The sequence below is a fragment of the Eubacterium ruminantium genome (genome assembly GCF_900167085.1).
GTDB classification, from domain to species: domain Bacteria; phylum Bacillota; class Clostridia; order Lachnospirales; family Lachnospiraceae; genus Eubacterium_Q; species Eubacterium_Q ruminantium.
Genome location: NZ_FUXA01000008.1, coordinates 201206 through 243701, shown reverse-complemented (window position 1 = coordinate 243701; position 42496 = coordinate 201206). Strand labels below are relative to the sequence as shown.

The window sequence follows — 42496 nt, the reverse complement described above, 5'->3', positions numbered from 1 at the left end:
ATCTGCCTTTTCGCCAATCGCTTTCTGATATATGTTTATTAACACTTGAAAGCACTTCACCAAGAAATCCGGCAGCAAATGCCTCAGTAGATGCCTTAGCTGATACTTCCAGGGATCTGAAATCCATAGGGTCTTTCAAAAATCTTTCTTCAGCCTCAACTAAACTATTAACTAATCCTTCCAATAGTGCTACAATGTTCATGAGAGTATCTTCCTCCTTGTTTTGGGTTTTTTGGTCAAAATCATTATATCAAAGAGGCTTGATACTCTCTCTTTATTTTTTTATTAAACTGACAAAAACTTTACTCTATTTCCATTTATTTTCATTATTCAGACCCTCTTAAAGCCATATGTAGTGCACCGCCGTATCCCCTCTATCCAAGTCGAAAACACAGTCTTTTAAAGCATTTAAAATGATTGTATTTTATATATCAAAAGACGCATACCCTCTTCATTCATAAGAAGATATGCGTCTTAGCCAGAAGTTTATGTATGGCAGGAATTATTTCTTAAAAGTGATAGACTTAATAACAAATGTCTGCTCTCCTGATGGTGTATCATTCTTTGTTGCATCGCAGTAAATGTATATACCATTTTTGTTCTTACTATCAAGATTAATTGTTATAGTCTGCTCTTTCGTTGATGTAAACTGATTATTCTTATCCCAATGGTCTTTATAGAATACCGGCTTATTTTCATCCTGATTTGTTATACCAAGGTTCATACCCTTACGTGAAGGAACAACCTTTATAACAACCTTTTTATATTTTGATGTATCAACATCACTGAAGTTTACAGCGATATTCTTCCAGTTCTCTGTCTTGGATTTTGTATAACTTATGTGGCATCCGTCTTTCTTATCGCTGAAAGTATAGAATGAACTGCTCTTATCAATCTTATAAGAAGGACTCTTTGAAGATGTTTTGTTTTCTACCTTAGCACCTTCCTTCTCTATAGTACTTTCAGAAACAACCTTGAATTTACCAAGATAATTTGCGCCAAGTGTTTCATTCCAGATACTGCTGTCGTCATTTGCGAATTTAACAGGATATCCTTCAATACCCTTTTTATTTTCATCATATGCGACTCTGAGATAAACCTTATATGAACCTTCTTTCATCTTCTCAGGAAGATCAAGATTTACTTTAAGTACCGATGTCTTACCTGCAAGCCAGTTTCTAGGATCTGCATTTTCTGCACTTTCCTTTTTATCTTTGCTGAGCTTCGAAACAGGATATTCATACTTACCGCCTTCACCTTCGATGATAACAGTAGTCTTCATATCTTTTACGACGTTGGCAAAACCAACATTTTTAATAGATACTTCTGCAGCAAAGTTTTCATAGTTAGTTGTCTCTTTTGTGAGCTTAACTCCATCAACAACATATCTGTATCCTAAATGATTCTGAACATATGTAAATGAGCTCGTTTTTCCACTATACTTTGGATCTTTTCCCTGGAATGTACTTTCTCTAAGATCATCTATAACATGATCGTTCCATCCGATATTAAGATAACTTGTATGTGTTCTGAATGCTTCTTTCTCCATATATTCAGCATTATTGAGCGGTGTTCCTTTTCCTTCAAAAAGAACAATCTCACCACCATATAATGTATGTGTTGACTGATCTTCTATCCAGGAAATTTCTGTCTCTCTGTTCTTATAAGTGCCTCTGTCACTCTTTGAACCAAGATAACCGTCGTTGAAAATACCGACTCTATAAGTCTTATCACCCGGCTTTGTCTTATAGTCTTCGGAATCAAGTTCCTGTATATCAGCTCCTGTATATCTGCAGTAAAGTTCAGGTGTTCTTACTGTTACGGAAATATTTTCAGGAATAACTTCAAGCCATTTATCCATAACCTTTTTAAGGTTTTTATCTGTAAGAATCTGGCTTCCGTGCATCTCGCCCCATTTACCGAAAACACCGCATTCAACTGATGCGATTATATCTTCATAGTCTCTGAGAACTGCTCCGACTGCGTCCTGATGCTGAAGTACTGTGTCTATAGACTGTGGTTCCCATACAGATCTTTTATGGAATTTTCCTTTAGAATCCGTCGTATCCTCTGTATATCCGCCGTATTTGTAATCATAAGCAAATCTAACAACAACTGTTGCATGATTTTTTCTGCAATTATCAAGTGTACCTCTGAGAGCCTTGAGCATATCTGTAGTTTCATCAGTGATATAACAGTCCGAATCATATCCCTTTACCGGATTAGCAGAGAAATCAGAAAGGTCCAATCTTAAGTGAACAAAATTGTTCTTAGGATTTCTTACTTCATTTCCTGTTCCTCTCTTATAATTTATCTGTTCGGATTTGTAAAAGCCCCTGTAAGGATTTGCTACTTCTTCAAGTGATTCCTCATAATTAATATCATAAATATCCGTAAGATTTCTTACGTCATGCTCGCAGGTTATTGCCGCTTTAACAGGTGTAGAATAGGCAGAAACAGCCATACCTGCTGCAAGTAATCCGGTCAGGATCCGCTTGCTCAACTTTTTTAATTTTGTTTTTCTCATTTTTCATTGTCCTTCATAGTTTGTTTTGGAAATACGTATTTCGAAACACATAATAGCAAATGTTCAAACTTGATTCAATAATAATTTCCTTTTCATGACCTTTTGACATTATTATGATGTTATGTCTGACAATTGTAGACAATAACTGTAAAATCCCCTAAATTATTACGGTTTATATATTTTTTTGAAATAAATTCGTTACAATCAACAAATTATGTATTTACTCAAATTTTATTCAACTATCGTTATGTTAATCACAATGCATTGTTGATAATGTTGATAACTTTGTTTATATATCCTCATATTACGTTTTTACGCAAAAGTTACCAACAACGCCCTTTTGTAAGTTAGTGTTATTAAATGTTTACTAATCAATGTTTTTATTGTGCACATTGTACAAACCATGTATTTATTAAATTGTCAGACCATTGTAGTTATCAACGTTACCCACATTTTTATCTGTGTTTTTTGTTCATAATTTCATAAGAAAATATTAAGAATTATCCGAATCGTATACAAGAGCTTCTTCCACGTACTTTCTTCCCATGTCGTGACTAAGTTTTCTATGTTCTACTGAATCGAAAATGATCGAAAAATCATAATCTTCCGGATATAACTCTTCTGCCTTAACCAGGAGTTTAACTCTTTTTTGATTAATCCATATTTTTCGTCCGGCAATCTGTACTCGCAGAACCCCTTTTTCATTCGCCGACGCACACACAATCCCTATTTTCTTATCCGGACTTACCATCACGCTGTCACCTATATTATAACTAATAATATTGTTAGGCTTTTTCTTAGTCTTCTTGATCTTAACAATCTTGGAGGATGCTTTATTCGCCACCTTTTCTTTGTTACGGAATTCATAGTTTTCCACAGCACCTTTTCCGTAAGCTGCTTCAATCGCAACTTTTAACATTTCTTCCGGCATTCCCAAGGTATCAGCGATATAAAATGCACAGCTTTCTCCCGCTTCACCGATCACCATTTTATATGTTGGTTTTAACGTCTCTCTGTCAAATGTCATCCTGGCATTTACGATGCCCACTGTTTTATCTGCATATTCTTTCACTTCAGGATAATGGGTTGTAACAAGGAAATTCGCCTCACTTTTTCTAAGCTCTTCAAGTACGGCAACGGCAATACCCATTCCTTCTGCCGGGTCCGTTCCTGAACCCAGCTCATCCATGATGACGAAACTGTCTTTATTCACCTGCTTCAAAATCTCCAGAACATTCTTTATGTGTGCTGAAAAAGTAGATAGATTTTCTGACAGATTCTGTCCATCACCAATGTCGCAAAGGTAGTTACTATTCATGCATATGTCAGCTTCTTTGCAAGTAACATGCAGACCGCACTGAGCCATTAAACTGTTGAGCATCACCGTCTTGATTGCAACTGTTTTTCCACCGGTATTCGGGCCTGTTATTACAATTCCTCTTATAACTTCTGTGTTCTCATTTATTTCTTCATAAGAAGCCTCTTCCCCGCTTCCATCTCCTGAGCATTTTACTCCAAGTGAAACATCAAGAGGAACATTTATTTCTTTATCCATAAGCGGATGTCTTGCCTTCTTAAGAACCATTCTTCTTTCGGTGTTTATCTTCGGCTCCACACAGTCAAGATCGATGCTCAGCTTTCCTTTTGAAAATATATAGTCCAGCTTTTCGATCATTCTGACATTCTCTTCCAATATCGGTACCACGTCAGCAACCATCGCTGAAAGGGTATAAAGTATTCTATATACTTCATTCTCCTCTTCAATTCTGAGAAGCTCTATCTCCTCAAAATATTTAGATACTCCAACCGGTTCAACAAAGAGGGTATTTCCCGTGGACGACTTATCAATTACGCTGCCCGGAATCTTGAATTTATATTCTTTCTTTACCGGCACGCAAACCCTTCCGCTTCTAAGTACATAAAATGAATCCGCCATTACATCTTTGTTATTTCTTATAATCTGTTCAGCTTTCGTCTTCATATTATTTTCAGCACTACGGATTTTATTTCTTATATCAAATAGTATCTTCGAAGCTCGGTCAACAACGTCTTCATTTCTGATCTGGCTTACTATTTCTTCTCTAAGTTCTTTAATATCATCCAGATTCTCATCATAAAATGCGAGCGGATTGTTGAACTGTTTTCCTCTTGCCAGGAAATCCTTGAGACGCTCGGTTCCTACCAGCACATTCTCAACTCTTTCCAGCTGATATGGGGTGAGGCAGTCATCTTTCTCAGCAACAAGGATTATTTCTTTCATTTCAGTTACATTCTGAAGCGGAGGATTCCCAAGCTTCTCAATCATTTCTCTACTATCTGTTGTATCGCGAAGCTCTTTTCTGAGATCCATTTCATCCAAGATAGCATTTGCCTCGCTTATTTTTTCCTTTGCATGATCAGTACTGGCGAGTTCTGCCCATATTTCCTGTATCTTATTAAATTCTATCTGTGTATTTATATTCATTTTTATCTCCTATTCCAAAAAATTCTTGAGACGTATTCCTTCCGGAGCGATTTTTACTTTTACAGAAAACACAACTTTCTATAAAGCAAAAAAAGACCACGATATCATCTTGCAAAGATATCATGGTCAGTATTTCAAATATTATTGAAACGAAGTACCAATACGAAAAAAACTCATAATTCAGTCGGGTATAAATCCACGCTAAAACTACGATTACGTATCTTTGATATTAAGCATAATGAACCAAGCCGGCAGCTTCCGCCACCAACCGAAGGGTAAATTTCGATCTTTAAATCAAAATCAACCTTGCAATATAAAATTTGCAATGGTTACATTACCACGCTTAACATAAAATACCTCGTTTTATTTATTTGATTTATTTCAAACTTAAGTTCATTTTAATCACATACTCCTTCAAGTGTCAACCCGGTATTTTTACAGCATCTCTGTTTTGGAATATAAAAGCGTCTTTTATGTATCAACTCCCATATACCTCATTCATTAGATGCTAGGGTTCTTGTATAAGAAAAAGGAATCGACTGTTCCCAGTTACAATCGATTCCTTTATATATATTCATTTTCTTGTGAAAATATATTAACTATTTCATGATCCTTACTGCCTTACAAGGATACTCATAATCGTAAGGTGAAATCTTAACACCTGTTGCAGGTGTGCTGGCATGTACTATCTGGCCTCCGCCGATATAAATTCCAACATGTCCGATTCCTTCATCATCCGGATAGAATAATAAGTCACCCGGCTCTGCATCAGATACACTGATCTCTGTTCCACAGTATGACTGTGAAGTTGCTCCATGAGGAAGTGAATAACCAAACTGTTCATATATTGCCATTGTAAATCCTGAACAATCAGCTCCATCTGTAAGACTTGCTCCACCATAAACATATGGAAGGTTTCCTGCAAACTGAAGTGCGTAATTTACAAGATCACTCTTTGTTGATGAACCTGAATTTCCGGAAGGTTCTTCATATGACTGACTTTCAGTCTCCTCTTCAGCTTCTTCCTCTTCCTCTTCTTCAGATTCTTCATCCTCTTCCTCTTCTTCAGATTCATCAGATGCTTCGTCTTCTATATCATCTTTTTCTTCTTCAGTAACTTCCTCTTCCGGTCCCTCAGTTTCTTCAACTGTTTCCTCGGTTGTCTCTTCTGTAGTTTCTGTAGTTTCCTCTGTAGATTCTTCTTCAGTTGTTACCTCTTCTGTAGTAACTTCTTCCTGTTTTTCTACAGTTGAACCTAATTTGAAAGAAACTTCTATATCGCTATTTATAACAAATCCCTTGCCGTCATCAAGAGAAATCTCTGTCCAATCATTACCTGATGAGATAACTGTAAAGCTTTCTCCTTCATTGGCAACTTTGATACATTTACTATTAGCATCAGCCTTCTCTTTAATATATGCTGTCTTAACCTTTATGACTGCACATTTTGTAAGATTTGCTTCTGCCCATTTTCCTGCTTCATCACCGAAGACAAGATATTCATTATATACATATCCTTCAATATCATTATATTTGATTGAAGTCCATTCAGCTCCCTGACTCTTAACTTCACAAACCTCTCCATAAGGTATATGTCCGATAAGCTCTGAATCTGTAGTAGCTTTTTCTCTGATATTTACTTCGCCCTCTGCAGTAGCAAGCGCTTTGCCTTCAAACTGAGGGTATTTAAATATTACTCTGTTTGTAACCTTCTTAGTTCCTAAATCACTGTTTGAGTCAAATACTTCTTTTTCAACATCCGCTGATGCTGCAACGTATCTGTCAACAGCATAAGATATTCCAACATTTGACTCATCATACACTTCGCCTTCCTTGTTTTTCGCAAGAACTGTGAACGATGATGCTGATATTGCAAGTCCGGCAGTTACTACAAACACAGCCACTCTTTTAGATGGCTTAAACATCACAACTGTTCCTCCAGAATTAAAAAATTAATTATTACGTTTCTTTTTTATTGTTACGAAATTGTTACAATTTATTACATTGTCATTATAGCAACAGGTAAAAAACATGTCAATCATATATTAATACTTTACTAAAATTTTATGTACTTTCCAAAAAAAGTCGCTTTAATTTTTATGCAAAATAGAGTAATATATTTTTTGTAACATTTTATTCAAAAAGGTTGAAATTTAAAAATGGAAACTATTATCAAAAACACAAATGAAGATGATGCTTTTACTAAAGCCAAAGAGATACTTACAGCCGGCGGTCTCGTCGCCTTTCCTACCGAAACAGTATACGGATTAGGTGGAAACGCACTTGATCCTTCCGCATCAGCTAAGATTTATGCTGCAAAGGGAAGGCCGTCCGACAATCCTCTTATCGTTCATATTTCCGATAAGAATGATGTTTATAAACTGGCTGAAGATGTGTCGGAAGCCGCAGAAAAACTTATGGATGCATTCTGGCCGGGTCCTATGACGATAATATTTAAAAAGAAAGACATTGTTCCAAAGGAAACAACCGGCGGTCTCGAAACTGTGGCGATCAGAATGCCATCTCATCCTGACGCAGCAAGGCTTATTTCAGAAAGCGGATTATATATCGCAGCACCAAGCGCAAATTCATCAGGCCGTCCGTCACCTTCGACAGCAGCACACGTTATCGAAGATCTGTCCGGTAAGATAGATATGATACTCGACGGTGGTCCTGTTGATATAGGAATAGAATCTTCTATTATAGATATGTCCGGCGACACACCTGTGATACTTCGTCCCGGATTTATTACAAAAAGCAAATTTGAAGAGATAATCGGAACTGTCGCCATCGACAAAGCCATCATTTCTCCTGATTCCGGCATCAAGCCAAAAGCTCCCGGAATGAAGTATACTCATTATGCTCCAAAGGGAACTTTAACAATTGTTGAATCGGAGAATGACCCTTCTTCAATTAGTACAAATGTTATAAATGAGATCAATCGACTCACAAAAGACGCTGAAACTGCAAATGAAAATGTAGTAGTTCTCACAACCGAAGAGAATAAAGATAAATATATCTGCAAAAATATCATTCTTCTCGGTAAAACTTCCAGCAGCAGCGAAGTGGCCAAAAACCTTTACAGTGCCCTCAGAAAATGTGACGATCTCGGCGCCAAGATAATATACAGCGAGTCATTTTACCACGACGAACTCGGCGGAGCTGTCATGAACAGACTTCTTAAGGCAGCAGGACAAAGAGTTATTAAGGTTTGATTATTGAATTAAAAAGTTTTTCACTTATATCAGATATGATATTTTATAAGTGGAAAGTATTTACTTAGGAGGACGAAATGAAGATAGCAATTGGTTCAGATCACGGCGGTTACTTACTTAAGCAGGAAGTTATGCAGCATCTCAAAGATCGCAATATCGAATTTGTTGATTGCGGAAGCTATGATGACAAATCCTGTGATTATCCTGAATACGCAAAGGCTGTAGCTTCAGAGATCACATCAAAGAAAGCAGACCTCGGAATACTTATATGCGGCACAGGCATCGGAATGTCAATGGCAGCAAATAAAGTTCCGGGAATAAGAGCGGCATTATGCCACGATGTATTCTCAGCTGAAGCAACAAGGCAGCATAATGATGCAAATATCATTTGTATGGGTGCTCGCGTTGTGGGTCCGGGTCTCGCACTCATGATTATTGATAAATTCATCGATACACCTTTTTCAAATGATGAGCGCCATATCAGAAGAATTTCAAAAATCGAAGGATAACTAAAAAAATTATATTGCAAAATAAAACTCCAGAGAATATCTCAGGAGTTTTATTTTTTAGATTTAATAAAGTTAAGAACTATGAATTATATGATGCTATGAATTCTTCTATTTCTTTAATATCGTCAGAATAAAGCATGAAATTCAGCTCTTTTCTTTCAAGGAATTCATCCTCGATCATACTATCATAAAGTTTTCTAAGATGATCATAGCAATTTAATGTGTTATATAAAATACATGGCGCTTTATAAATATCAAGCCTCACCCAGGAGATCATATCCGCTATCTCTTCAAGAGTACCAACACCTCCCGGAAGAGCTACAAATACATCAGACATTTCAGCCATCTTAATCTTTCTTGATGACATGTCTTCAGTTACGATCATCTCAGTAACCTCAGTATTTTCCCATCCCTTATCTATCATAAACTGTGGAATGATTCCGATAACTTTTCCGCCTGCTTCAAGGGTACTTTTAGCTATCTCTCCCATCATTCCAACTTTTCCATCACCATAAATAAGTGTGTGACCATTCTCTCCGATCCATTTACCAAGAGTTCTGGCCGCCTCCATATATTCAGGCTTTCTTCCTGTTGCAGCGCCTGCAAATACTGTAATATTCATCTTTATTTACCTTTCAAACCAGTGATAATTCTTCTGCGTATTTACATATAGATATTATAAAACCGGAGTATCAAAAGGGAATCCTACATGAATTCCTTCTTCCTTCATACGAAGTCTCTCGGCTCTCATAGCATTTACCACTGTATCTCTGGCATTCTTACCATCTTCTCCTGTAAGTGGAGCTACATCTTTAAGAACATAATCTATGCCCATTTCAGCATATTTTGGTTTTGCCATATCATGATAAGGGAGGATATCCACTGCCTTAACATTTTTAAAATGAGCAAGGAACTTCCCTGACTTCTCAAGATATTCAGGAACAAATGTATATCCCGGAACGATAACATGTCTTACCCAGATAGGAATATTCTTCTCATCAAGATATTTGTAAAAATCGATTATTGTATCCTGCTTAACACCTGTGAGTTCAACATGCTTTTCAGGATCGATATGCTTAAGATCGAGAAGTACAAGATCTGTAACTTCTGCAAGCTTTTCATACTTAGCAAATATCTCCGGATTATCCTTATTAAATAAATAACCCGTTGTATCAAGCGCCGTATGTACTCCAAGATTTCTGGCTGCAGTAAAAAGTTCAATGACAAAATCGATCTGAACCAGAGGTTCTCCTCCGGAAACAGTAATTCCGCCTCGCTTCATAAAAGGAAGATAACTTCTCATATCTGCTATTATCTCGGCAACCGACATTTCTTTTCCGCCTCTGCCGTCCCAAGTATCCGGATTATGGCAATATTTACATCTGAGAGGACACCCCTTTAAAAATACAACATATCTGGTTCCCGGTCCATCTACTGTACTTCCCGTTATAATCGAGTGAATATTTCCGTTCATAAATTTATCTCCCTTAAATTTCTTTTCTCTTTATCTACTACATCTTTAATTACCGGCAACGCTGTCATCACTACTACTATCGGAACCGTTGTCATCAGTGCCATATACTTTCTTCAACAGATCAAGCACTTCTTGGTCACTTAATTTACCACTTTTAATAATATCTTCGATATTTATACTCGACATATTAATGCTATCACTTGAAGTTCTGTTATTTGAAGCAAACCTATCTGAAGAAGCATTATCCGAAGCAATATCATTTGAAATAATACCATCCGAAGTAGCATCGTCCGAAATTATGTCTTTTGAATTTGAATTCCTTGAAGCCTTTTTCCTTGGCGACTTATTTCTCGAAACATTTGAATCAGATGCATTAATCATACCATCTGACTCATAGTCAGCTTCCGGATAATCAAACTCTTTATATTTCTCTGTAAGATCATCAATCTCACTTTCATTTTTCAAGATATTATTCTCTATCTCAGGAAGCTTGAAATTATGCTTTCTGCTCTTAAGGAAGCGATATGCCACCATAAAGCTCTTCTCATCAAATCTGGTCAGATATTTATCATTTATCTTCTTGATACAATCATCGACGGAATAACAGCTTTTTGGATCAATATCCTTAAAAATAGAGCAAAGTGTATCTTCGACAATCTGATCCTGTCTTCTGAAATCGGAAGATATATCCATAACAGGAAATACATATAAGTAAATTCTAAGCCATGGGCTTCCGCCTGAATACCACTGGCTGGCAAATTTATAATTCTTTGTCATATCAAAAATCTCACGCTGCCAATAATATGATGTATATGAAGCCTCGACGATATTATCAATCTGTTCTACAGTAAGATTAAGTGAATAATCCGAACTGAACTTCTGAACAATCTTCCTACGCTTAGGAACCGAATCTGTAAGATTGATATCTTCTCTCGCTTCCTCTCTTACAGATTTATACTCTTCACTGTTTTCACGCTTACCACGACTTACTATCTTCTTAATGAGCCATCCGAATACAATGAATGGTGAAGCCACTATTCCTAATGCCAAAATCTCACCAAATATTGATCCCAATAAAGCGCCTGAGAATTTCAAACATTCAAACATAAAAAACAGAAAGATTAAAAGCGGCATTCTTTTCTTCACTTTATCATGCATTTTCGGATTGTTCTTCGCTATTAAATTATAAAAAATGATCAAAAATATTATTAGGCCCACTAATTTATCTCCTGTCTATACATTTTCTATAATACTACCCATTTTTAAGCATTATCTATATTTTATATTTTCTCAAACATATCCGCAAGATATATTTACTTTACATATTTGCCATTTTACGTTGCATCTTTCTAGTACAAAGCATGGTACCCACAGCACACTCCGTAAAAAACGCGTATTCTCTCAGACGACATACACATATTCAGTACATGATGCGTATTGCCACCGACGACATACAATATTTCCCACAAATATGCATTCTACCGGATTTTATAAAATGAACGTAGTTTCATCCCACAAAAAAGAGTGTCGTATAACCGACACTCTTAGCACTAAGTCCATATACCGAAGCAATCATTTATCCATCACACCGGAGTAATCTATTTACCCATGGCACCAAAATATATCCTCAGCGGTGCATTTATCATTATCTCTTTATTACTCTCATTTTGTTTCCTTTACCTGTCCACAATTTATATACTATATAATCGTCCGATACACATACCGCAGAGATAATTATATCTTCATCTGTAGCCACTTCTTCAAGAACCTGATAATCCGAGCCATCCAGATTCATGCAGCATATAACAGGTTTATCCCCATTTATCGAGAAATATATTTTATCTTTATAGATATTTATATTCTGTGCATTTCCAACATCAGGAGTAATTTCCTCAATTATATCATTACCCTTCTTGTTTTTTTTACTATTATAATCCTTGCGGTATAATCTATTAATATATTCACCCTTTTTTACCTGCTCTTTGATCCCATAATATACAGCACCCTTATACGGCTGATAAGCATTCCTTCCATATTTGCGAATATCATAATTATAAATACATACTAAGTCCACATCCGATTCAATACGAATATTTGACACATATAATTCTTTATTTACTAACTGTTCTTCAGTATGCTCAGATATTTTGAAACGATATATGGTTCCACCATTTGCGCGATTATCGCAGAACATATAATATAAATAATCATCCTTTATGGCGAACATCCTTATCCATTCATTATTCTTTTCACACTCTTCTGAATATACCAGATTTGTTTTTTCGCTACGCAGATTAAAAGAGTATATATTAAACTTATATTCCTTTAGTTCGTCATTTTTTTCTTCTTCACCAATATACAGAACATCCTCTGTTCCATTTGAATAAAGCGCGAAATATTTTATCGATACTCCCGGGTTATACCTCTCCACCGGTTTCTCGTTTTCATCAATTACATAAATTTTATCATCAGAAATAATATGAAGTTTATCATCCCATATGAAACTATTATTATTTCTATTTCCTATAGTATCCTCATCAATCCCCACAATTTTTCCGGGTCTGGCCTTATAACAGCCATAGTTACTGCTATAATCCTTTGACATCTTTACTGCGGAAATAATATTTTTCCCAGGCAATAAAATAAGTACAAGTATCTGAATAAAAGCAATTACGGTGAAGACACCTTTCATTTGCGAATTAGCCTTCTCATCACGATAGTAATACTTATTCTTTCTATACTGTCTTATATGAAAAATCAGCATCACGAAAAAATAAATCATAGGAATTACTAAGATTTTAATTCCCGCATCCTTACGAAATCCTCCTGCCTTACTTCCGATCATGGAAACCAGAACATATATAGGATTTAATAAAGTAAGATATCCATATAAAACAATATCGGAAAATACACCTTCACACCTTTCTTTTTTCGCAAGAATTGCATTTAATACTAAAATGATAATTGCCACAACATATGACATGATCATAAAGGTATTCAGCTGTTTCCAAAAATCACCCCCGGACCGGAAGATATCTCGATTCATTATATGGTCATAATAAGAATAAAAGAACTTATTATCTTTCTTTGGAAAATTATACAGACTAAATAAACATACAATCACAGAAAAAATACGCAGTCCTATATAGTTTGAATAAGTATTCAGGGCCTTATCATGCTCTGTTAAATTTTTCATTACTTCAGATCCCCTTAATGTTTAGATATTAATGTCAATTAACCTTTTTTCTTCACTAGTCAAATATTATATCAAATATAATATACATTTCAAAATACAATTTTCAAAAAAAACGGGTACAGAGATAATCCCTGTACCCGCATAACATCTTAATAATGTTAATGATTAAAGTGATTCATGGAATGTACGTGAGATAACGTCATCCTGCTGCTCCTTTGTGAGCTTGATGAAGTTAACTGCATATCCAGAAACACGGATTGTAAGCTGTGGATAGTTTTCTGGATGCTTCTGAGCATCAAGAAGTGTCTCTCTGTTATATACATTAACATTGAGGTGATGACCACCCTTTGTTACATAACCATCTAACATATCTACTAAGTTATCGATCTGAGCTGTACTAGCCATTTTGATATTACCTCCAATCTTTAATTCAGTGAAAGAAATGATATTTCATTACTGAAAGATCATCCGGACCAAACCGAAAATCTCTCACCTATTTATTCTCATCTGCAAATGCATCATCCATACCTTCCATAAGAGTTGGAACCGAACAAGCAAGGTCTCCCTTAGCACAATCAATGCATCCCATGGTTTCAACCGTTTTACCGGCCTCCGCATTCTCATCAATCGTAACATTTATATGACCTGTTCCGCCTGCAACCATATTATCGAGCATGGAAACAATATCATTTACATCATTTAATTTATCTGCCATATCTGCCTCCTCGTTATCATAAAGTCAACATGATCTCATGTTTACTTTGAGTCGCATATGGTAAATATATATCTGCCGGATCGCATTATGAAAATGCGATACCGACATGATTTAACTCCAGTAAATTATTACTGCTTGTCAAGTCCAAGATCTACGTCAAGGTCACCTGCGAATACCTGATCTTCCTTACCAAGAGCGTTAGGAATGATTGAGAATGTATTTGAAATACCATCCTGTGCATACTCAAATGGAAGCTTAGATACTGAAGAAAGTGAAGCATATGCTCCGTGTGTATCTCTTCTGTGCATTGGGTTAGCACCAGGTGCAAGTGGCTGACCATGCTTTCTACCGCAAGGTGTATCACCTGTATTCTTACCATATGTTACGTTTGAAGTAATTGTAAGAACTGACATTGTAGGGAATGAGTTTCTGTAAACATGGTGTGAACGAATCTTCTTCATGAATGTTGAAACAAGATTAGCTGCGATCTCATCAACTCTATCATCGTTGTTACCATACTTAGGGAAATCACCCTCTGTTCTGTAGCTTACTACGATACCCTGCTCATTTCTTACAGGATAAACCTTAGCATACTTGATAGCTGAAAGTGAGTCAGCTACGCATGAGAGACCAGCAATACCTGTAGCGAAGTATCTTCTAACATCTCTGTCATGAAGAGCCATCTGAATTCTCTCATAAGCATACTTATCATGCATATAATGGATGATGTTAAGGGCATTTACATAAACCTTAGCAAGCCAATCCATCATTACATCATACTTGTGCATAACTTCATCGAAATCAAGAGCGTCGTCTGAAGTAATTGGTCTGTATTCAGGACCAACCTGAACACCTGTACACTCATCAACACCACCGTTGATAGCGTAAAGGAGACACTTAGCAAGGTTAGCACGTGCTCCGAAGAACTGCATTTCCTTACCGATTCTCATTGAAGATACGCAACATGCGATACCATAATCATCACCGTGAACAACTCTCATCATATCATCGTTCTCGTACTGGATTGAAGATGACTTAATAGACATCTTAGCACAGTACTGCTTCCAGTTGATTGGAAGTCTTGTTGACCAAAGAACTGTAAGGTTTGGTTCTGGAGATGTTCCAAGGTTGTCAAGTGTGTGGAGGTAACGGAATGACATCTTAGAAACAAGTGTACGTCCGTCAACACCCATACCACCGAGTGACTCTGTTACCCAAACAGGATCACCAGCGAAAATCTGATTGTATTCAGGTGTTCTTGCGAACTTAACGAGACGAAGCTTCATGATGAAGTGGTCTACGAATTCCTGAATCTGTGACTCTGTAAATGTACCATTTGCAAGGTCTCTCTCAGCATAGCAATCAAGGAATGTAGCTGTACGGCCAAGTGACATTGCAGCACCGTTCTGCTCCTTAACTGCTCCAAGGTAACCAAAATATGTCCACTGAATAGCTTCCTGAACATTTGTAGCCGGCTTAGAAATATCGAAGCCATAGAATGAAGCCATAGTCTTGAGCTCCTTAAGAGCCTTGATCTGCTCAGAGATTTCTTCCTTACCTCTGATAACATCATCTGTGTACTCTGTACCAAATGAAATCTTCTGATCTTCCTTATCAGCTACGAGGTAATCGATACCATAAAGTGCTACTCTTCTGTAGTCACCGATGATACGTCCACGTCCGTAAGCATCTGGAAGACCTGTGATAATGTGATTTGAACGGCATCTTCTGATTTCTGAATCATATACATCGAAAACGCCTGCGTTATGTGTTTTTCTGTGAACTGTGAAGAATTCAACTACTTCTGGGTCTACTGTATAACCGTTATCAGCACAAGCCTTCTCAGCCATACGAATACCACCGTATACGTTCATTCCTCTCTTGAATGGCTTATCTGTCTGGAAACCAACGATTGTTTCCTTATCCTTATCAAGATATCCAGCCTGATGAGATGTAAGTGTAGATACAACCTTAGTATCCATATCAACAACTCCGCCTTTTTCTCTCTCAAGTTTAGAAAGATCAAGTACCTGCTGCCATAAATCCTTTGTGTTCTGTGTAGGGTCTGCGAGGAAAGAATCATCTCCCTCATATGGAGTATAGTTCTTCTGAATGAAGTCACGAACGTTTACTTCCTTCTGCCACTTGCCGCCTACGAAGCCATTCCATCCTGTTGCTTCCATGTTTCAAAATCCTCCTTAAGATTTAATATTTTTATCTTACAGCTTATTCTCAGATGCCGGCCACCATATCTTGTGCTTTTAGCCAGACAATAGATACAAGTCAAAATGTGTCAAAAAATGGCGAAAATCCGAGACTTACTGTTTTATTGATTCCATTATAAAATAAGATTGTATACACGTCAACGTCAAAACTTATCTTTTTTGTACTTTTTTTAATACAACTTTTGTATACAATATACACAGAATATTTTTGACTAAATCATCGCATATTTCCAAGGATAAACGTCCTTTTTATCTATATTTATAAACTATAATTAGTTATATGAAAACATTATTAGTCTAGACTTACTGAGTATCTATGTTGTAATATGATTTTGCAAAAAATAATTATTGTAAATAAAGGAGGACATTACAATGGCATTTGTTATTGGTGATGGATGTATCGGTTGTGGATCATGTGCAGGAACATGCCCAGTAGGAGCAATCTCAGACAACGGTGGCGTATATGTAATTGATGCAAATACATGCATTAGCTGTGGTGCTTGTGCAGGTACATGCCCAATGGGAGTTATAAGCGAGGCGTAATTAATTTCTTTAAATTATTAAGCATATAAGCTTAACCGGTTAGCTAAAAGAGCAGGTAGTCTGATCAACTACCTGCTCTCTTTTTGCTCTTTAAGTATATTACATTTTCCCGATAATTCAATTAAATACACTACTACCTAAAGTTTTTTGTCCCTATTATGCACCTCCTTACAATCCTGCACTCTTCACATAAGTCAAAGAAGACCTTTTTGTGATATATCCCGCAATATCCTTACATAAATCAATGCAGTTTTCTTGCATGAAGGTGTATCATTATGGTTTAAGAAATGTTATAATTAATCTAACAGAGATCCATTTGTATTTCAATATGAAAAGTATGAAATAAGTTTGAAATATTTTATCAATCTCTAAATTTTGCTTTACACATAAATTTTTTGTGTTAAACTAATCATAATTTACACTGAAGATATGCCTTTTAGGCACCGACAACCGGCAGATTTTCATTCTTACCGGAGGTGATCTATATGAAAATAGAAAAAATTAATGATAACCAAATACGATGCATTCTGAATCGCGAGGATCTTGCTGAGAAGAATATCCGACTTGCTGAACTTGCTTATGGAACCGACAAGGCAAGACAGCTTTTCCAGGAAATGATCAAGCAGGCATCTGAAGAACTTGATTTTGAGATTGATGAATCACCGCTTATGATAGAGGCTATTCCTACTAATAAGGATACACTCATTCTGATCGTAACAAAGGTTGATAATCCTGATGAACTTGATTCAAGATTTTCACGCTTCACCCATCTTTCGCAGGGTGATGACCTTGATGATTTAGAAGATACAGATCTTAGTTCCGATGATCAGATCCTTTCATCTGATGATGAGGACGGAATACAGAATAATAATGACAAGCTTGACAATCTTCAGCAGTCAATGAAGGAGAAGTTTTCCGATATTATTTCCGGCATTACAAGTGCTCTTGGTAATATCGCAGAAAATGTCGTAAAGAATGATTCCGTTTCTTTCGATACTCCTGATGCCCATGTTAAAGCAGATGTGACAATAACCGCATCTCCTGGTAACAAGAATAGACCACCTGCTGAAAGTCCTTATAATGTATATATGTTTAAGGATCTTTCAAGTGTAATTGCTGCTGCAAATGAGATCAGTTCACTGTATTTCAGCGATAATACATTATATAAGGATGAAAATTCAGGATTTTACTTCCTTTATGCAACATCCAATGCCAATACGGCTACAAGTTTTGAAGAAGTAGAGAAGAAGCTTCTCAAATATTCGCTTAAATGCAGAACAACCTATGCATCAATTTCATTTTACAATGAACACTTTAAGATAATACGCCGTAAAAATGCTATGCAGCTTATGGCTACAATATAATGCCATGCATAAGTATAAGGCTGTTAGGTAGTCGATAATTAATCAATATTTTTGACAGCGCGCTGCCAAAAAGTAAATTAATACGAGACCGCTTTGCAGTAGCAGACATAAAGAAATCGCTCGGATATTAAATCCGGGCGATTCTTTTTTAAAGATTATGTATATGAGTTGACAGATTAATCAGTGATTGCTTCTGCAACAGCATCAGCAGTAATACCGAAGAATGGGAAAAGCTGTCCTGCAGGTGCAGAAGCTCCGAATCCCTTCATTCCTACGAACTTACCATCAAGTCCGATATACTTGCCCCAGCCAAAGCTTGTAAGAGCTTCAACTGCAACTCTCTTTCTAACTTCCTTAGGAAGTACTGATTCTTTATATTCTTCAGACTGATCCTCAAAAAGATCCATACATGGCATACTAACGACTCTTGCGTCAACGCCCTTTCCTGCAAGTATCTTCTTAGCTTCAACTGCAAGACTTACTTCTGAACCTGTAGCGATGATGATTGCATCAGGTGTTGCCTTTGTAGAATCCTCAAGAATATATCCTCCCTTAAGGGCATCCTTTCCTGAACCATCAAGCTGTGGAAGATTCTGTCTTGTAAGTACAAGTGCTGAAGGAGCATCCTTCTTTGTAAGTGCGAAGTACCAAGCTGCAGCTGTCTCTGAAGCATCTGCCGGTCTCCATACATAGAAATTAGGCATTGCTCTGAGCATTGCAAGCTGCTCGATTGGCTGATGTGTAGGTCCATCTTCACCTACACCGATACTATCATGTGTAAGTACATATGTTACAGGTGCTTTCATAAGAGCTGAAAGTCTTGCCATTGGCTTAACATAGTCGCTGAATACGAAGAATGTTGAAACATATGGCTTAAGTCCACCATGGAGATAGATACCATTTCCGATAGCAGCCATTGAAAGCTCTCTTACACCAAAATGCATATTGCATCCATCAGGAGTTTCCTTAGAGAAATCACCCTTGTCTGCCATATATGTCTTTGTTGAAGGAGCAAGGTCAGCTGCACCACCAAACATATTTGGAACAACATTTTTAATAATATTTATGATCTTACCTGATACATTTCTTGTTGCTTCAGGCTTATCAACTACATTCCAGAACTCTTCATTATCGAAAAGCTTCTCTGCATCCTTACCATTGTAGAACTTATCCCAAAGTTCCTTCATCTCAGGATATGTTGCGAAATATTTTTCCATAAGGCTGTTCCACTCTTCTTCATATGAAGCATTTGCCTTAGCGATTGAAGAATAGTTATCATAAACATCCTGTGGAACTACAAAGCTTTCCTGTGATTCCCATCCAAGGTTCTCACGAAGAGCTGCAACATTTTCAACACCAAGAGGCTCACCATGAGCTGAAGCCTTACCTTCTTTTGCAGGGCATCCTGCACCAATCTTTGTCTTAATCTCGATAAATGAAGGTCTCTCTGTATCAGCCTTAGCTGCTTCAATAGCCTTGCTGATCTCATCTATATTATTTCCATCTTCTACACGAAGTGTCTGGAATCCGAAAGCTTCGAAACGCTTCTGAACATTCTCACGGAATGCAATATTTGTTCCACCTTCGATAGAAATGTCATTTGAATCGTAAAGAACGATAAGCTTGCTGAGGCCAAGTGTTCCCGCAAGAGAAAATGCTTCATAAGAAATACCTTCCATCATACATCCATCTCCACCAAGAACATATGTATAATGATCAACAACAGGGAATCCTTCTTTGTTGAATACACTCTCAAGGTGCTTCTCAGCGATAGCCATACCTGTTGCCATTGCCATACCTGCGCCAAGAGGACCTGTTGTAGCCTCTACACCTATAGTATGACCATATTCCGGATGACCCGGTGTAAGACTTCCAAACTGACGGAAGTTCTTGATATCATCTATTGTAAGACCATATCCGAAAAGATGCAGGAGGGAATATAAAAGCATTGATCCATGTCCGCCTGAAAGAACGAATCTGTCACGATTCTCCCACTTAGGATTTGCAGGATTGTGCTTCATATGTTTAGCCCATACTGTATAAGCTGTTGGTGCTGCACCAAGTGGAAGGCCCGGATGTCCTGAATTTGCCTTCTGGATTGCGTCTGCAGCAAGAATTCTGATTGCATTAACTGATTTGTTTTCGATATTTGTCATACTCATACTCTCACTTTCTCCGTTTTATTAACTTTTAAACTATAAAAGTCCCCACCATTGCATTATATCTATGCCCTAAGTTTTATAACACCTGCAAACTCAATTAAAAAACGGGATATAATGCAAAGCTTCAGATAAGCTTAAGTTTATCATTTTCAGGCACTTATAACAAGCCCTGTATAAATGATTTAGGAAGCTTTTTCTTTTCATTTTCACTGATTATCAAGGTCTGGATGAAATAATTGTCTCTTATTTCCGTCACCTTATTAACATTCTCATACTGACCGAGAACCTGAACCACGTTGCTAAGGCCGAGACCTCGTCCTTCACCCTTGGTTGAAAATCCCTGTTTCTCCATATTACTTATGGAAATACCTTTATTTATAAATGAATTCATTATTACTATAACCGTTGAACCATTATCCTGAATGATATTAAACTTCAGTTCTTTTTCTTCAGTCTCTCCCGCAGCTTCGACTGCATTATCAAGATAAATTCCAAGTATACGGCAAAGATCGATATCTCTTACATCCACATCCTTTATTTCATCCATTATATCTATAAATACATCGATGCCCGTACTCATCGCGTAAATCAATTTATTTGAAACAAGACCTTTTATGGCCGGATTTTCTATCTTGGATAATTTCTGAAGGCGGTATTTGTTGCTGTTCATTTTTTCATTCGTCGGCATGATAGTCTCATTGAAATATTTTTCGAGGCCCCTCATATCATTCTTTTCAATATATCCGGAAAGAGACGCAAGGATATTTACGTAGTCATGCCTGAATCCTCTCAGCTCTTCATACATATTTTCAATATGAGAAGTGTATTCCAGGATATCCTTATGTTCCTGGACCTTTCTTTTCGCCGATTCCTGCATATGAACAACGCGGATTGCATATGTTACAACCGCAAGAGTTACGATAGTATATAGAAATACCGCAAGTTCATACAGCAGTCCTTCCCTGCCGAGCTTCTTCTGAGACCAGCTGGCTCCGAGGCAGAGCATAGTACACAGCACAACGATAAGAGCCATGCATATAATGATCTCTTTCGAAAAATTAACCATTATCCTCTTCTTAAAAAATATGATTATGAGTCTTATTACAAATGAAACCGCCGCCACAAGAATCGTGACAAGAATACCGCGTTTAACTATCATATCTCCACGCGAACCAAAAGACCATCCGGAGAGATAATTTCTGTTAATGCTCGCCGCAATATAATTACAATTCAGAACAATTATATATGAAGCAGGAACAAGCAGTAAATGAATCGCTGACCTGTTAAGACAAAAATAAACAAATATCATCATCACAGGAAAATAAATCAGCGCCATTATTTCTGAGGAATTTTGAGAAAAGATAAGTATATAACTTATCATGCTTAATATAGAACAAATTAATCTTTTCTGCCATTTAATCTTCTCATCGATAAGAATATTAACGGCAAGCGGCATCCAGAACGCCGAGAATAACATGAGAATTCTGATAACTATTAAATCTTTCATTACGTCCACCCCTCTAGCTGATTTAATATCTGCCTTTAAATTATAAAATGATTACGTTTTGATGTCAATTTCTATTGGTTTATGTCATCAAATTTATACTTAAATGATTTTTGCAATTACGTTTACTACACTTTTTTGGCATTTCAGTCCGATTTCGTAATTTTTTATGATAAACGATTATAATCAAATCATAAATTACAGGAGGGGTTACAACCATGATAAAGAATTTAAAGGAAAGACTTAAGAACAATTTTGAGAACATCGGAATGGCAAATGCTTATTCCAATCCAATCGAAGGAGACAGCATTTTCTTCTTCCACAAGGTAGAGATTCCGGCGATCTTAAAAGAATCTGTTTCATCAGAAAATGAAGAAATCAAATAATTTCTGATTACCTCAAAAAAGCCTCGCAGTTATTTGCTGCGGGGCTTTTCATTTGCAGTGATTAAAGTTTACCGCTGCACCAAGCGAGATCATTTCTATAACGAGGATCGCATTTATATATGATCTGCCGGCAATAAAATATACAAATATTAAGGCTATCCAAAATGATAGAAGGCTATAAATCCTTCTTTTATTTTTTACTTTACTTCCGATTTTCCCATCCGGATCAAATGGAACGATCACCGGGATCAATATACTCATAAAAAGACATAAAATTATTTGGATCACAAAAGGAATATTTATTTTGATAGCAAAGAGCGGGCAAAAGAATGCCGACACAATGGAGATCAATATGCACATGATATTACTTTTTGCATGGCGACCGCCTGCAAGATTTCTTGCAACGAGAAGATAAACCATCCCGAGCACCGCAAGCGGAAACTTCCCGAAGCATATTCCCAGGATTAAAATGAGTATACCTTTTACTGATTCATTCAAGATGATCTCAATTCCGTAGGTTACCAGCGCCTTCTCTTTCTCATCATCACTTTTTCCGGTTAGTACTCCGGCGATCCCGACCGCCATTTTATGTTGTAAGTCCATTCTTTTCCGCCCTTCTTATAATTGACTAATCAAATATTCTATATTAATATTTTAATGTCAAGATCATTACTTTTATATATTATAAAGGTCATTATATTTATATTTCAAGATATATATTTCTATATTCAAGAATCATTATATCTACATGGATAACAAACCGATATGTCTGTATATTAAAAGGATTCGAATATCTATATAATTAACAAACCATTATATTCATATATTAACAAACCGGTATTTATAGATTCAGTTATATTTATAGATTCAGTTATATTTACATTCCATATTCTGGCTATCAAGAGGTAAAAATACATGCTTAAAATATACTTATGTGAAGACAACCCGAAACAGCGTGAAATTCTATCCAAATATATCAACAATATGATCCTCATCGATGATTACGACATTCAGTTCGTTAAAGCAACAGATGATCCTCATGAGATACTTGAATTGATAGATTCAGAACGGTCGACAGGTCTTTATTTCCTTGATATCGACCTTAGCAGCGATATGAACGGTCTTGCTCTCGCCAAGGAAATCCGTAAGATAGATTCAAGAGGTTTTATCGTCTTTATTACAACCCATTCCGAAATGTCTTTCATGACATTTTCTTATAAAGTTGAAGCAATGGATTTTATCATCAAAGATGATATCGATAAAATTGCTGACAGGATACATCAGTGTATCATCAATGCATATTCCAGATATTCATCAAAGAATAACAGCTTCGACCAGAATTTTATAATTAAGCTTAGTGACAAAGAATATTGTCTCGCATTAGATGAAATCATTTATTTCGAATCATCAAGCAATGCTCATAAAGTCGTTGTTCATACCGTGTCCAGCCAGATTGAATTCGCCGGAACACTGAAGGAGCTGGCATCTTCTCTCGACAGCCGCTTCGTGCAATGTCACAGAGCTTATCTTATCAATAAGAACCATATCAGAGAGATTAATTCCAAAACAAGGACAATTGAAATGAGCAATCAGGACATATGCCTGACATCTTCAAAGTTACTGAAGTCGCTGATTTAAAATCGTTTTAGTTTGTTTTGAATTTATTTTTCACTGCGTTAAGGGACTGTATCAGTACAGTCCCTTTCCCAGTCTTACGGACATAGGGCACACAATCCCGCCGTCCAGAACAACTTCACTATTCTCTTTATCTACATTTATGACATTTTCGCGATTGACCAAAAATGATCTGTGACATCTATAGAACTTGTCCCCAAGTTCTCTCTCGATATCTTTTAATTTACCGGTGAACTCGAACTGGGAATTCTTGGCTTTAAGGATAACCTTTCTCGCATTTTCCGATGCTTCAAAGAATAAAATATCATCGTATGGAACAGCCTTTACACAGCTTCCGATCTTCACCATATAATTTTTATTTACCGATTCAACAAAATGATTACTCAGATGATAACAATTTAAGAGACACTGACGCACTCTGTGCTTAACGTCCGCTGCATTATCCTTAATGATGAAGTCCATAGCTTCAACCTTATATGAAAAAGTCATATAAGACATCTCTGAGTGTGTTGTTACGAAAATGATATAACACCTCGGCTGAATCTTTCTGATCTCACTGGCTAACTGAATACCATTTATTCTTGCACTTAGATCTATATCCAAGAAAAATATTCCAAGAGTATTATCCGCCCTGATGGCATCAAGAATATCGTCCGGATTACCGGAAGAAAGCCCGAGACTTATCATGTCACTGAACTCTTCTTTCAAAATATCAGTCAGATCTGATTCAAACCGGGTTCTTTGATCTTTACTATCTTCACATATGTAAACCTTTAACATGTTGTCCCTCCCATATGATGCATGGCACTTATTTATATCTTTTGCTCTTATTTAAAATATACATAAATCCAATGATAAGCACTGCTGCTCCGATGGCATACTGCAAAAGAGAAAGAGCTCTGCTTCCTACATAAATCGGATAATAATACAGCGGAGTATTTTCTATCAGACTTCGCACCAACTTACTATGTATTGACGGTAAAATATTAGATATTAGATTAGGGAGAAATAGTAACGCGACCGTAAGAAGAGTATAAACCGTTCCATTTCCTGCTCCCTTTAAGAAAATAATATAGCATAACATAAAGTATGTTGGAATAACCAATATAACATTTAAGAAAAATCCCGATAGAAATCCAAACCCTAATCGGCCCGGAACTCCCATGCCGCTGCATATAACGGCAACTGCCACTCCGATAACCGCATAAATAAATGCAACCAGTACAGCCACTATCATATTTGCAAATACATATGAACGCCTGTTATATCTACTGTTACTTATAAGAGTTATCGCGCCTGTACTAAAGTCGCGGCTTATAAGATAAATAGAGGTTAATACCGCCATAAGCATTCCCAACATGCAATAAAAATTTGTAACATGTTTAATATAAAATTCCGTATCAGGATGTGAAATAATAAATCCCGCCACCATAACAGCAGGAACTATACCTATAACCAGTCCGAGCAAAAGTCGTCCCGTCACAGTAAGCTCCTTCATACTTTCATAAACAAATCTTTTTATACTAAGTTTCATAAGATTTCTGAGAAAAACTAAACTGTCTTCTCTCTCCTTTCGGATATTTTTTCCATATAGATATTACGAAGCGATCTTTTCTCACTTTTATAATCCACAATGTCTATATCCATTTTCTTAAGCTCATTCATTATTTCCGTGAAACCGCAAACCGTTTCAAGCTTAATGCTTTTTCCACTCACTCCGGTTACTGAGCCGAGGCCCTGCTTCTCCACGAATCTGTCAACACTTTCCGCGTCCTTTAAAATAAGTGTTACGTTGAAAATGTCATCCCAGGACGAATCCATTTCTTCTTCCAAATGACTTTCGTCGAGAAAAAGAACTCTGTCGCATATTTCTTCTATATCTTCAAGCTTATGACTCGACAATAAAAATCCGACTCCTTTTTTATCTGCATATTTTCTGATATTTTTAAGCAGATTCATGGATGAATCTATGTCCATTCCGTTGGTCGGCTCATCAAGTATTACAAAGTCAGGCTGATTCAGCATGCTGATCATAACTCCCAGCTTTTCCTTCATACCCAGAGAATATGATCTGACTTTCTTATTGAGGACCTCCGCCAAACCGATATCATCAAGGAAGTCCTTATAATCTTCAAGATCAAATCTTCTGCCGTATATGGAAGAGAAAAATCTGAGATGCCATAACCCCGTTTTCTTTTCATACAACTTTGGATTTTCTATAAAATATCCTATGCGTGATTTTTCATCTATTTCCCCTTTGAAGTCAGGATCAAGATGAGCCATGATCTTCATGAGTGTACTCTTCCCGGCTCCATTCTTTCCCACAAGACCTACAATCTCGCCACTTTCAATGGCAAATGAAACCTTGTCCAGTATAGTTTTATTTCCGTATTTCTTGGATATTGATTTAACTTCCATCATTTATTCTGTCCTTCTTTATCCGCAGTTTATTTAACTGTGACTTTCTTCCTTGTCTTTCTTTTTCACATCACGAAATAAAATTTTGTGAAAAACGAATCCCGCAAATGCAGCAACAACCATTCCGCCGCCTCTTGCTACCCAGACATTAATATTCAGGGACTCCAGGATTTTAAGTGCAAGGCCTCCCAGGAAACATACTGCATATAAAAATATCAACCATCTTATTAACATACTTCATCACCCTTTCTATAATGACTTTTAGTAGGTCATCACACATTTCCCCGGCGCATTTTTCCCAAGGAAGCTTTTCCCCAGAAACTGCATTCCTTCATATACTTTATAAATCCCTTCCACAACCGGCTTCATACCTTTTCTTTCATACAGTTTTCCGGCATCGACGATATCATCATGAGTGCCAAGGCAGTTTCCGATTATGGATATGTTTTTAACAATAGCGATTTTTAATGCTTCTCTTAAAGTGGTCGTGTATTCCGAAAGATCCTTCTCGCTGAGAAGCGGATGCTGCTCGACCATTCCGCAGTAAATGTATTTACCGCCCATATTCAGTGTCGAAACCGCATTCAGAATATTGATATCGAAAAACGGATCAAATGCATGTGTCGCAGTTCCGAAATATTTTTCGATATTATCTGTGCTGTCCCTCTTAACATCAAACGGATATTCTGCATCGGGTTTCTTTGATGATATACATATCGGCTCTATCCCATGTGCCAAAAGTGCCTGGATTATAAAAAGTGATGTTGCCGAATTCGCGCTGAAAACTATAGGCTTTTTCACATCAGCCTCAAGTATTCCCGACTTTCTTATCATGCTTGCAGCTGTCTCGGCTCCAAGTCCGAAGGCAGCTCCTTCAGATATCCCGAAACTGTCCGGTTTCTTTACTATTTTATTCTTATTAAGCCTCAGCCAACCAAGAGAAGCAAAGTTCGTTGTGATTCCCGGCGCAACTTCTTTAGAATCCATTTCTTCGTATCTGCAATCGGGGATCACAATGTCCCCGACTGAGTACTCATTAACATTTTTTCCTTTCTTTACTATCTCGCCGCAAAACTCGGAACCGAAAGGAAGAAATGCTCTTTTATTTTTCATCATCAGTTCGTAGTTATGAAGAAGTATTCCTTTGTCTCTGAAGTTACAGGAAAATGCATCTACCCTGACAAGAACATGGTCTTTATTCTTCTCATCATTTTCATCAAATGAAGGCTCAGACAGTTCCACATTCCCTATCAGTACGCGGGCTTTTCCAAGCTGAATATATTCAGCATTTTCATAACATATCTCATCCAGCATATCCGGATTCAGAGCAACCAAAACCTTCATCAATAACCACCTTCCTGTCTAATATTTTGCTGATAAAGTAATGTACTGAGATTAAGAGGTATCCATAACTTCGCCAGCCTGTCTTCTTTTTCTTTCTTACAAATATTAAGCAGGATAACTGAGTCAATAAGGCCGCTCCATCCAAGGAAATAACCCATAAGATAATCTCTGTTTACTTCACCGATGTAGTAGCTTTCTTTCTCCACCGTGTCACAAACATCATTCCAGTATTCATCTGCAAGATCTATATAAATCGGATCTCCGTAAATGAAGTAGCAATAAACAAGTGACTGTATCATTCCCGAAATCCCGTGACAAATGGATAAGTCCTGCATAACTCCCTTTTTCACCTTAGCCGTCTTCTTCGCAAACTCCCTGAGGAATTTAACTTCTTTCTGAAGTTCTTCGAGAGTCATCATTTCAGCAAGAATCATAAGGATTCCGCTGTTGCCGTTGCACCATCCATTTCCAATATTTTCATACTCTCCGATGAGTTCCCGAACCCTCTTATAGATTGCAACGCAGGCATCCCTATCATCTAAGAATCGGCATACTCTATATCTTGCCCAGAGAAGTCCAAGCTCACCATGAGCTAAGCCAAACTTCATGAAGTCACCCTTATCCAGGGCCTCTTTAAGTTCTCTGTCGGCTTTGATCATGATATCCCTGTCAGTATCTTTATTGGATGCAAGGAAGAGATAAAGTCCCGCCTTACCAAGATAGATATCGCCAACATTTTCATCCTTCGAATTCCTTACGCATTCTTCGATGGCCTTAACTCTGTCTTCTTCATTTCCGTCATATCCCAGTATCATGTCCAGTGATGATTTTCCGGAAATGATTGATGTTTCGGTAATATAATTTGTGTCAGCGAAACATTTCTTATTTATCTGCATTCCTCTTAATGCTTCTTCATATAATTTCCGGTATTTCTTTATGTCTCGTGATGATTCTCCGTCTTTATCTTTCCTGATATCTTCCGCATATCGGATAAGATCCTTCATCATAACAGGGATTCCGCCTGTATCATGAAGAGAAACAAGGGAAATAGAATTATAAGAATATGGAATATCTCCATATACTCCGCCGAACCATCCCGCACTTTTTTCTTCTTGCTGCATCGACTTAACAGCAAGTTCTTCATAGAATTTATAAATCTTGTCCACATCACAGTTTCTGATGCTGTTCCATAATTCACCGAAAATTTCTGAGTCAGACGGATATTTCTTTCCATTTACTTTTGCATTCCTGATCTTTATCTCGGAAAATCCTTCCACTATCATTCTTTCATCAAATAAAAGATCTTTTTCCGTAAGACTTTTCAGATTCTCAATAGCATTTTCCACCGGAGATAAAGGATAAATATCCTTGGTTTTATAATCATTTATCTCTATATTTTTTTCATTTCCTCTGATATAAAAATACGGTATATCTCCCTCGAGCATGGCATCCCATTCTTCATGAAGAACAGTCTCTGCCTCGTCATAACCCTTCATAGCTACCACCGGCTTCATATATCCGAGAACCTTTTTGACCGATCCTTCATCATAAAGATTTTCAGGAAATACACAGGCATCAATGATCATGAAGTATTGTGCTGTCGGACGAAGAACAGTTCTAAGATGACCATTAAACTCTTTCATCAATTCGATGATCTCGTCTTTATGATCCAGGATCTCTTTATATCCTTTTCTGTAACCTCTCAGAAAATCCTTCATATAATCAACCGGATCGATAACCTTATCCGTTTTAACCTTAAGAGGATTTGCTATTCTGTCGACCTTTGCTTTTTCCTTGGCAATGTCAATGGCATCGGTGCCCACATTTTTAAAACCGAAAAAGCTTTCTTCCGTATCCTGAGGATATGGTGTATTAATCGCCCCGATCAGATAATTGAGTGTATTTGCCATAAGCTTCGCAGGAACCACAGATGTATTGGCTATGGAGTGCGTAAGTTTCTTCTGCATTTCATAAATCAGCGGTTCATTGCTGGCTTTTCCCTCCGGCTGCATTATTGTTTCCAGATCTATGAAATACGGATTAATACCGTCGAATATGATATTTTCATCATGTATATCTGTTGATGCAAAACATGAGAAAATCGGTGCATAGAGTCCGAGTCTGTAGAAAGCTTCTCCCACATCCCCTTCATCTATCATGCTATTTTCAATAAATTTTGCCCATCCGTGATCACCTCTGTTTATGCAGTCCGGAACAGGTGCAAATCCACCTGTCTCCGGAAAGATGATAACTTCTCGGTAAATTTTCTGAAGCATTTTATCCGCATCAAAATCTCTTGATTTATATATCACTGCCCGGCCATTATCAAATTCTGCCTTGAGGACTATTGCTCCCTTATTGTGAGGATCGGAACCCATAGGAAGAAATCTGACAAGCTTTGCAGCTTCAGGTATTCCAAGCTCTTCTTCGAAAGAATCTCTGTCTTCCAAATAATCATCAAGAACTCTTAGGATGAATCCGCATGTATTGATAACGCTTTTTTCAACCATGCTGTGAAGAACCTTGTATTTTTCAAACCATCCTGCTATCTCATCTTTACTGAATAATTTGAGATATTTATCAAATGCAACCGTAGAATCTTTATCAACCTTAAGTCCTATAGATTCTCTGTATTTATGAAATTCATAAATATAGGTCTTATTCATTAATCTCCAGATGTTGTCACTGAGCATATGCATAAGACAGCTTGCGACCACATCCGCAGATTCGATATGATCCACATCCGCTACTCGGGCTTTAACATCCCTCATGGTTTGAGAAATCACATCATCGAAATATTCACATGTCGAATCAATAAGTTTATTAGCTACTCTTTCCATATTTTTCCTCTATACTGTATTCTGTATTAAACAGCTTATAATATGCTCCTCTGTTGTTATGAATAAGTTCCTTATGTGTTCCGCTCTCCTTCATAACTCCGTCCTCGATAAGAATTATCCTGTCTGCATTAAGGATGGTCTCAAGTCTATGAGCTATTATGAATTTCGTGCATCCCAGATTATTCAATTCATTGTAAATAGATTTCTGGGAAATGTTATCGAGAGATGATGTTGCTTCATCCATAACAAGAACCTTTGGTTTCTGTAATAAAATCTTTGCTATGAATATCCTCTGTCTTTGTCCGCCTGACAGATTGCCTCCAAGCTCAGATATAAATGTGTTATATCCCATAGGAAGAGTTTTAACGAAATCCATGAAATCATATTCTTCGCATTGTCTGATAATCTCTTCGTCCGAAAGAGTTGTTCCGAGTTTAAGATTTTCAAGTATTGATCTGTTGTGAAGATATGCTTCCTGAGGTATATAACCTATTTGCGAACGAAGTTTCTCGAGATCGTACTCTTTAAAATCCACTCCGTCAAAAAGTATTCTTCCTTCTGTCGGTGTAAATAAACTGCAGAGCATCTTTCCGATGGTGGTCTTTCCCGATCCGGATCTTCCTACAAATGCTATGGTTTCTCCCGCCTTAACCTTAAGGTTAAGATTCTTTACCGCATAAATTGAATTATTGTCATAGCTGTAGCTCACATTTTCAACCGTAATCTCACCAACCGGTGTCTCAGCTTCCTTATCTCCCGAAACTTCAGCCGGATAACGGAGAACATCATCTGCGATATCGATATATCTGGTTACAAGAGAAAATTCCGAAATAGCTGAAAATACTGAATTTACATAGACAAATAAAAGGCTTGATATTGACTGTATCGCTACAGCCTGGCCAAATGTAAGTATTCCTTTTTCCTTAAAGAAAAGTGCTGCAAAGAAGATAACGAGCGGTGCAAAATTCTGAAGTACCACCAGTATGGTATTAATGACCGCCTGCTGTATATGTATCCTTTGACCTGTGGCATCAAGCGCCTTATTGTATTTCTTGCTCCAGTCTTCAAGATACTGATCCTTGTATCCGCCAAGCTTAACGCTGTTTATGGAAACGATGGCATCAAGCTGTGTACTCTGTGCATCAGATCCTTCATGAATTTCCTTATCGGTTGCCGCCATGATCTTCGGCTGGAATTTAATAAGTGTAAAAAATAATGCAGCCACGAAGAATACTTCAAAAAGAAAAAGTATTGCCGATATATGGAGAACATATATCATTATGGCGATCATGCTTAAACAGTCCAAAAAGAACTGAACTATTGAAACTCCGAAAAGATCCTGAATTCTTGTAAGAGAATTAAGTCTGTAAACTATTTCTCCCGGAGCTCTTACAGAAAAATATTTCGCCGGAAGATCCAGCACTCTTTTAAATGCAGAACTGATAAGATGTCTGCTGAATTTCTTGGTCAGCTTTACGGAGATTACCGCTCTCGCATACATGGTCAGTGCCGTAACAGTCACAAGTCCCGCTATGGAGAGGATCAGATATTTATATAACCCGGGATTTCCCGAACCCTTATCTATAAGTATCTGTGTGAAGAACGGCAAAGCTACATTTATTGCCATCATCATTAAACTGATAACGGCAAGAGCGATATACATCGACTTTATATTCTTTGGAAGAATAGTCTTAAGATTAAGTCTTCCCAGAATTCCTTCCTTCTTTTTCTCAAAATTTTCATTTGGTCTTGCAGAAATGATTATATTTGAAAAACTTCTCTGGAATTCTTCTCTTTCTATAGTCATCCTGCCCACAGACGGATCCATGATGACTACCTTTTTATCATCAACCGATTCAATACATATATAATGATATTCCTTCCAGAATGCTATAACCGGAAGCTCTATCATATTAAATGCTTTAAGACTCTTCACCTTATATGTCTCGGTATCCATGCCGTAATGACGAAGAACTGATTTGATCTTATCAGAACTAAGTCCGTCTCTTCCCGGCTCCGCAATCTGCCTCATTTCCGCCATGGTTACATCTCTGCCAAAATATTTTAATATAGTCTCCACGCAGCACAGACCACATTCGGTCTGTGCTATCTGCAGAGTTGGGATTAATTTTTTCCTGTCTTTCATATTATTCACCCATTGTCAGTGGAAATACCGATAATCCAAGCCCTTTCTTCTTTGAAAGATAACATATGGCTCCTGACTGTCCTGTCATATATCCCGGACTCAGTGAGTATCTTCCATTTTCATGTTTAAAATAATTGTAAATATTATCCGCGTTGCACATTCCAAGGTTAAGATGCTTTAACATAAATTCTGTCTCTTCCTTAAAGTCGCGGCTGATATATTCCAGTATTTCCTCAATGCCAAGTGTTCCATGGCATAAGATCGGAATATCCGGTATATATGATGAAATTAATTTTTCTATTATATCTTCAACGTCTTCTCTCTTATAAATTCCAACCTTATAGCCTTCATAATAAGCAAGAAGAATACCGCTGAGACCGTTGCACCATGATGAAGATACATCATGATCGTTTTCATTTTCATAAACAATGAAGTTTCCGATATCCGATGTGTATGATTCTCTTATAACTTCATCCGCTTCCTTTATGATTCTTGTTATCTTCGCGCTGTGATATATCTGCTCGAGAACCGAGAAGAACCAAATGATCTGGCATACTCCATGAGCAAGACCGATAGTCATCATTTCATCTCTGTTTCTAAGCTTTTTCTCACCGGCCTCAATGATTTTTTCAAGCTGATCCCTGGTAAGTCTGTAATTCTTATCGATCTTATGTCTGAAAATGATCGCTGCGCTTTTACCGCATATCATATCGAAGAAGTTGTCATCAATCTCCAGCAGCTTATCATCAATGATCTTAAATGAATCCACTGCCACCTGACACCAGTCGTCCTTGCCAAGTATCTTTCCTGCTTCATTTATTCCCCATACAATACTTGTAAATCCTGAATAGAAGCCAACACCTGCGGCAAGAAGATTTCTGATCTCATACTTCTCGTCCTTTAAAATATTTATTGAAGAATCAAACATTTTATAACCGACATCTGTATATCTTTGTTCTCCAAGGAGTTTTCCTGCAAGAAGAAGCGCCACGCTAGGTCCTATTCTTCCGCTATAGAGATCATATCCAAGCACGCCCGGCATCCATGTATTCTCCATATGATTTAATACCGGTCCAACCCATGTGATAGGAAGATGCTGAAAATGATCATCCCTAACTTCATCACAGAGTTTATCTGCGAGATATCTGATAACATCTTCCGGATTTTTCCTCTCTTTAACATCCGGATCGGAGAGTTTTGCGATAAATGAAAACTTGATTATCTTTATCTGCTGCTCCATGTCTTCCTCGGAAATTCGTTCTACCTTTTCCGCAAATATTTCCTCAGGTGAACGTTTGCATGAAGTCACGACTTTACCGTCAGCCTTTATATCCCTTGATGAAAAATCAATAGAGAAATACGGCACATCCCCTCTGAATAACTGCTTTATCTCCGACTCTACTATACTTGTTTCACTCTTCAGACTGAGAATTCCGGTTCTGGAGAGAAGCATTTTTGTTATATTTATATCCTTTGCTGCCTGAGGAGAAGTAAGGGATCTAAGTATCTGCTCATATCTATATGTCATGTTGTGTATATATCTGAGACTGGCACCCTTATAATTTCTCTTAACTATTTCCGCAAAAGCTTCTTTGTCGCGAAGTATTCTCTTATACATCATAGTGAAGCCTTTAACTATATAGTCGCATTTTTCAATGATTTCCTTCTCGTCGGTCTTATTATATTGGATCATCTTATGGCTTTTGTTTGATGACCATTTAATATTTATACCCTTACTGAAACCATCATTTACGATGATCTGTTTAATCGGACTTTCGCTGAATTCACCTCTGTTTCCGGTAAACCCAACATCTACAGCATTCTTTGATTTGCCAAGCTGTATAGGCAGCACTCCCGTACTATATACAGAACTTTCCATAAAGCTGTAGGCACTTTTGTCCGATTCGGCAAGCCCTTTCTTCACCCTCGGGATCCTGAAAAGAGTTTCCAGATCGATAGGAACCGGTCCTCCCTTGGTCCAAAGTATATTCGAATAATGCATATCTGTTGCATTCAGCAGGTACATAAGGCATGCCATTTCACCCGCTTTATACATATCCTGAAAAGATTCATCTCTCTCAACAAATGAGATAAATCCACTATTTTCCAAATCCAAAACCTTATAAGCATACAGGCCTGTTCCAAACTTTTCATTAAGTTCTTCAGCCAGTTTCACATAGCCCTTTTCGCCCTTAACGCTTCTAGGTTTAAATACTATTTTCTTTCCGTTTTCGAAATAAATTACCGATACACTTTTCCCCTTATTATGAGTATCTCCGCCACTTTCAAGTGACACGATCTTCACATCCGGATCAATTCCAAATGTGTCGGCTATTTCTTTTCTGTTTCTGCTGACTGTTCCGAGTGTATCAACCAGGAAACCGATCTTATTCTCGATAAGTCCCATACATCTTGACCACACCACCGGATAGTCATTGGATAATTCTTCGAATCCTGTACCCAATAATCTTAAATTGTAATCTTTATAGTCTTTATATCCCTTGTCCTTATTCTTTATCTGCTCTGCAAAGCATCTGATAAAATATGAGAATATAAGACCTGCCAAAGACTCTAATGTTTCATTTTCAAATTTGTCATAATCACTGAGATATTCATTTAATGAATCATCCCAATATCTTTCCCAGATTTCCTTAGAAAGCAGAAAGCAGGAATTATGATATGGGTACTGTTCATTATTAAATTCAAGACTCTCTGAATAAAATGACTCTTCCTTATCTTTTTTCTCTATATGTAATTCTTCCATACTTCTCAAAAGAGGTTGGATACTTTCATCAAATTCCTGTTTGTCTATCTCAGGATAAACCTTTCTTTCATACTCGATCATAATTCCTAACTTTTCTTACCTTTCTTTTTATTTTGCTTCTAAACTGATCTGCCTTTTAATTAGCAAGCTCTTGTACAAGCTGTTGTTGGGCATGTCTTATCTGAAACATATGCTGATACTGCAACGATTACAGGAGTTGCAGGTGTTGCAGGTGTTGTACCACCATCAACTGTTTCATCTGTAAGTGCAATAAGATCGCTTTCCATATACTTTCCAAGTTCAAGATTGTTCTTTTCCATTTTTAAAATCCTCCGTTTTTTAAATGATTTTTTATGATTTTTATTTTTTGAATTTTGAGTTTTATTATTTTTCGTATTTTTGATTTTTAACTATTTGCACCAAGCCATACACTCGTGTGAAATTGTGCACCAGTTACCATTATTTCCCATGTAATCACTGAGTGAAAATGTATTTGTGCTGCATGCACCGTATACTTCCTCGTCAAACTCCTGTGCAGAAACTTCATCAAGCCATGTTACTTCGTTCTTGTTCTCTGTGTTCATGTTTTTGTCTCCTTTGTTTTTAAATTTTGTTTTCTTTGTTTTTTGTTTTCTTATTGTTCGTTTTTGTTTTGCTCGGCCTTGCAAGATTAAGTATATTCAAATTTCACTTAAACGAACGTAATCGTCTTCAAATGCCAAAAAAAGGTATTAACTGTACATTTAGGCACAAAAAAATGATACCGAACGTAACATTCGATATCATTTAATGTATTCTGTATGTGATTTAATTTACAATCCAAATACCAGGTTTTACATTTCAATATATATCCCTGATATCTTTTTATGGACTGAATATATTTTTCTTAAATCCTATTTGCCTGAAAGTTTCTCAACCAACGGACGCATATCGTAACCGTCAACGTCTTCACTGGTAATCATTGCTAATGAGTATGCATTACCTGTTGTCTTATCGAACCAAAGTGATAAACAAACTGAAGTTCCTTCAGGATTATAACTTATACGTTCCTTAAGATCAACCTCGCCATCTCCCCATTTATCGATAGTTCTGTCATGCTCTCCTGTCCACTCATAGTACATTCCTGAAATATCAACTAATTCTTCGCCGCCGACTTTCTGTTCGTGAGCAACATAATGCTTATTATCATATACAAATTCAACCTGAACTAAAGCACCGCTTTCTCCTGTTGCTTCTGTAAGTACAGTCCATCTAACATCTTCTGCTTCCTCAGGGATAACAAAACCATCTTCAACAAGTTTTGAAACCTCATCGTTTGAAACATTATTTGCAGGAGTACCCGCTGCTTCTGTATTATCAGCCGGAGTTTCTGTTGCTGAACCGGTTGATTCTGCAGTAGTTGGATCTGCATCTGTACCTGTTGTAACAGTTTCTGTATTTGTCTTTGTATTAGCTTCTGTCTTCTTCTCTGAATCCTTTTTCTTACCGCATGCAGCAAGTGAAAGCGATAAAACCATAATCATTGCTACAGCAATTTTCTTTTTCATCATTTCTATATAACTCCTTTAATTGAAAAATTTATAGCTATAACCATACCCTATATAGCTCCTTAATACCAGTTAAGGTTTTATAAAGTTATCGTCTCTGCATAAACTTCCCTCTTCGGGATATTTCTGTCTTCCGCAACTTTTTTAATAGCCTCTTTCTTTGTCATACCTGAAGAAATATACTTTTCCACATGTTCTGCAATAGAAATATCACTCCAAGCCTGACTCTTTTCTTCTTCGATCAGAGCCCGGCTCTTGCCTTTTATTACAAGAACAAATTCTCCTCTGGGTTCATTTTCTACAAATAAATTCACTGCCTCACTTAATGTCGTCTTAATAAATGATTCATGTTTCTTTGTCAGTTCCTTGCAAAGTGTAAGCTCTCTGTCACCAAGATATTCCTGCAATTCCTCAAGTGTCTTTACAAGTCTGTGAGGTGCCTCATAGATTATTATTGTTCTTGTTTCATTACGAAGAGATTCCAGTATCTCGCGTCTTTCCTTCTTATCTGTAGGAAGAAATGCTTCAAATAAAAATCTCCTCGTTGGCTGCCCTGACGCTATCAGTGCATTGACTGCGGCACATGCTCCCGGTACAGGAACAACCGTGATACCCGCTTCATAGCATTTTTCAACCAATACTTCTCCCGGATCGGATATTCCCGGAGTACCTGCATCAGTGATGACTGCTACATCTTCGCCACTGTTTAATTTACCGATAAGATAATCAGCCTTATCATATTTATTAAATTCATGATAGCTGGTCATTGCTGTTTTTATCTCAAAATGATTGAGCAGTTTGATACTGTTCCGCGTATCCTCAGCTGCTATGAGTGATACGTTTCTAAGTACTTCAACCGCTCTAAAAGTCATATCATTCAGATTACCTATAGGTGTTGCGACCAGATAAAGAATACCTGCCATTTACAGATCCTCCTCAGTGATTGTCATAAGAAGATCTCCCGAAAATCCACCCAGCGCATTGCCAAGTGAACCGGCTCCTATTATATCTTTACTCTGCATAATACGGTTCGCCTGGTTAGAAATAACCTTTTCAAAATAGTTTCTGACCGTTCTCGCATTACCGAAATTGTCGCCTTCATTTCGTCTTAAATTAGAGAATTTCTCAATAAGCTTTACTTCAAGACCTACTTCCAAATGATAATCCTGCTCTACGCAGTAACCCTTGAAAATCTGAAGAAGTTCATCATTTGAATAATCCTCAAATGCAATATACTTACTGAATCTCGATCTGAGACCCGGGTTCGAATCAAGGAACTCATCCATCCTGTCAGTATAACCTGCAACAATAACGATAAGTTCATCACGTCTGTCTTCCATTATCTTAAGAAGAGTATCGATGGCTTCCTGTCCGAAATCTCCTTCTTTATTCATGGATAAAGTATATGCCTCATCTATAAATAATATTCCGCCCATGGCCTTCTCGGTAACTTCCTTTACCTTTTCAGCCGTCTGGCCCATATATCCTGCAACAAGACCTGCACGGTCCGTCTCTATCATCTGTCCCTTGGATAAAATTCCAAGATTCTTATATATCTTTCCGAGATATCTTGCTATGGTTGTCTTACCTGTTCCGGGATTACCTGTAAATACAAGATGTCTCGAAATGTAAGGACTCTTTAATCCTCTCTTCTCCCTGAGTTTCTGAACAAGAAGAAGGTTGACCATGTCATGAATTTCCTTCTTTACGGCACCAAGTCCGATGAGTTCATCAACTTCCTTAAGAAGTGCATTTATTTCATCAAGATTAAGTTCTGTTTGCTGACCCTGCTGACTTTGCTGACTTTGCTGTTGGTTGTTATTTCCACCCCATCTCGGACCATTTTCCACATTCGAACGGGATTTACTCATCTGCTCAGCAACATAGAACATGTCCTCATGATTTTCATCCTCATTATACTGCTGGCTATAATCATTATTTCCGTTTCCGACAGTTCCGGATACGTAATTATTCCAGTCATCCTGTGATTCCTTAGGTATCTGGAGCTTCCATTTGTCCTGAGGGTTTTCTCTTTCTCTTCTATCTATCTCTTCTTTGTCAGCAACAAGCTTGTAACTTCCTACTTTGATTGCACCTGCGGAATGTGTAGCATTTGCAACCGACCTTGCTTCCCTCTCACTGATCTGATCCGGACGTACTACATCCGTTATAGGTCCAAATGCATTTTCAATCGGACCGCTTATGAATTCATCATATGATTCAACCGCAAATATAAATTTGAGTATATTATTGGCAAAAAACATCTGCAGTCTCTGCTCAAACTTCAGAACCTGTCCGTTGCAGCATACGATCAATTCACCAAACTGCTTGAATGCCTGATACATTTCTCTTGCATCTTCAAGATTGTTGGCCAATTTTTCCTTCTTCTCGATAAGTGCAACCTGTCTGAGTGTAGAAGGTATTTTCTTAAGAAAGCTATTTTCAGAAATATAGTCGAGGCCGTAGCTTTTCGAAAGAATAGTATAATCCATCAAAACATTAAATGTTTGATTTATAGTTTCAATCTCGGCCAGGTCAACATATCCATCACACACAGCAAGAAGAAAAGCCATATTCATCATTTCATCAACAAATGAATAGAACATGTCTCCTTCTATATTGTAAGTTCCGACCTTACTTTCGTATCTGTTACATATTTCCTGACATTTTAATAACCTTTTTTTAAAGTTCATTGTAATCTATGTGACTCCCATCCATATTATAAACATTAATAGTTCTGAGAATTTTCATACCACTTTTCCCGGATTTTATACCTTCGATAAGTACCATATTGGCTTCGCCTTTTTCATTCGGCTGTACCAGCTGCATCCTCTTCGGCTCTATATTATATCTCTGCATGAGTCGTATTATCTCGCCCAGCCTGAAAGGTTTATGTACCATAGCAAACTTTCCGTTTCCTTTCAGAAGAAATGAAGCCGCTGATATTACATCTTCAAGCTTTACCAAAATCTCATGCCTTGCTATATTTACGCTTTCCGTAGGATTATGATATCCTCCGTCATCAACTATATAAGGCGGATTTGAAGTTACTATATCAAAGCTGTCATGCTTAAATAAATTTCTTACTTCTTTTATATCTCCGTGGACAACATTTAATCTGTCCGAAATACCATTTAATGCAGCGGATCTTCTTGCCATTTCCACCATATTTTCCTGTATCTCAAGCGCCGTAAATTCTTTGGCTTTCCCCTTTGCCAACATAAGAATAGGTATTATCCCCGTTCCTGTTCCAAGATCTATAGCTTTTGCTGTTTTCTTTCCGCCGGCAAAATTTGCAAGAAGTACTGCATCGGTACCGAAGCAAAAATGTGATGGGTTCTGTATTATACGGAACCCATTACATTGAAGATCGTCAATCCGTTCATTTTCTTTTAAGTTGACTTCCGCATTGTTAATGTTATTAATCATCATTAAGTCTTGAACCACTTTCACTTTTTTCAAGAGCTTCAAGCTGCTTCAGTTCTTTATCGTCGATGCCCTTATCGTCTCTCTTTCTCTTGCGAGGTTTAAATTTCAGTTCATCTACCTTATATTCAACAAGTTCCTTATTGTCTTCTTCATCGGTTACAATAAGTTTAACTCTCTGTCTAAGTACATTTATGGATGATACTTCACCCTTTGTTCCATCAAATGCAGTTACTGTATCACCAATATTTGGAAGGCGGCTGTTGAGATATTCATATGTATCCTGCTCATGCTTAAGGCAGCACATAAGTCTTCCGCATACTCCGGAAATCTTGGTTGGATTAAGCGATAAATTCTGCTCCTTGGCCATTTTGATCGATACCGGAACGAACTCTGAAAGATGCTGATTGCAGCAAAGCGGTCTTCCGCAGATACCGATACCTCCGCAGATCTTGGTCTCATCTCTTACACCGATCTGACGAAGCTCAATTCTTGTTCTGAAAACAGATGCAAGATCTTTAACCAATTCTCTGAAGTCGATTCTTCCGTCTGCAGTAAAGTAAAAAAGTACTTTATTATTATCAAATGTATACTCAGCATCAATAAGCTTCATCTTAAGCCCATGTGCAGCTATTTTTTCATTACAGATCTTGAATGCATTTTTTGATTTTTCCTTATTGGCCTCAGCTGCTTCGGAATCCTCACTTGTTGCTATACGAAGAATCGGCTTTAAATCTGCCACCAGTTTTTCACTACTGACATCTCGTCTGCCAAGAACACATTTTCCGTATTCAACACCTCTCGCCGTTTCAACGATGACCGGTGTTCCAACCTCAACATTGTACTGGCCCGGATCGAAGAAATAAATCTTCCCGTTCGGGCGGAATCGTACACCTATTACTTCCATTTCTCTATATCTCCTTAAGTGTCATTATCAGAAGTTTCATTATGTCTTCAACCTTTGCATTTGCAGCAAGTCTGCGCTTTGCTTTATCTATCGCTTTGGACTTTTCCTCAAGCTCATTAAATGAAAGGTATTTGGACTGCTCTCTGATGGTTACATACTGCTCTCTGAACATGATCTTATCAACCTTGCCCGTTACTTTAAGCATAAGTATGTCTCTGTACCAAACCATCATAAGATCCATATATTCGCACATACTCACTTTAAAATTCTTATCACATTCTGTAATAACATTTGCGATGCTGTCCGAATCCATTTTATATATATTTGTCTCAAGATTAATGACCGATTTTACCAGTCTGTCATAATCTTCATTTGTGGCAAGTTTAATTGCTTTTCCAAGATTTCCCTGAGCATATTCAACACAGAAATCCGCTTTCTTCTCATCAACATGCAGATTGCCAACAAGATAATCATAGATATCTCTCTCTTTAACAGGTTTTGTTGAAAGAGTGATACATCTTGAAATAATAGTCGGCAGTAACTTATCAAGTGATGTTGTAAGGATGATAATTATACCATATGCCGGTGGCTCTTCAATAGTTTTAAGAAGAGCATTCTGAGCCTGGGCAGTCATAAACTCCCCATCATCAATGATATAAATCTTATATTTACTGCTGTATGGTTTGATATCCATTGTATTTACTACATTTTCTCTGATATCATCTACCGATACGAGTTGTGGTTTTTCATGCTCTACGAAAATAATATCCGGATGATTTCCCGAGTCAACCTGTTTACATGATTTACATCTGTTGCACGGATCTATCTTATGCTCTTCGCACTGAAGAGTTTTAGCATAGGAAAGCGCCAAAGTTTTTCTTCCGCTGTCCTTCTCACCACAGATTATATATGCATGACTGACTCTGTTCATCTCTATACTTGCTTTAAAATGCCTAATAATATCTTCATGACCAACTATATGCTGAAAATCCATATTACGCACCTCCCTCTGATCATGTCTCTCACTTCTATACCTTTACCCTTTTATCTTCTATATGAGTTTGTCGATCTCCATTTTTATCTTTGAATGAATTACTTCGACACTCTCTGTAGCATCAAGCCTTATTATTCTGTCGGAATCGCGTTCCGCCATCTGTCTGTAACCTTCCGCTACTTTAATATGAA

General features: G+C 37.3%; 37 protein-coding genes (1 of these 37 only partly in view). 6 read left to right on the top strand and 31 right to left on the bottom strand.

Features of this window, described 5'->3' with window-relative positions; translation table 11 throughout:
• The 4 genes from B5D25_RS07575 to B5D25_RS07560 form a co-directional block, all read right to left on the bottom strand.
• Positions 1–202 (bottom strand): hypothetical protein (locus B5D25_RS07575; protein ID WP_341465078.1); only part of this gene is annotated, 202 nt, incomplete at its 3' end.
• A 300-nt stretch (positions 203–502) separates the two neighbouring features.
• Entirely contained in the window at positions 503–2527 is a 2025-nt protein-coding gene (locus B5D25_RS07570; RefSeq protein ID WP_078787359.1) for a DUF4832 domain-containing protein, read from the bottom strand.
• Positions 2528–3020: 493 nt separating this feature from the next.
• The gene (locus B5D25_RS07565) at positions 3021–4991 is read right to left on the bottom strand and encodes an endonuclease MutS2 (protein WP_078787358.1); all 1971 of its coding nucleotides are present in this window, start codon (positions 4989–4991) and stop codon (positions 3021–3023) included.
• Positions 4992–5590: 599 nt separating this feature from the next.
• Positions 5591–6916 carry a C40 family peptidase gene (locus tag B5D25_RS07560; RefSeq protein WP_078787357.1) on the bottom strand — a complete coding sequence of 442 codons (1326 nt, stop codon included), beginning with the start codon at positions 6914–6916 and terminating at the stop codon, positions 5591–5593.
• 234 nt (positions 6917–7150) lie between these two features.
• Between B5D25_RS07560 and B5D25_RS07555 the strand changes: the two genes are divergently transcribed.
• Both B5D25_RS07555 and rpiB read left to right on the top strand, forming a co-directional pair.
• Positions 7151–8206: an L-threonylcarbamoyladenylate synthase gene (locus B5D25_RS07555; RefSeq protein ID WP_078787356.1), complete on the top strand. Its 1056-nt coding sequence runs from the start codon at positions 7151–7153 to the stop codon at positions 8204–8206.
• Positions 8207–8283: 77 nt separating this feature from the next.
• Positions 8284–8715, top strand: coding sequence for a ribose 5-phosphate isomerase B (gene rpiB / locus B5D25_RS07550; RefSeq protein ID WP_078787355.1), 432 nt, complete (start codon positions 8284–8286; stop codon positions 8713–8715).
• 79 nt (positions 8716–8794) lie between these two features.
• Here the strand turns inward: rpiB and B5D25_RS07545 are convergent, their stop codons facing one another.
• The 7 genes from B5D25_RS07545 to pflB form a co-directional block, all read right to left on the bottom strand.
• Positions 8795–9337 (bottom strand): LOG family protein, encoded by a 543-nt coding sequence (locus B5D25_RS07545; RefSeq protein WP_078787354.1) that lies wholly within the window; start codon positions 9335–9337, stop codon positions 8795–8797.
• A 54-nt stretch (positions 9338–9391) separates the two neighbouring features.
• On the bottom strand, positions 9392–10189 hold the full coding sequence (gene pflA / locus B5D25_RS07540; protein WP_078787353.1) for a pyruvate formate-lyase-activating protein: 798 nt from the start codon (positions 10187–10189) through the stop codon (positions 9392–9394).
• A gap of 45 nt (positions 10190–10234) precedes the next feature.
• The gene (locus B5D25_RS07535) at positions 10235–11239 is read right to left on the bottom strand and encodes a hypothetical protein (RefSeq protein WP_143000653.1); all 1005 of its coding nucleotides are present in this window, start codon (positions 11237–11239) and stop codon (positions 10235–10237) included.
• A gap of 595 nt (positions 11240–11834) precedes the next feature.
• Positions 11835–13178, bottom strand: coding sequence for a hypothetical protein (locus B5D25_RS07530; RefSeq protein WP_143004532.1), 1344 nt, complete (start codon positions 13176–13178; stop codon positions 11835–11837).
• A 372-nt stretch (positions 13179–13550) separates the two neighbouring features.
• Positions 13551–13790 carry an autonomous glycyl radical cofactor GrcA3 gene (gene grcA3, locus B5D25_RS07525; RefSeq protein ID WP_035626110.1) on the bottom strand — a complete coding sequence of 80 codons (240 nt, stop codon included), beginning with the start codon at positions 13788–13790 and terminating at the stop codon, positions 13551–13553.
• An 88-nt stretch (positions 13791–13878) separates the two neighbouring features.
• Positions 13879–14100, bottom strand: coding sequence for a hypothetical protein (locus tag B5D25_RS07520; RefSeq protein WP_078787350.1), 222 nt, complete (start codon positions 14098–14100; stop codon positions 13879–13881).
• Between the two features lie 128 nt (positions 14101–14228).
• Positions 14229–16283 (bottom strand): formate C-acetyltransferase, encoded by a 2055-nt coding sequence (gene pflB / locus B5D25_RS07515; RefSeq protein WP_078787349.1) that lies wholly within the window; start codon positions 16281–16283, stop codon positions 14229–14231.
• A 414-nt stretch (positions 16284–16697) separates the two neighbouring features.
• Here pflB and B5D25_RS07510 point away from each other — a divergent pair, with 414 nt between their 5' ends.
• Both B5D25_RS07510 and B5D25_RS07505 read left to right on the top strand, forming a co-directional pair.
• Positions 16698–16868, top strand: a complete 171-nt coding sequence (locus tag B5D25_RS07510) for a DUF362 domain-containing protein (protein ID WP_078787348.1) — start codon at positions 16698–16700, stop codon at positions 16866–16868.
• 485 nt (positions 16869–17353) lie between these two features.
• On the top strand, positions 17354–18232 hold the full coding sequence (locus B5D25_RS07505) for an adaptor protein MecA (RefSeq protein ID WP_078787347.1): 879 nt from the start codon (positions 17354–17356) through the stop codon (positions 18230–18232).
• A gap of 176 nt (positions 18233–18408) precedes the next feature.
• On the opposite strand, the gene tkt is transcribed toward B5D25_RS07505, so the two are convergent.
• Together tkt and B5D25_RS07495 are read right to left on the bottom strand one after the other, a co-directional pair.
• Complete coding sequence (gene tkt / locus B5D25_RS07500; protein WP_078787372.1) at positions 18409–20388, bottom strand: transketolase; 1980 nt, start codon at positions 20386–20388, stop codon at positions 18409–18411.
• Between the two features lie 163 nt (positions 20389–20551).
• Positions 20552–21901, bottom strand: coding sequence for a sensor histidine kinase (locus tag B5D25_RS07495; RefSeq protein ID WP_078787346.1), 1350 nt, complete (start codon positions 21899–21901; stop codon positions 20552–20554).
• A gap of 215 nt (positions 21902–22116) precedes the next feature.
• On the opposite strand from B5D25_RS07495, the gene B5D25_RS12865 reads away from it, so the two are divergent.
• A complete protein-coding gene (locus B5D25_RS12865) occupies positions 22117–22284 on the top strand; it encodes a hypothetical protein (protein WP_159444111.1) in 168 nt (55 codons plus the stop codon).
• A gap of 48 nt (positions 22285–22332) precedes the next feature.
• Here B5D25_RS12865 and B5D25_RS07490 read toward each other — a convergent pair whose 3' ends face one another.
• Positions 22333–22887 (bottom strand): accessory gene regulator B family protein, encoded by a 555-nt coding sequence (locus B5D25_RS07490; RefSeq protein ID WP_090168504.1) that lies wholly within the window; start codon positions 22885–22887, stop codon positions 22333–22335.
• A 312-nt stretch (positions 22888–23199) separates the two neighbouring features.
• Here B5D25_RS07490 and B5D25_RS07485 point away from each other — a divergent pair, with 312 nt between their 5' ends.
• Positions 23200–23922 carry a LytR/AlgR family response regulator transcription factor gene (locus B5D25_RS07485; protein WP_078787344.1) on the top strand — a complete coding sequence of 241 codons (723 nt, stop codon included), beginning with the start codon at positions 23200–23202 and terminating at the stop codon, positions 23920–23922.
• Positions 23923–23973: 51 nt separating this feature from the next.
• Here B5D25_RS07485 and B5D25_RS07480 read toward each other — a convergent pair whose 3' ends face one another.
• The 17 genes from B5D25_RS07480 to tmk all read right to left on the bottom strand — a co-directional run.
• Positions 23974–24699 (bottom strand): LytR/AlgR family response regulator transcription factor, encoded by a 726-nt coding sequence (locus B5D25_RS07480; protein WP_078787343.1) that lies wholly within the window; start codon positions 24697–24699, stop codon positions 23974–23976.
• Between the two features lie 28 nt (positions 24700–24727).
• A complete protein-coding gene (locus B5D25_RS07475) occupies positions 24728–25453 on the bottom strand; it encodes a hypothetical protein (RefSeq protein WP_078787342.1) in 726 nt (241 codons plus the stop codon).
• Between the two features lie 17 nt (positions 25454–25470).
• Positions 25471–26340, bottom strand: coding sequence for an ABC transporter ATP-binding protein (locus tag B5D25_RS07470; RefSeq protein ID WP_078787341.1), 870 nt, complete (start codon positions 26338–26340; stop codon positions 25471–25473).
• Between the two features lie 30 nt (positions 26341–26370).
• A complete protein-coding gene (locus B5D25_RS07465; RefSeq protein WP_078787340.1) occupies positions 26371–26571 on the bottom strand; it encodes a hypothetical protein in 201 nt (66 codons plus the stop codon).
• A 27-nt stretch (positions 26572–26598) separates the two neighbouring features.
• Positions 26599–27681: an MDR/zinc-dependent alcohol dehydrogenase-like family protein gene (locus B5D25_RS07460; RefSeq protein ID WP_078787339.1), complete on the bottom strand. Its 1083-nt coding sequence runs from the start codon at positions 27679–27681 to the stop codon at positions 26599–26601.
• Positions 27681–30521, bottom strand: a complete 2841-nt coding sequence (gene lanM / locus B5D25_RS07455) for a type 2 lanthipeptide synthetase LanM (RefSeq protein ID WP_078787338.1) — start codon at positions 30519–30521, stop codon at positions 27681–27683. Before lanM (B5D25_RS07455) ends, B5D25_RS07460 begins: the two co-directional genes overlap by 1 nt.
• Positions 30505–32667, bottom strand: a complete 2163-nt coding sequence (locus B5D25_RS07450) for a peptidase domain-containing ABC transporter (protein ID WP_078787337.1) — start codon at positions 32665–32667, stop codon at positions 30505–30507. The genes lanM (B5D25_RS07455) and B5D25_RS07450 overlap by 17 nt, the downstream gene beginning before the upstream one ends.
• A 1-nt stretch (position 32668) precedes the next feature.
• Complete coding sequence (lanM, locus tag B5D25_RS07445; RefSeq protein WP_078787336.1) at positions 32669–35512, bottom strand: type 2 lanthipeptide synthetase LanM; 2844 nt, start codon at positions 35510–35512, stop codon at positions 32669–32671.
• 59 nt (positions 35513–35571) lie between these two features.
• The gene (locus B5D25_RS07440) at positions 35572–35751 is read right to left on the bottom strand and encodes a class II lanthipeptide, LchA2/BrtA2 family (protein WP_078787335.1); all 180 of its coding nucleotides are present in this window, start codon (positions 35749–35751) and stop codon (positions 35572–35574) included.
• A 90-nt stretch (positions 35752–35841) separates the two neighbouring features.
• Positions 35842–36015 (bottom strand): plantaricin C family lantibiotic, encoded by a 174-nt coding sequence (locus tag B5D25_RS07435; protein WP_078787334.1) that lies wholly within the window; start codon positions 36013–36015, stop codon positions 35842–35844.
• A gap of 309 nt (positions 36016–36324) precedes the next feature.
• Positions 36325–36981 (bottom strand): LptM family lipoprotein, encoded by a 657-nt coding sequence (locus B5D25_RS07430; RefSeq protein WP_078787333.1) that lies wholly within the window; start codon positions 36979–36981, stop codon positions 36325–36327.
• A 77-nt stretch (positions 36982–37058) separates the two neighbouring features.
• Complete coding sequence (gene rsmI / locus B5D25_RS07425; RefSeq protein ID WP_078787332.1) at positions 37059–37901, bottom strand: 16S rRNA (cytidine(1402)-2'-O)-methyltransferase; 843 nt, start codon at positions 37899–37901, stop codon at positions 37059–37061.
• On the bottom strand, positions 37902–39671 hold the full coding sequence (locus B5D25_RS07420) for an AAA family ATPase (protein WP_078787331.1): 1770 nt from the start codon (positions 39669–39671) through the stop codon (positions 37902–37904). It lies immediately after the preceding gene.
• On the bottom strand, positions 39661–40410 hold the full coding sequence (locus tag B5D25_RS07415) for a tRNA1(Val) (adenine(37)-N6)-methyltransferase (RefSeq protein ID WP_242870208.1): 750 nt from the start codon (positions 40408–40410) through the stop codon (positions 39661–39663). The genes B5D25_RS07420 and B5D25_RS07415 overlap by 11 nt, the downstream gene beginning before the upstream one ends.
• Entirely contained in the window at positions 40400–41311 is a 912-nt protein-coding gene (locus B5D25_RS07410; protein ID WP_078787330.1) for a PSP1 domain-containing protein, read from the bottom strand. The genes B5D25_RS07415 and B5D25_RS07410 overlap by 11 nt, the downstream gene beginning before the upstream one ends.
• A 4-nt stretch (positions 41312–41315) precedes the next feature.
• A complete protein-coding gene (locus B5D25_RS07405) occupies positions 41316–42305 on the bottom strand; it encodes a DNA polymerase III subunit (protein WP_078787329.1) in 990 nt (329 codons plus the stop codon).
• A 57-nt stretch (positions 42306–42362) separates the two neighbouring features.
• Positions 42363–42496: the 3' end of a dTMP kinase gene (gene tmk / locus B5D25_RS07400; protein WP_078787328.1), read on the bottom strand. The gene runs 484 nt beyond the window's last position; only the last 134 of its 618 coding nucleotides appear in the window; the start codon falls outside the window, past its right edge — the gene reads right to left on this strand; the stop codon is at positions 42363–42365.

Excerpts from the sequence above, each read along its gene's own strand:
- B5D25_RS07570 (WP_078787359.1), bottom strand. The coding sequence starts at position 2,527 with ATGAGAAAAACAAAATTAAAAAAGTTGAGCAAGCGGATCCTGACCGGA.
- B5D25_RS07565 (WP_078787358.1), bottom strand. The coding sequence starts at position 4,991 with ATGAATATAAATACACAGATAGAATTTAATAAGATACAGGAAATATGG.
- B5D25_RS07560 (WP_078787357.1), bottom strand. The coding sequence starts at position 6,916 with ATGTTTAAGCCATCTAAAAGAGTGGCTGTGTTTGTAGTAACTGCCGGA.
- B5D25_RS07555 (WP_078787356.1), top strand. The coding sequence starts at position 7,151 with ATGGAAACTATTATCAAAAACACAAATGAAGATGATGCTTTTACTAAA.
- rpiB (WP_078787355.1), top strand. The coding sequence starts at position 8,284 with ATGAAGATAGCAATTGGTTCAGATCACGGCGGTTACTTACTTAAGCAG.
- B5D25_RS07545 (WP_078787354.1), bottom strand. The coding sequence starts at position 9,337 with ATGAATATTACAGTATTTGCAGGCGCTGCAACAGGAAGAAAGCCTGAA.
- pflA (WP_078787353.1), bottom strand. The coding sequence starts at position 10,189 with ATGAACGGAAATATTCACTCGATTATAACGGGAAGTACAGTAGATGGA.
- B5D25_RS07530 (WP_143004532.1), bottom strand. The coding sequence starts at position 13,178 with ATGATCATGTCATATGTTGTGGCAATTATCATTTTAGTATTAAATGCA.
- grcA3 (WP_035626110.1), bottom strand. The coding sequence starts at position 13,790 with ATGGCTAGTACAGCTCAGATCGATAACTTAGTAGATATGTTAGATGGT.
- B5D25_RS07520 (WP_078787350.1), bottom strand. The coding sequence starts at position 14,100 with ATGGCAGATAAATTAAATGATGTAAATGATATTGTTTCCATGCTCGAT.
- pflB (WP_078787349.1), bottom strand. The coding sequence starts at position 16,283 with ATGGAAGCAACAGGATGGAATGGCTTCGTAGGCGGCAAGTGGCAGAAG.
- B5D25_RS07510 (WP_078787348.1), top strand. The coding sequence starts at position 16,698 with ATGGCATTTGTTATTGGTGATGGATGTATCGGTTGTGGATCATGTGCA.
- B5D25_RS07505 (WP_078787347.1), top strand. The coding sequence starts at position 17,354 with ATGAAAATAGAAAAAATTAATGATAACCAAATACGATGCATTCTGAAT.
- tkt (WP_078787372.1), bottom strand. The coding sequence starts at position 20,388 with ATGACAAATATCGAAAACAAATCAGTTAATGCAATCAGAATTCTTGCT.
- B5D25_RS07495 (WP_078787346.1), bottom strand. The coding sequence starts at position 21,901 with ATGAAAGATTTAATAGTTATCAGAATTCTCATGTTATTCTCGGCGTTC.
- B5D25_RS12865 (WP_159444111.1), top strand. The coding sequence starts at position 22,117 with ATGATAAAGAATTTAAAGGAAAGACTTAAGAACAATTTTGAGAACATC.
- B5D25_RS07490 (WP_090168504.1), bottom strand. The coding sequence starts at position 22,887 with ATGGACTTACAACATAAAATGGCGGTCGGGATCGCCGGAGTACTAACC.
- B5D25_RS07485 (WP_078787344.1), top strand. The coding sequence starts at position 23,200 with ATGCTTAAAATATACTTATGTGAAGACAACCCGAAACAGCGTGAAATT.
- B5D25_RS07480 (WP_078787343.1), bottom strand. The coding sequence starts at position 24,699 with ATGTTAAAGGTTTACATATGTGAAGATAGTAAAGATCAAAGAACCCGG.
- B5D25_RS07475 (WP_078787342.1), bottom strand. The coding sequence starts at position 25,453 with ATGAAACTTAGTATAAAAAGATTTGTTTATGAAAGTATGAAGGAGCTT.
- B5D25_RS07470 (WP_078787341.1), bottom strand. The coding sequence starts at position 26,340 with ATGATGGAAGTTAAATCAATATCCAAGAAATACGGAAATAAAACTATA.
- B5D25_RS07465 (WP_078787340.1), bottom strand. The coding sequence starts at position 26,571 with ATGTTAATAAGATGGTTGATATTTTTATATGCAGTATGTTTCCTGGGA.
- B5D25_RS07460 (WP_078787339.1), bottom strand. The coding sequence starts at position 27,681 with ATGAAGGTTTTGGTTGCTCTGAATCCGGATATGCTGGATGAGATATGT.
- lanM (WP_078787338.1), bottom strand. The coding sequence starts at position 30,521 with ATGGAAAGAGTAGCTAATAAACTTATTGATTCGACATGTGAATATTTC.
- B5D25_RS07450 (WP_078787337.1), bottom strand. The coding sequence starts at position 32,667 with ATGAAAGACAGGAAAAAATTAATCCCAACTCTGCAGATAGCACAGACC.
- lanM (WP_078787336.1), bottom strand. The coding sequence starts at position 35,512 with ATGATCGAGTATGAAAGAAAGGTTTATCCTGAGATAGACAAACAGGAA.
- B5D25_RS07440 (WP_078787335.1), bottom strand. The coding sequence starts at position 35,751 with ATGGAAAAGAACAATCTTGAACTTGGAAAGTATATGGAAAGCGATCTT.
- B5D25_RS07435 (WP_078787334.1), bottom strand. The coding sequence starts at position 36,015 with ATGAACACAGAGAACAAGAACGAAGTAACATGGCTTGATGAAGTTTCT.
- B5D25_RS07430 (WP_078787333.1), bottom strand. The coding sequence starts at position 36,981 with ATGATGAAAAAGAAAATTGCTGTAGCAATGATTATGGTTTTATCGCTT.
- rsmI (WP_078787332.1), bottom strand. The coding sequence starts at position 37,901 with ATGGCAGGTATTCTTTATCTGGTCGCAACACCTATAGGTAATCTGAAT.
- B5D25_RS07420 (WP_078787331.1), bottom strand. The coding sequence starts at position 39,671 with ATGAACTTTAAAAAAAGGTTATTAAAATGTCAGGAAATATGTAACAGA.
- B5D25_RS07415 (WP_242870208.1), bottom strand. The coding sequence starts at position 40,410 with ATGATGATTAATAACATTAACAATGCGGAAGTCAACTTAAAAGAAAAT.
- B5D25_RS07410 (WP_078787330.1), bottom strand. The coding sequence starts at position 41,311 with ATGGAAGTAATAGGTGTACGATTCCGCCCGAACGGGAAGATTTATTTC.
- B5D25_RS07405 (WP_078787329.1), bottom strand. The coding sequence starts at position 42,305 with ATGGATTTTCAGCATATAGTTGGTCATGAAGATATTATTAGGCATTTT.